We start from the raw sequence: 57,172 nt of genomic DNA, 5'->3' as shown, positions 1-57,172 counted from the left end.
CTATCCGAAATGGACGCGCGCTGCGCACCGCGACTGGACCAGCCCCGCACGCGAGGAATGGGTGTCCGAGCTGGACGCGGCGGTTGCCGACTGCGAAGGCCCTCCGATCCTGGTTGCGCACAGCCTGGGCTGCCTGCTGGTGGCGCACTGGGCGCGCTGCGGCTCGCCGCTGAAGGTGGCCGGCGCCTTCCTGGTCGCGCCCAGCGACGTCGATGCGCCCACCTATCCGGCCGCCCTGAACGGCTTCGCCCCGGCGCCGCTGGAGAAGCTGCCCTTCCCCAGCATGGTGGTCGCCAGCGCCGACGATCCCTACGTGAGCCTGGAGCGCGCGCGCGGCTTCGCCACGGCCTGGGGCAGCCGCTTCGTCGACATCGGCAAGGCCGGGCATATCAATGGCGACTCGGGCCACGGCGCATGGCCCGAGGGCGAACGGCTTCTGAACGACTTCTGCGACGAGATATCCGTATAAAGGGAACCATGACCATCCTGCACACGCCGCGCCTGCGGCTCGAGCCGATCACCGACATCCATTACGAGGGCCTGCGCGCGCTGAACACCGACCCGGCCGTCATGCGCTACATCTCCGGCCAGCCCGAGACGGCGGACGAGACGCGCCGGATGATCGAGCGCGTGCAGGGACGCTGGCGCCAGTACGGCCATTCGTGGTGGAGCCTGATCGAGACCGAGTCGGGCGAACTGGTCGGCGCCGGCTGCATCCAGCACCTCGGCCACGACCCGGCCAACCCGCACGAGATCGGCTGGCGGCTGCGCCCGGACCGCTGGGGACGCGGCTATGCGATCGAGGCCGCGCAGCGGATGGCGCGCTTCGCCTTCGAGGACCTGGAGGCGCCGCTGCTGTGCGCGATCTGCGATCCGGACAACGCGCCCTCCGCACGGGTGATGCAAAAGCTCGGCATGCGCTACCGGGGCGAGGAGACCTGGCATGCGCGCCCGGTATCGGTGTACGAGATCGACGGCGCGGCGTGGGCCGCGCGGGAGCGGGCATGAAGACTTACCACGGGAGCTGCCATTGCGGCGCGGTGCGCTACGAGGCCGACATCGACATCGGCGCCGGCACCATCAAGTGCAACTGCACGATCTGCACCAAGATGCGGTTCTGGGCCGCCGTCGTCGCGCCCTCGGCGTTCCGCCTGCGCCAGGGGGAGGCGGCGCTGCGCGAATACCGTTTCCATACGCGCCGCGACGGGCATCACTTCTGCGGCGAGTGCGGCATCAATGTCTTTTCGACGGGCGAGTCGCCGAGTGCCGGGCCCTTCGTGGCCGTGACGGTGGGCAGCCTGGATGACATGCCGGTGGACGACCTGGTGGCGGCGCCGGTGCGCTACTTCGACGGACGCAACGACAACTGGGTGACGCCGCCGGCCGAGACGCGCCACCTTTGAATGGACGAAAAAAAACCGGGGCCGCTGCCCCGGTTTTTATTGATGCCAAGGCTTACTTGCCAGTCGCCAGCAGCATCTCGTTCAGGCGCTTCACGAAGGCCGCCGGATCGGTCAGGCTGCCGCCTTCGGCCAGCATGGCCTGGTCGAACAGGATGTGCGACCAGTCGCTGAAGCGCTGGCCGGCCGCATCCTCGTACTTCAGGCGCGTCACCAGCGGATGGTTCGGGTTGATCTCGAGAATCGGCTTCGATTCCGGCGCATTCTGCCCGGCCGCCTTCAGCATGCGCAGCAGGTTGCCCGACAACTCGTTTTCGTCCGCCACCAGGCAGGCCGGCGAGTCGGTCAGGCGGAAGGTGACGCGCACGTCCTTGGCCTTCTCGCCCAGGGCGCCCTTCATCTGCTCGACCAGCTCCTTGTAGCTGCTTTCGGTCTCGGCATGTTCCTTCTTCTCGGCCTCGTCCTCCAGGCTGCCCAGGTCCAGGCCGCCCTTGGCCACCGACACCAGTTCCTTGCCGTCGAAGTCGTTCAGGAAGGACAGCATCCACTCGTCCACGCGGTCGGTCAGCAGCAGCACCTCGACGCCCTTCTTGCGGAAGATCTCCAGGTGCGGGCTGTTCTTCGCGGCGACATGGCTGTCGGCGGTGACGTAGTAGATCTTGTCCTGGCCTTCCTTCATGCGCGCGACATAGTCGGCGAAGGACACGGTCTGGTCGCCGGTATCATCCGAGGTCGAGGCGAAGCGCAGCAGCTTGGCGATGCGGTCCTTGTTGGTCGCGTCCTCGCCGATGCCTTCCTTCAGCACCTGGCCGAATTCCTTCCAGAAGGTGGTGTACTTGTCCTTGAGTTCCTGCTCGTCCGCGTTCGCCATTTCCTCCAGCATGCCCAGCACGCGCTTGGTCGAGCCTTCGCGGATGACTTTCACGTCGCGCGACTCCTGCAGGATCTCGCGCGAGACGTTCAGCGGCAGGTCGGCCGAATCGATCACGCCCTTGATGAAGCGCAGGTAGGTCGGCATCAGCTGCTCGGCGTCGTCCATGATGAACACGCGCTTGACGTACAGCTTGATGCCGCCGCGCTTGTTGCGGTCCCACAGGTCGAACGGCGCGTGGCTCGGCACGTACAGCAGCTGGGTGTACTCGCTGCGGCCCTCGACCCGGTTGTGGGTGTGGATCAGCGGTTCCTGGAAGTCGTGCGAGACGTGCTTGTAGAACTCGTCGTACTGTTCCTTGGTGATCTCCGACTTGCTGCGCGCCCACAGGGCGCTGGCCTGGTTGACGGTCTCGGTCTCGTCCTTCAGGACGGTCTGTTTCGCTTCCTCGTCCCATTCCTCCTTCTGCATCACGATCGGCAGCGAGATATGGTCGGAGTACTTGCGGATGATCGATTTCAGCTTCCACGACGACAGCAGCTCTTCCTCGCCGGCGCGCAGGTGCAGGATCACGTCGGTGCCGCGGTCGGTCTTCTCGATCGCTTCGACGCTGTAGTCGCCCTCGCCGGTCGATTCCCAGCGCACGCCTTCGGAAGGCGAAGCGCCGGCGCGGCGGGTTTCCACGGTGATCCGGTCGGCGACGATGAAGCCCGAGTAGAAGCCGACGCCGAACTGGCCGATCAGGGCCGCGTCGGCCTGCTGGTCGCCCGACAGCTTGCTGAAGAATTCCCTGGTGCCCGACTTGGCGATCGTGCCCAGGTGCGAGATCACCTCTTCGCGGCTCATGCCGATGCCGTTGTCGGAGATGGTGATGGTCTTCGCATCCTTGTCGAACAGGACCTTGATCTTCAGTTCGTGGTCGTTGCCGTACAGGGCATCGTTGTTGATCGCCTCGAAGCGCAGCTTGTCGGCCGCGTCGGACGCGTTCGAAATCAGTTCGCGCAGGAAGATCTCCTTGTTCGAGTACAAGGAGTGGATCATCAGTTGCAGCAGCTGTTTTACTTCAGCTTGAAAGCCAAGGGTCTCTTTTTCGGCGACAGCCATCTTTTCCTCGTTAATGGTCAGGTTGATGCAGACCGAGCGGATATTGGGATAAAGAAAAGAGTTTCAAGGCCCTGCGCCGCTAAATTTTTTTTCGGACCGGGCGGCACGGGCACGGGAACGCTCTTCAGGCCTGGTGCCTGCTTGCGTCCGCATTGCTCCGAACCAGGTCACGGGCAGCGAACAGTCCTCCCGTACTCTCGATGGCAAGGCGCTCGGCGTCGCGCTGGCGGACCTCTTCCATCACTTGCCGGCGAACCACTTCCTCCGGCTCCAGCAGCTGCAGGGCCTTTTCCGCCAGGGACAGCGCCGATTCGAAGGTTTCCCGGATTTGCCAGTCGACTCCTGCGTGGATCAGCTCGATGGCATGCTCCCTGTCATAGGCACGTGCAAGGACCGGTACCTGGGGAAATTCGCTCTTGACGATTTCCACGACTTTCAGGCAGGCGCTGCGGTCATCGATCGCCACGATGATGAGTCTTGCATCGTGCGCCCCTGCCGCGTGCAGGATATCCAGCCTCGTTCCGTCGCCGTAATACACCTTGAAGCCGAAGGGCTCGAGATCGAATATGGCCTGGGTGCTGGTTTCGATGATCGATAGCGAATAGCCATTCGCCAGCAGCGGCTGGCTGAGAATCTGTCCGAACCGTCCAAAACCGATCAGCAGGACATTTGCCGACAGGTTTTCGGCGGGCTTGATGCCTTCCATCGATTGGACGGGTTTGGGCATGAACAGGTCGTACAGGATGATCAGAAAGGGGGTCAGGATCATGGACGCGATGATCGCGCTGGTAAGGACGGCGTTTTGTTCGGCGTCGATGATGCCGGCCGCGGTGGCGGCCGCATACAGGACAAAAGCGAATTCGCCGCCTTGCGCCATCAGGACGGCCCTGCCGATCGCTTCCCGATTGTCCAGCTTGAACAGGCGCGCGACAAGGTAGATGGCGATCATCTTCAGCGCCATATAGGCCAGTACAGTGAGGACGACGATCCGCCAGTTTGCCGCGATCACCGTCAGATCGAGCGCCATGCCAACGCCGAGGAAGAACAGGCCAAGTAAAATCCCGCGGAACGGTTCGATATCGGCTTCGAGCTGATGCCGGAATGCCGATTCGGATAGCAATACGCCGGCCAGGAATGCGCCCATCGCCATCGACAGGCCGCCAGACTGCATGGCAAAGGCGGCGCCAAGCACGACGAACAGGGCGGCCGCCGTCATCACTTCCCGGGCACGCGCCTGCCCCAGGATCTTGAACAGTGGATTCAGCAGATAGCGGCCCGCCAGCACCAGGGCAACAATGGAGGCCAATCCGATGGCGAGCTGCTTGAGCTGTTCCACGGTCGTGACGCTCGCGACTTCGGGGGCAAGCAAGGCGACGATCGCCAGCAGCGGTACGATGGCCATATCTTCAAGCAATAATATGGCGATGGTGCGCCGCCCGCGCGGCAATCCCCTCACCCTCCTTTCCTCGAGCATCTGCATGACGATCGCCGTCGAGGTCAGCACGAAGCCGGTGCCGGCGACAAAGCTCTGGGCAAAAGGATAACCGAGCGCCATCCCGAAGCCCGTGAGCAAAGCACTGCACACCCCGACCTGGGCGAATCCAAGGCCAAATATGTCTGCACGCATTCCCCACAATCGTGAGGGTTGCATTTCAAGACCGATGACAAACAAGAACATCACGACGCCGAGTTCGGCGATATGGAGGATGGCCTGCGGGTCCGACATGACGCCAAAGCCGAATGGCCCGACGATCATCCCGGCAGCCAGATAGCCCGTGACGGATCCGAGACCCAGCCGCTTGAATAATGGAACAGCAACGACCGCCGCGCCAAGAAGCACCAGGACCGGCAATAATTCGACACCCGCACCCGCGGGTGCATGTGTCGCATGCGATGCAGCAGTTGGCGACATGTTTTCCTCCTGTGCATAGTGACAGGACAACTACCAAGGGGCGGCGTATTCATTCATGACGCGTGGCCTGCGCAAACAGGGCCGGCGTCATCGCAGCGAAGAACACGAAACTTGCCATGGCCAGGGCCTTGGGTCCCGGGCGGATGCGGTTAGTCGTTATCGCTCGCGGTCAACAGCAATATGGGTGCGGCGTCATGAAAGGCGCCGCACCATCCGGCCACTCAGATGGCATTTTCCCAAGCGTCGACCTGGTGCTTCTTCAGCATATCCTCGATCACCTTGGGCACGACATTCCGGAACTTGCCAGTATCCGCAGGAACGATGTCGATCATCCGGTCGATCATTTCCTGGGGATCCATCTTGCCTTCCGGTGTTGCAAAGAAGTCATCAAAACCCTTGCGTAGTTCCGCACGCCTGGTGAGATGCTTCTTCTCGTCGAGCCAGCGGAAAGGGTTGTCCGCCATGGTCTCGTTGTAGCCGGTGTAGTAGGCGCCCGGGTTGATCGTCTGGATCTTGATCCCGTAGGAAACGAGCTCCTGCTGCAGGGCTTCCGCGATCGCCTCCAGTGCATGCTTGGTCGACACATAGGTTCCCCAGTTGGCCGGGGTGAACAGGCCTCCCATCGAGGAGGTGAACACCACTTTCTTGCCTCTCGCATTGCCCTGGTCGATCCATTTGCGCACCACGCGCTGGGTCAGCGCCAGCGGCAGGAACACGTTGACCTCATAATTCTTGCGCACCAGGTCCAGCGGAATCTCCCACACCGGACCGGCTTCGCCCATGCCGGCGTTGTTCCACAAGATGTCATAGTCCCAGCCGAGCGCCTGGTCGATATCGTAGGGATCGGTCAAATCCAGGCGCTCGACCCTGATTCTGTCCTTCAGGCCAAGCTTCTCCACTTCTTCCCGGAAACCTGTGACTTGCGACGACACATGAACGGTCGCGATGATCCTGTGACCGTTCCTGGCCATGCCGAGGGCGGCGCCCCTGCCGAACCCTACCGCCGAGCCAGTAATAAGGATTGTCTTCGACACTTGAGGCTCCTTTCGTTGAATGGCGCTACAAGAAAGTATGCAGATGGGCAGCGATCAAACGGATAAGGCGGCTGCGCCCGCTTGTGCGATCTCTTTATCTTGGGATACGGCGCCACCGCAGACGCCGATGGCGCCGATCAGGATGCCATCACGCGTCCTGGGAGAGATCCCGCCGGCGAGGCTCATCAGGCCGCCATTACTTCGGTCGAGGCCGGGAGCGGGAGCGCGCCCTCGATGATTGCTTGCGCCTGTTGAAGGGTGACTTGCATATCGATCGTGCCTTCCCGAATCTACACAAGTTCTGATTGCACAAGGCAGATTAGCCACAGCCGCACGGCTTGGCCCCCTGAATTCGACGGAAGGATTTCTATTTCAAATGAAGTAGTCGAACTTGATAGGCGCCAGCTTCGGCCCCGCACTGGACCGGCGCCTCAGGCTCGCTCCAGGAAACGCCACACGCCCTCGTCCTGCAGCGCCGCCACGTTGACGCGCATGAAGGTCGACGGCAGCTGGTTCGGCGAGAACAGGCTGCCGGGCGCCAGCAGCAGGTCTTCCTGCATGGCGCGCGCCGCCAGCAGGTTGGTGTCGCGCCCGGCGTCGACCCAGACGAACATGCCCGCCGCCGGCGCCGGAACCGGGCGCATCCCGAGCGCCTCCAGGCGGCGCAGCGCGCGCGGCCGCAGCGCGTCCAGCCGGGTGCGGATGCGGTCCAGGTGCTTGCGGTAGTGGCCCTCGAGCAGGATCTTGTAGACGACGCGCTCGCCGATGTCGCTGGTGGTGAGGGTGGCCAGCATCTTGCGGTCGGCCAGGCGCTGGGCCCGTTCGCGCGAGGCGGCGATGTAGCCGACCCGCAGGTTGGCCGCCATCGATTTCGAGAACCCGCCCAGGTAGATCACCCGCTGCAGCCCGTCGAGCGCCGCCAGGCGGGTGGCGCCGCCCGGGTGCAGGTCGCTGTAGATGTCGTCCTCGACCACGGTGAAGCCGTGCTGCTCGGCCAGGCGCAGCACCTGGAAGGCCTTGGCCGCCGACACCGAGGTCGAGCTGGGATTGTGCAGCACCGAGTTGATCACGAACAGGCGCGGCCGGTGCAGTTCGGCCAGTTGCGCCAGCTGGGCGATGTCGGGCCCGTCGGCCAGGCGGCGCACGCCGACCACGTTCAGGCCCATCGCGGCGAAGGAGCCGAACATCAGGAACCAGGCCGGATCGTCGACCAGCACCGTGTCGCCCGGCTGGCAGAATTCGCGCGCCACCAGGTCCAGCGCCTGCGACACGCCGAGCGTGGTGACCAGCTGTTCCGGCGCGGCGTCGATCTCGCTTTCCGCCAGCTTGAGCTGGAGCTGCTGGCGCAGCGGCAGGAAGCCTTGCGGCGTGCCGTAGTTCAGCAGGCTGTCGCTGTTCTGGCGGCTCAGCGCGCGTAGCGCATTGGCGACCGCCGGGCCGTCCAGCCAGTCGGGCGGCAGCACCCCGGTACCCGGGGACAGGTGCATCGGCGCCTGGCGGAACATGCTGCGGACCAGCCAGGCGACATCGAGGCTGCTTGGCGCCGGGACTTCCCTGGCCGCCGGCGCGCGCTGCGGCTCGGGTACGCTGCGCTCGCGCACGAAGAATCCGGCGCCGCGCCGCGATTCGAGGTAGCCCTGGGCCACCAGCCGGTCGTAGCCGGCCACCACCGTGAACGCCGAGACCCCGTGGATGCTGGCGAACTGGCGGATCGAGGGCATGCGCGCGCCGGGACGCAGCAGGCGCTCGTCGATGCGGGCGGCGACCGAGCGCACGATCTGGTCGGCCAGCGGCTCGCCCGATTCGCGCGTCAGCAACAAGGGCAAAGGCGTATTGGTCATTTCACCATCACAGTTCAGAAAGTATGTGCCGAAGTGTATTGGGACTGTACTGGGACACCGCGCTAGCATAGACCTTCATCCAACAGACATCAAGGGGAAACCATGACCGCCGCCACCTGCCCTTCCGTCCCCGTGGCGCTCGACGAGACGCGCGGGATGCTGCTCGGCCTGGCGGGCGTGGCCATCTTCAGCCTGACCATCCCGTTCACCCGCATGGCCGTGGCCGAGCTCGATCCGCTGTTCGTGGCGCTGGGCCGGGCGCTGGGCGCGTCCCTGCTGGCGGCCGCGTGGCTGGCCTGGAAACGGGCCGCCCTGCCGCCGCGCAGCGCCCTGTGGCCGCTGGCCGTGGTGGCGGCCGGCTGCATCGTCGGCTTCCCGCTGCTGACCTCGATCGCCCTGCGCACCCTGCCCGCCTCCCATGGCGCGGTGCTGGTCGGCGTGCTGCCGCTGGCGACGGCGCTCTACGCCGCCCTGCGCGGCCACGAGCGTCCCTCGCGCGGCTTCTGGTGGATGGCCCTGCTGGGCTCGTCGCTGGTGGCCGCCTTCGCGCTGCTGCAGAGCGGCGGCACGCTGCACCTGGCCGACCTGCTGATGTTCGGCGCCGTCGCCGTCGGGGCGGTCGGGTATGCCGAAGGCGGCCGGCTGTCGCGCACGATGGGCGGGCAGGAAGTCATCTGCTGGGCGCTGGTGTTGTCCAGCCCGGTGGTCGCGCTGCTGCTGTGGCTGGACGGGCCGCACATCGGCGCCCTGGCCCAGGTCGGCGCGCTCGCCTGGACCGGCTTCGGCTATGTCACCGTGTTCTCGATGTTCATCGGATTCTTTTTCTGGTACCGCGGAATGGCGCTGGGCGGCGTGGCCCGGGTCGGGCAGGTGCAGCTGGTCCAGCCTTTCCTGAGCCTGGCGGGCGCCGCCGTCCTGCTGGGCGAAGCACTGAGCCTGGCGAACTGCCTGTTCGCGCTGGCCGTGATCGGCGTCGTGTTCCTGGGACGCCGCATGGGGGTGCGCCGCTGAGCTCGCGCCGCCATCCCGGCAACCCCGGCAAAACGATGTGCAGCGGCTCAGGCACGACGTACAATATCGGTTTCACCCACCGCAACGCTAAAAAACCATGTCCGTCTACGACAAACTCAAAGAACTGAACATCACCCTGGCCGCACCGGCCGCGCCGGTCGCCGCCTACGTCATGTACGTACAGACCGGTAACCTCGTGTTCCTCTCGGGCCATATTTCGAAGAACGCCGACGGCACCCCGAACACCGGCATCCTGGGCAAGGACAAGACCACCGCCGACGGCCAGGCCGCCGCGCGCTCGGTCGCGATCGACCTGATCGGCACCCTGCAGGAAGCCGTGGGCGGCGACCTGGCCCGCGTCAAGCGCATCGTCAAGGTGATGAGCCTGGTCGCCTCGACCCCGGACTACAACGAGCAGCACCTGGTCACCAACGGCTGCTCGGAACTGCTGGGCGAGGTGTTCGGCGATGCCGGCAAGCACGCCCGCTCGGCCTTCGGCGTGGCGTCGCTCCCGCGCGGCGCCTGCGTCGAGATCGAGATGATTGTTGAAGTAGCCTAAGAGTCACCCCTTGAACCTGTCCCGCCTGCCGGGACAGGTCCCTAGCGGGCTGGGCTTATCCGGCCCGGCCCTGGAGAAGCCGCCTACCCGGCGTGCTTTATAATGGTCCGGCATAACCTGCGGTCCCTTCATGTGAGCCTGTGAGATCAGTAATGAAAATTGAAAATCCAAACCCCATCCAGTGGCAGTTCTCGGAACGCGCCGAGCAGCTGCAAAGCTCGTTCATCCGCGAGATCCTGAAGATCACCCAGCGTCCGGAAATCATTTCCTTCGCCGGTGGCCTGCCCTCGCCCGCCACCTTCCCGGTCGAACGCATGAAGGCCGCGTTCGACAAGGTGCTGACCGAGACCGGCAAAGTCGCGCTGCAATACGGCCCGACCGATGGCTATGCCCCGCTGCGGGAATGGATCGCCAATTCGCTGTCCACGGAAGGCAGCAAAATCCTGCCTGAACAGATCCTGATGACCTCGGGCTCGCAGCAGGCGCTCGACCTGCTGGGCAAGGTGCTGATCGACGAAGGCAGCCGCGTGCTGGTCGAGACCCCGAGCTACCTGGGCGCGCTGCAGGCGTTCTCGGTCTACCGTCCCGACTTCAAGTCGGTCGACACCGACGAACACGGCCTGGTGCCGTCGTCGATCGAAGGCGTGGCCAAGGGCGCGCGCCTGCTGTACTCGCTGCCGAACTTCCAGAACCCGACCGGCCGCAGCCTGTCGCTGGAGCGCCGCCTGGAGCTGGTGGAAACCTGCGCGCGCCTGGGCCTGCCGCTGATCGAGGACGATCCCTACGGCGCCCTGAGCTACAAGGGCGAGCCGAAGCCGAAGATGGTCGCCATGAACCCGGACGGCGTGATCTACATGGGTTCCTTCTCCAAGGTGCTGACCCCGGGCATCCGCCTCGGCTACGTGTGCGCCCCGCTGCCGCTGGTGCGCCGCCTCGAGCTGGCCAAGCAGGCCGCCGACCTGCACACCGCCCAGCTGACCCAGATGGTGGTGCACGAAGTGGTCAAGGACGGCTTCCTCGACCAGCACATCCCGACCATCCGCAAGCTGTACGGCGACCAGTGCCAGGTGATGCTCGACGCGATGGGCGAGCACTTCCCGGCCGGCGTGAGCTGGACCCGTCCGGAAGGCGGCATGTTCATCTGGGTCACCCTGCCGAAGCAGATCGACGCCATGAAGCTGCTCGACCAGTCGCTGGCCGCGCGCGTGGCCTTCGTGCCGGGCGCGCCGTTCTACGCGAACGAGCCGGAAACCAACACCCTGCGCCTGTCCTTCGTGACCGTGCCGCCGGAACGCATCCGTGAAGGCATCGCCATCCTCGGCAAGCTGATCGCCGACATGCTGTAAGCTGCAGGCGCGGCGGCATCCGCGTCCCGCCAGGGGCGCATGGCTGCCGCCGCATCGCTGTCACGGACTTGTAACTCTTGGTTGTAGGCAAACAACAAACACGGTGATCATGGATAAAGGGCAACAAAAGTTGCCCCAGGGGATGACATTGGGGGTATGATTCCGGCGTCACCGATGAGGCCATGCCAGCGACCCATGATTCACCCTGCCCTCGCGTTCGCCACTCCGCCGCGCCAGCCCGCGATCCTGATTGTCGACGACGCTCCCGACAGCCTTGGAATGCTGCAGGAAACCATGCGCCAACAGGGCTACCAGACCTTTGTCGCCACCACCGGCAAGCGTACGCTCGACATCGCCGCGCGCGTCCAGCCCGACCTGATCCTGCTCGACGTCATCCTGCCCGACCTGGACGGACTCGAGATCTGCCGCCGCCTGAAGGGGCAGGCCGACACCGCCCACATCCCCATCATCTTCATCAGCGCCTGCGGCGAAACCGACGACATCGTGGCCGGCTTCGACATCGGCGCGGCCGACTACATCCCCAAGCCGGTGCGCATGGCCGAGGTCTGCGTGCGCGTGCGCGCCCAGCTGCGCCTGCGCAGCAGCAGCGAGAACCAGAAGCAGCACGCCGAGCGCCTGCAGATGATCGTCGAAGGCATGGACGAGGGCCTGATGCTGGTCGGCCTGGACGGCCGCATCGTCTACGCCAACCCGGCCTGCGCGCGCCAGCTGGCGGCCGCCGGCGGAGATTTGTCCGGCACGCCCCTGGCCGAGCTGCTGGCGGCGCCGGACGCCCACGACTACGCCGCCTATTTCGCCCACCGGGACGACCCGGAACGGGCCGCGCGCTGCCGCGGCACGCGCGAAGTGCTGCTGGTCCAGCGCGACGGCTCCTTGCGCGCGATGGACCTGAACCTGACCCCGATGGTGGGCGGCGAGCCGCTGTTCGTCGTGCTGCTGCACGACATCACCCACCACAAGCAGTCCGAATCGGCGCTGCAGCTCGCCGCGCTGGCCGATCCGCTCACCCGCATCGCCAACCGCCGCCACTTCGACGCCACGCTCGACAAGGAATGGCAGCGCGCCATCCGCAGCGGCCAGCCGCTGTCGCTGATCGTGCTCGACGTCGACCACTTCAAGGGCTACAACGACAGCCTGGGCCACGCGGCCGGCGACCTGTGCCTGCAGGCCATCGCCGACGCCCTGCAGGAGCACGCGCTGCGCCCGACCGACCTGGCGGCGCGCTACGGCGGCGAGGAATTCGTGGTGCTGCTGGCCGACACCGCCCACGATGGCGCGGCCCTGCTGGGCGAGGCGATCCGGGCGCACGTGGAACGGCTGGGGATGACGAATCCGCGCGCCACGACCTCGAACGTGGTCACGGTCAGCGTGGGTGTGGCGACCATCGTGCCGACCCTGTTCGACGAGCTGCGCGGGTTCTTCATTGCCGCCGACCGCGCGATGTACGAGGCCAAGTCGGGCGGGCGCAACCGGGTGGCGGCGGTGCGCGTCGGCGCGGCCTGGGAAGCGATGCGCGATGCGCTTGCGCTCTAGGCCTGTCCCGGATAGCCGGTGATGCGCGCGATATCGCGGTACATCGGCTGCAGGCGCCGGTACATCTTCAGGTAGACCTCGCGGTACAGGCGCTCGTAGATCGCCCGGTTCGCCGCAACCGGGTGGAACACCTTCCCCACCCGCGTCATCGCCTGCACCGCGGCGCCGAAGTCCGGATACAGCCCCAGTCCCACCGCCGCGTCGATCGCCGCCCCCAGCCCGGAAGTCTCGTACACGTGCGGGCGCGACGTCGGCAAGCCGAAGATGTCGGCCGTCAGCTGCATCGCCGCGTCGCTCTGCGAGCCGCCGCCCGAGACGCGCAGTTCGGTGATGCACACTCCGCTGCTCTTCTCTATCCTTTCCTTCCCCTCGCGCAGCGCATACGCCAGCCCCTCCAGGATGGCGCGGTAGACGTGGGCGCGCGTATGCACGTCGCCGAAGCCGATGATGGCGCCCTTGGCTTCGCGCCCGGGCACGCGGATGCCCGGGGTCCAGTAGGGCTGCAGCATCAGTCCCATCGCGCCGGGCGGCACCGCATTGGCCAGCTCGTCGAACAGCTGCTCGGGCGCGACGTCCTCGAGCAGCGCGCGCGACTGCTCGTGGTGGCCGAACTGCTCCTTGAACCAGCTGACCATCCAGTAGCCCCTGAACACCTGCACCTCGGTGCTGTAGGCGCCGGGGATCGCGGCCGGATACGGCGGCACGAAGGGCGTCACCTCGACATAGCGGGTGGAGGTCGTGTTGATGGTCGCGGTGGTGCCGTAGCTCAGGCAGCCGACATGCGGCTCGCGGCAGCCGGCGCCGATGACCTCGCAGGCCTTGTCGGCGGCGGCGGCCAGCAGCGGCAGCCCTTCGGGAATCCCGGTGGCCAGCGCCGCCTCGGCCGTGACCGCGCCCATGCGCGCGCCCGGCTCGACCAGCTCGGGCAGCATGCGCGGCTCGACCGCCAGCGCCTGCCACTTCCAGTCGCGGCGGCCGGCCCAGCGCAGGCGCCGGTAGTCGAACGGCAGGTAGGCCACCTGCGAGCCGGACGAATCGACGAAGCGCCCGCACAGCCGGTAGTTCAGGTAGCCCGACAGCAGCAGGAACTTGTCGGTCGCCCGCCAGATGTCGGGCTGGTGCGCGCGGATCCAGTTGATCTCGGCCTCGCCGCGCAGGACGTCGATCGTGTCCGCCACCCGCGCCAGCCGGAAGGCCGCGCGCCACAGCGGGCCGATGGGCGGCACCTGGTCGGTGCGGCGCTGGTCGAGCCAGGTGATCGCGGGCCGCAGCGGCCTGCCGTCGCCGCCGAGGTTGATGACGGTGCCGCGCTGGGTGGTGACGGCCACGCCGGCCAGCCGCGCCCGGTCGGCGCCGGGCAGGTCCCACAGCCGGCGGCAGGCTTCGCACACCGCGTCCCAGTAGCCGTCGGCGTCGTGCTCGGCCCAGCCGGGATGCAGTGAGTAATACGCCTGCAGCGGCACCTGCGATTTGGCGACGATCTCGCCGCGCAGGTCGAACAGCAGCGCGCGCACGCTCTGGGTGCCGTTGTCGATGGCCAGGATCAGGGGGTCATGCATGGCGCCGGTCGTGCTCCGGGCGCGGCCGGGACGGCACGCTGTAGTGGCTGCGCCAGAGCGCCACGTAGGCGGCCTGCTCGGACAGCCAGTGGGCATCGTCCCAGCCCAGCTCCGGCTGGCAGATCGCGCGGATGCGCGGCATCAGCGCCGCGCCGCCGTCGCGCAGCTGGATGCCGAGCCGGGTGCGGCGCAGCAGCAGGTCTTCGAGCCAGGCCACCTGCTCGCTGCGCGCGGCCCAGCGCAGCTCGGCCCACAAGGTGAGCGTGCCGGGCACGATGTCGAGTTCGTCGTCGCGGGCGGCGTCGAGCAGGACCTGGGCATGGCGGCCGTGGCGGCCCGCCAGGCGCCGCAGGACGGCCTCGTCCAGCCCGCGCCGGCGCGGCGGCGGCGCCGGCGCGAACACCGGCAGCGGCGCAAGGTCCGCCTGCCAGCCGGGCAGCTGGCGCGCGCAGTGGCGCAGGGTATCGAGGGCGATCGCGCGGAAGGTGGTCAGCTTGCCGCCGGTGACCGACACCAGGCCCGGCTCGGACCAGACCAGGTGCTCGCGTCCCGCCTTCGACGGCGCCACCGCGCCGCCGCCGTCGATCACCGGCCGCACGCCTGCATAGGTGGCCAGCACGTCGGCCTCGCCCAGCCCCAGTTGCGGGAACTGGTCGCGCAGCGCCGCCATCAGGTAGTCGAATTCGGCGCGCGTGATGCGCGCCTCGCCGTCCAGGTGGTCCGCATGGTCGACATCGGTGGTGCCCACCAGGGTCACGCCTTCCCACGGAAAGGCGAACACCGGCCGGCCATCCTCGGGGTGCATCAGGCTGATCGCCTGCGCCAGCGGCAGGCGCCAGGACGGCAATACCAGGTGGCTGCCGCGCAGCGGACGCAGGCGCGGCGCCGGCCCCTGCCCCGCCAGCGCCCCGGCCCAGGCGCCGGAGGCGTTCACCACGATGCGCGCACGCACCGCGTGGCCGGCGCCGGTGCGCAGGTCGCGCAGGCGCGCGCCCGCGACCCGTCCGCCGTCGCGCAGCAGCGCGCCGACCGCCATGTAGTTCAGCGTCGCCGCGCCGTTCGCGCGCGCCTCGTCCAGCACCCGCAGCACCAGGCGCGCGTCGTCGGTCTTGGCGTCGGTGTAGCGGATGCCGCCCGCCAGCGCCTCGCGCCGCACGTTGGGAGCCAGCATCGCGAAGGCGTCGGCGCTTTCCCAGTGCGGCTCGCGGCGGCCCGCCAGCCGGTCGTAGACGCGCAGCGTCGCCAGGAAGCCGAGCCGCCGCCCCAGGCCGGCGCCATGGTCGGCGAAGGCGAAGCCCTGCGGCTCCACCAGCCCCGGCGCTTCGCGCAGCAGGGCTTCGCGCTCGCGCACCGATTCGCGCGCCAGCCGCAGGTGGCCGCCGGCCAGGTAGCGCAGGCCGCCGTGCACCAGCTTCGAGGAACGGCTCGAGGTGCCCCAGGCGAAATCGCGCTGCTCGACCAGCAGCGCGCGCAAGCCGCGCCGCGCCGCTTCGAGCAGGATGCCGGCGCCGGTGATGCCGCCGCCGACCACCAGCAGGTCCCAGTCGCGCGCCAGCAGCGCCGGCAGCTCGCTGTCGAGGGCCGTGATCGCGTTCATCCGCTCACCAGCTTGCCCGGGTTCATGCGCCGCTCGGGGTCGAAGTGGCGGAACAGCGCATCCATCGCACCCAGGCCCAGCTCGCCCTTCTCGGCCGCCAGCCAGGGGGCATGGTCGACGCCGATCCCGTGCTGGTGGCTGATGGTGCCGCCGCAGGCGACGATCGCGTCCGACACCCGGTCCTTCAGCTGGCGCCAGCGCGCCAGGTCGGCCTGGTAGTCGCCGGCCAGCCGGAACACGAAGGTCGAGTACACGCTCGCGCCCTGCGGATACAGGTGCGACAGGTGGGTATAGGCATGCACCCGCTCGCCGAAGGCCTGCAGGGCGCGCGCCGCGGCCTGCTCGATGGATTCCATCGCCGGCGTCACGCGCGACCAGTCGACCGCGGTCTCGACGGTGTCGATCGCATAGCCGTGCGCCCAGGCCGCGTTGCGCAGGTAGACGCTGCGGAAGCGGTTGCTGCGCCAGCGCTCGCCCAGGCCGCGTCCGGCGTGCACGCCGCGGTGGCGGCGCGCGATCGCCAGCGCCGCGCGCAGGGCCTGCCGGGCCTGCGCCCTGGCGCCGCTCACGCCGACCAGCAGCATGCACTTGCCGGCCCCGCAGCCGCGCAGGCCGAGATAGCGCCCGAGCAGGCCGACCAGGCGCGCATGCCCGGCCAGCGCCAGCATGGTGGCGGTCTCGGTGGGGTTCGACAGGCGCAGCATCGACAGCGCCAGCCGCTCCTGGGCCAGCTCGCGCACCGCCTGCGCCGCCTCCTGCCAGCTGGGGAAGAACACGGCGTGGAAGGCCTCGTGTTCGGGCAGGCGGCTGATGCGCACGCTGGCGTGGGTCAGGATGCCGAGCCGCCCTTCCGAGCCGAGCACCATCTCGCGCAGGTCGATGCCGGCGCTCGATGCCGGGAAGGTCGGGATCTCGAGCATGCCGGACGGGGTCTCGACCCGCCCGCCCGCGAACAGCTGTTCGATGCGACCGTAGCGCAGCGATTGCTGGCCCGACGAACGGGTGGCGATCCAGCCGCCCAGGGTCGAGTATTCGAAGGATTGCGGGAAGTGGCCCAGCGTGTAGCCGTGGGCGCGCAGCTGCGCCTCCAGGTCGGGACCGGTCACGCCGGCGCCGAAGCTGGCCAGCCGGGCTTCGTGGTCGAGCGAGATCATCCCGCGCATGCGGCGCATGTCGATGCTCAGCACCGGACGCCCGCCGGCGCCGGCGCCGAGGTGGCCGGCGACGCTGGTGCCGCCGCCATGGGGGATCACGTCGGCGCCGTGCGCGGCGGAGAACTCCAGCAGCTCGCGCACCTCGCGCGCGCATTCCGGGAAGGCGACGCCGTCGGGCGCCGCGCCGATGTGCCCGTGGCGCAGGCGCAGCCAGTCGGGCAGGCTCTGTCCGAGCGCATGCAGCACGCGCTGGGCCGCGCCGGCGTCGACCAGGGGATGGGGCGGCAGCCGGCCGGGCGGCAGCGCCGCGCAGGCCTGTTCGAAGCTGGCGTCGATGGGCGCCGTACCCTTGCCTATCCGTTGTTCGAGGAAGCCGCGCGCATGCGCTTCCAGCTCCACCTCGACCGTGTCGTCTCCCCAACCGTTCCAGCGCCGCATCCGTGAGTTTTCCGATTATTGACAGCTTGGTTTCCAGTTATACTGACTCTTGCCATTCATGCCAGATTAAGCCGGCTTACCTCCCCTGTATTGCGCTTTCATGACACAGCATTGCTCCAAGACGCCAGCCCCGTTCTCCGACTGCGGCCGGGTCACCGGCGCCTACGTGCAGCCGCTGCTGGACGCCGCTGCGGAACGGGGCGTCGAACCCGCCCGGCTGTGCGCCGCCGCCGGCCTGCCCGCCTCCTTCCTCGCGCCCCTGCCTGACGCGCTTCCTGCGCGCGCCTACATCGCCCTGCTCGACGCCGGCGCGCGGCTGGCGAACGATCCGCATTTCGGCCTGCACGTGGGAGAAAAGGTCCGGCCGGCGACCTTCAGCGCCTATGGCATGGTGCTCCTGGCCTGCAAGGACTTCGGCCAGGCGCTGCAGCTGACGCAGCGCTACGAGCAGCTGGCGCACGACCTCGGACGCAGCCGCCTCGCGCTCGAGGGCCGGGACGCCGTGTATGCCTGGGACAGCCATTATCCGGAAGCGAACCGGCACCTGGTGGAAAGCGTGTTCGCGGGCATCCGCGTATTCGGCAGCTGGCTGGCCGGCAGGCCGCTGACGGCCACCCGCATGGCGTTCGCCCACGGGAGCAGCGCCGGCGCCGGCGAATACCGGCGCGTGCTCGGGCTGGCGCCCGAGTTCGGGGCGGCGGCCAACACGGCGCACTTCGATCCCGCGCTGCTGTCGATGCCGGTGCCGAACGCCGACACCAGCCTGTATCCGGTGCTGCGCCAGCATGCCGAACGCCTGCTCGAGGAGCGCGCCGCGCAGGCCGGCGGCGTGCCCACCCTGGTGCGCGCGGCGCTGCTGCGCCGGCTGCCGGAGGGCCAGGCGCGGCTGGCTGGCGTGGCCGGAGACCTCGGCATGTCGGCGCGCACCCTGCAGCGCAAGCTTGCCGGCGCCGGATCGAGCTTCCAGCAGGTGCTCGACGCGGTACGCTACGGGCTGGCGCAGGACTACCTGCGGCGGCGCGAGCTCGGCCTGGCCGACATCGCCATGATGCTCGGCTTCCAGGAGCAGAGCGCGTTCACGCACGCCTTCCGCGAATGGAGCGGCATGAATCCGGGCGCCTGGCGCGAGCAGGCCGCCTGAGTCTTGGGCGGCGATGCTCAGCGCTGTTTTCCCTGCCGGGCCAGCACCCGCAGCGCGTCGTCGACCGCAGGCACGATGGCCAGCAGGCACAATAGCGCCGCCAGCGGCACCGTGGACACGTAGCCCAGGTGCCTGAAGCCGAGCGTTCCCGCAATGCCGCCTACCAGGAAGGCGCCCAGCAGCGACACCAGCAGCGCCAGGCGCGAACGGTTCGCCAGGACCTTCGGCCGGCGCCGTCCTCCGTCCGCATTCCAGTAACACAGCTTGCCCAGCTCGATGCCGATGTCGGTGACGATGCCGGTCATGTGGGTGGTGCGGATTTCGGCGTGCGAGACCTTGGTGATGACGGCGTTCTGCAGTCCCATCGTGAAGCACAGCAGCATCACGGTCAGCGGCACGAACAGGCCGCCGATGGTCGCCAGCCGCGCTCCCAGCACGCCGAAGACGAGCAGCAGCACCGCTTCGACCAGCAAGGGCAGCGCGTAGGCGCTGAGCAGGCCGCGGCGGCGCACGTAGTTCACCAGCACGGCGGTGCAGGCCGCCCCGAGCAGGAAGCTGAGCACCGCACCCAGCGCCGCCAGCGCCAGCACGTAGTCGCCCAGCACCAGGTGGTCGGCGACGCTGGACACGAGACCCGTCATGTGGGAGGTGTACTGCTGCACCGCGAGAAAGCCGCCGGCGTTGAGCGCGCCGGCGACGAAGGCCAGCGCGATGCCCAGGTGGCGGTTGGCGCCGGGGGTGCGCTCATGTCCGGTCAGGCTGCGCGCGTAGTGGATGGGCACGGCATGGAACTCCAGGTTGGCTTGCCATTATGTTACTGCAAATCACATTAGCAACGTAACCCAGCGATCTCGCAGCAAGGGATATAATAAAAGATTATTGCAAAGCACTAACTGGTTATCCGTGAACCCCCACCTCGACAAACTCCAACCCTACCCGTTCGAAAAACTGCGCCAGCTGTTTGCGGGAGTCACGCCGAACGCCGCCTATCCGGCGATCAGCCTGGGCATCGGCGAGCCGAAGCATCCGACGCCCGCTTTCATCGAAAAGGCGCTGATGCACGCGATGGCCGGCCTGTCCAGCTATCCGGTCACCCATGGCAGCGAGCCGCTGCGCGCGGCGATCGCCGGCTGGCTGGAACGCCGCTACGGCATCCCGGCGCTGGACCCGGCGACCATGGTGATGCCGGTGAACGGTTCGCGCGAGGCGCTGTTCGCGATCGCGCAGTGCGTGGTCGACGGCTCGGCGCGCGATGCGCTGGTGATGTGCCCGAACCCGTTCTACCAGATCTACGAAGGCGCGGCCTACCTGGCCGGCGCCGCGCCCTGGTTCGTGAATTCCGACCCGGCGCGCAACTTCGGCTGCGACTACGGCAGCGTGCCGGACGACGTGTGGCCGCGCGTGCAGCTGCTCTACGTCTGCTCGCCCGGCAACCCGACCGGCGCCACGCTCACCCTGGACGACTGGCGCCAGCTGTTCGAACTGGCCGACCGCTGGGGCTTCCTGATCGCCGCCGACGAGTGCTATTCCGAGATCTACTTCGATTCGACCCCGCCGCTGGGCGCGCTCGAGGCGGCGCACCAGCTCGGGCGCAGCGCGGGCGAGCGTCCCTACCGGAACCTGATCGTGTTCTCCAGCCTGTCGAAGCGCTCCAACGTGCCGGGCATGCGCTCCGGCTTCGTGGCCGGCGATCCGGTGGCGATGAAGAAGTTCCTGCTGTACCGCACCTATTGCGGCGGCGCGATGTCGCCGCCGGTGCAGGCGGCGTCGATCGCGGCCTGGAACGACGAGCACCACGTGCAGGAAAACCGTGCGCTGTACAAGGAAAAGTTCAAGCTCATCACCCCGCTGCTCAAGCAGGTGATGGATGTCGAGCTGCCCGACGCCGCCTTCTACCTGTGGGCCGACGTGCGCCGCACCGGGCTGTCGGACACCGAGTTCGCACGGCGCCTGTACGCCGACTATAATGTCACGGTCCTGCCTGGCAGCTTCCTCGCACGCGAAGCGCACGGCGCCAATCCTGGGCGCAACCGTATCCGCATGGCCCTGGTGGCCGGCGTCGACGAAGGGCTGGAAGCCGCGAACCGCATCGTCCAGTTCTGCAAGAGCCTGAGCAAATAAGGCATTCCCGAATTCTCCCCAACTGAAAAACGCACCATGACCCAACAACTGCAAACCATCATCGACACCGCCTGGGAACAGCGCGCCGAGATCAGCCCGTCCAGCGCCAGCGCAGAAGTGCGCGACGCGGTCGCCCACGTCCTTGCCGGCCTTGACGACGGCAGCCTGCGCGTCGCGCAGAAGGACACCGGCAGCTGGGTTGTGAACCAGTGGATCAAGAAGGCGGTGCTGCTGTCCTTCCGCCTCGAGAACAACGTGCCGGTCGCCGGCGGCGGCGGCATGCAGTTCTACGACAAGGTCCCGACCAAGTTCGCCGACTACACCGCGGAAGACTTCGCGCGCGGCGGCTTCCGCGTGGTGCCGCCGGCGGTCGCCCGCCGCGGCAGCTTCATCGCCAAGAATGTCGTGCTGATGCCGTCCTACGTCAACATCGGCGCCTACGTCGATGAAGGCGCGATGGTCGACACCTGGGCCACCGTGGGTTCGTGCGCGCAGATCGGCAAGAACGTCCACCTGTCGGGCGGCGTGGGCATCGGCGGCGTGCTGGAGCCGATGCAGGCCAATCCGACCATCATCGAGGACAACTGCTTCATCGGCGCCCGTTCCGAGATCGTGGAAGGCGTGATCGTCGAAGAGAACTCGGTGATCTCGATGGGCGTGTACATCGGCCAGTCGACCAAGATCTACAACCGCGAAACCGGCGAAGTCTCCTACGGCCGCGTGCCTTCGGGTTCGGTGGTGGTGTCGGGCAGCCTGCCCTCGGCCGATGGCAAGTACAGCCTGTACTGCGCCGTGATCGTCAAGCGCGTCGACGCACAGACCCGCGCCAAGACCGGCATCAACGAACTGCTGCGCGGCGACTAAGCCGCTGCGCCCCGTTGGCTGAACGCGTGGACGGGTCTTCCCGTCCACGCGTTCGACGCATGCACACATCACAACGATAACGGAGACGATGCCATGGCCATGGACCGCCTGTTCCAGCTGATGAAGGAGAAGAACGCCTCCGACATGTTCTTCGCGGTGAATTCGCCGGTCCACATCAAGATCAACGGGAACCTCATCCCGATCAACCAGCATCGCCTCGAACCCGAGAACATCCATTCATTGCTGTCCGAGATCGCCACGCCGGAGCAGATGGCCGACCTCGAACGCGAGAATGAGCTCAACATGGGAGTCTCGGTCCCCAACCTCGGGCGCTTCCGCCTGTCGGCCTTCCGCCAGCGCGGCTCGATCTCGGCCGTGTTCCGCTTCGTGCCGGCGAATATCCCGCCGCTGGGCGAGCTGGGACTGCCGACCGTGCTGTCCGAGCTGATCATGGAAAAGCGCGGCCTGCTGCTGGTCGTCGGCGCCACCGGCTCCGGCAAGTCGACCACCATCGCCGCCATGCTGGACCACCGCAACGAGCAGCGCACCGGCCATATCCTGACCCTGGAAGACCCGATCGAGTACCTGTTCAAGAACAAGAAATCGATCGTCAACCAGCGCGAGATCGGCAGCGACGCCACCAGCTTCGCCACCGCGCTGAAGAATTCGATGCGCCAGGCGCCCGACTGCATCCTGATCGGCGAGATCCGCGACAAGGAAACCATGGCGGCGGCGCTGGCCTACGCCCAGTCGGGCCACCTGGTGCTGGCCACCCTGCACGCCAACAACAGCTACAACGCGCTGAACCGCATCATCAGTTTCTACCCGCTCGAGAACCGCACGGCGCTGCTGCAGGACCTGGCCTCGAGCGTGAAGGCGATCGTCTCGCAGCGCCTGGTGAAATCCGCCGCCGCCGGCGCGCGCCAGGCCGCGGTCGAGGTCATGCTCAACACCCGCTACGTCGCCGACCTGATCGAGAAGGGCGAGATCAGCCAGATCAAGGAAGCGATGGACAAGAGCCTGTCGCCGGGCTCGCAGTCCTTCGAGAGTGCACTGTTCAGGCTGGTCAAGGATGGGCTCGTCACGCAGGAAGAAGCGCTGGCCAATGCCGACTCGGCCACCAACCTGCTCTGGCTGCTCAACAATGGGCCGGAAAGCCAGGCGCAGCAGGACGACCAGAAACCTGCCGAGCAGCAAGGCGCCTCATTTACCGAATTCACGCTCAATTCCTGATCGGCAATTCAGGGTCAGGTCTGTCATTCGGACACCCATGAGGCACCTTTGAGCTATGTTAAGTAGTCACGTGCGATTCATCGTGAACTCGGCGCCGAATTCCTCACGCAGCACCGCCAGCCCCAGCTCGTTCCACCGCTGGCGCCACTGCTTAAGTGTTCACCCAAAATATTGGGAGACGACTTAGCTCAAAGGTGCGTGACGGGTGTCCGAATGACAGATCTGACCCTGAACGTCGCTTCCCGCTTGCTTTCAAATCTGCAAGGCGGCCAGCCGCCTTCAGCCATCTGTGTACAATTCTCCTGCGGGAGCTCGTGCTATTCTCGCGCCTTTTCAAAACAGCAAGGCCTGCGCCGCAGGCCCGACCACGCCCATGAAAACGACCCTCTACGGAATTCCCAACTGCGACACCGTCAAGAAAGCCCGCACCTGGCTGGCCGACAACGGCCACGACTTCACCTTCCATGACTTCAAGAAACAGGGCCTGACGCGCGAACTGGTGCAGGGCTGGCTCGACCAGCTCGACTGGGAAGTCCTGGTCAACCGCAAGGGCATGACCTGGCGTAACCTGGGCGACGAGCGCAAGACGCAGATCGTCGACAAGGCCAGCGCGCTCGAACTGATGCTGGAAAACCCGTCCGTGATCAAGCGCCCGGTGCTCGAAGGCGTGGGTCCGGTGAGCGTTGGCTTCTCCGCCGACCAGTACCAGTCCAAGTTCGGCGGCGCCGCATGAAACCCTCGCGCACCCTGCTCCTCACCGAAGAGCTGATCGCCCTCGACTCCATCACCCCGCACGACAAGGGCTGCCAGCAGCGCCTGATCGAGCTGCTCGCGCCGCTGGGCTTCACGTGCGAAACCATCGAATCGAACGGCGTCACCAACCTGTGGGCGCGCAAGGGTAGCGAGTCTCCCGTATTCGTGTTCGCCGGCCACACCGACGTGGTGCCGGCCGGTCCGCTCGACCAGTGGCACTCGGCGCCGTTCGCGCCGACCCACCGCGACGGCAAGCTGTACGGCCGCGGCGCCTCCGACATGAAGACCTCGATCGCGGCCATGGTCGTGGCCTGCGAGGAATTCATCGCCGCCCACCCGGGCCACCGGGGCTCGATCGCCTTCCTGATCACCAGCGACGAGGAAGGCCCGGCCACGGACGGCACCGTGGTCGTCTGCGAACGCCTGGAAGAGCGCGGCGAGACCCTGGATTACTGCCTGGTCGGCGAACCGACTTCCGCGCACGTGCTGGGCGACATGCTCAAGAACGGCCGCCGCGGCTCGCTCTCCGGCCACCTGGTCATCAAGGGCGTGCAGGGCCACATCGCCTACCCGCAGCTGGCGCGCAATCCGATCCACCAGGCCGCCCCGGCGCTGGCCGAGCTGGCCGCCGAAGTCTGGGACGAGGGCAACGAATACTACCTGCCCACCAGTTGGCAAATCTCCAACATCCAGGCCGGCACCGGCGCCACCAATGTGATTCCGGGCCACATGACGATCGACTTCAACTTCCGCTTCTCGACCGCCAGCACCGCCGACGGCCTGGAAGCGCGGGTGCATGCGATCCTCGACCGCCACCAGCTCGACTACGACCTGCGCTGGACCCTGTCCGGCCAGCCCTTCCTGACGCCGAAAGGCAGCCTGTCGGATGCGATCTGCGATGCGATCCATGACGAACTGGGCGTGCAGGCCGAGTTGTCGACCACCGGCGGCACCTCGGACGGGCGCTTCATCGCCCGCATCTGCCCCCAAGTGATAGAATTCGGCCCACCGAACGCCAGCATCCACAAGATCGACGAGCACATCGAACTGCGCTACATCGATCCCCTGAAGAATATCTACCGCCGCACGCTGGAACGCCTGCTGGCCGCCTGAGCCCACCAACACGAGAACAAGGCCATGACTACCACCACACCTTTCAGCACGCCGCGCGACCTGCTGCGCTATGCCGTCACCCGCTTCAACAGCGCCAAGCTGTTCTTCGGCCACGGCAGCGCCGAAGCCCTCGACGAGGCGGCCTACCTGATCCTGCACACCCTCAAGCTGCCGCTCGACAAGCTGGAACCCTTCCTCGACGCCAAACTGCTGAACGACGAAGTGCTGCAGGTGCTGTCGGTGATCGAACGCCGCGTCAACGAGCGCGTGCCGGCCGCCTACATCACCAGGGAAGCCTGGCTCGGCAGCTACAACTTCTACGTCGACGAACGCGTGCTGGTGCCGCGCTCCTTCATCGCCGAGCTGATTCCGCAACTGTTCAGCCCCTGGATCGCGGATGCCGAGGGCGTCGAGAACGTGCTGGAACTGTGCACCGGCAGCGGTTGCCTGGCGATCATGATGGCCGACGCCTTCCCGAACGCGGTGGTCGACGCGGTCGACATTTCGAAGGATGCGCTGGCCGTGGCCGAGCACAACATCCGCGAATACAAGCTGGAAGGCCGGGTCAACCCGATCGAGTCCGACCTGTACGAGAACGTGCCGTTCAAGAAATACGACCTCATCATCACCAATCCGCCGTACGTGAACGCGGAATCGATGCGCAAGCTGCCGCCGGAATACCTGCGCGAGCCGCAGATCGCGCTGGCCGGCGGCGATGACGGCATGGACCTGGTGCGCAAGATCATCTCCGGCGCCGCCCAGCGCCTGACCCCGGAAGGCGTGCTGGTGGTCGAGATCGGCAACGAGCGCGAATACGCGGAAGCGGCCTTCGGCGCCCTGGGCCTGACCTGGCTCACCACCAGCATCGGCGACGATGCGGTGTTCCTGCTCACCGCCGAACAGCTGCAAGCCGCGTAAGCGCAAGCCAGCCTCACTTTTCCGTTTTTACGATAGCCCTGCAATGATCCGATTCCAGAACGTCAGCCTGATGCGCGGCACCAAGCCGCTGCTCGAGGACGCCGACTTGACCCTCAACCCCGGCGACAAGATCGGCCTGATCGGCGCCAACGGCGCCGGCAAGTCGAGCCTGTTCGCGATGCTGCGCAACGAGCTGCATCCGGACCAGGGCCAGATCGACTTCCCCGCCAAGTGGCGCATGGCCTACGTGGCCCAGGAGACCCCGGCGCTCGACCGTCCGGCGCTGGAATACGCGATCGACGGCGACGCCAACCTGCGCCGCCTGCAGGCCGAGCTCGAGGAACTGGAATCCCATCCGGACCTGGACGCCCACGGCATGCGCCTGGGCGAGCTGCACAGCGCCCTGGCCGACGCCGACGCCTACACGGTGCAGTCGCGCGGCGAGCAGCTGCTGATCGGCCTGGGCTTCTCGCTCGACCAGATGAAGCAGCCGGTGGCCAGCTTCTCGGGCGGCTGGCGCATGCGCCTGAACCTGGCGCAGGCGCTGATGTGCCCTTCCGACCTGCTGCTGCTCGATGAACCGACCAACCACCTGGACCTGGACGCCATCATCTGGCTCGAGGACTGGCTCAAGCGCTATCCGGGCACCCTGATCATCATCTCGCACGACCGCGACTTCCTCGACGCGATCGTCAACGTGATCGTGCACATCGACGAGCGCAAGCTGAAGCGCTACTCGGGCAACTACTCCGGCTTCGAGCGCCAGCGCGCCGCCCAGATGGTGCTGGCCGCTTCCGCGATCGAAAAGCAGCAGCGCCAGCGCGCCCACCTGGAATCCTATATCAACCGCTTCAAGGCCCAGGCGACCAAGGCGCGCCAGGCCCAGAGCCGGATCAAGATGCTGGCCAAGATGGAAGAACTGGCGCCGCTGCGCGCCGCCGCCGAGTTCTCGTTCGAGTTCCGCGAGCCGCTGGCCGCGCCGAATCCGCTGCTGGTGCTGGAAGACGTCGATGCCGGCTATCCGATCCTGGATGGCCATGGCGACAAGGTGGGCGCCAAGACCATCGTCAACCGCGTCAATTTCTCGCTCCAGATCGGCCAGCGCATCGGCCTGCTGGGCGTGAACGGCGCGGGTAAATCGACCCTGATCAAGACCGTGGCCGGCGAACTGGCCCCCTTGAACGGCGTCGCCACCCTCGGCAAGGGCCTGTCGATCGGCTACTTCGCCCAGCACCAGGTCGAGATGCTGCGCCATGACGAGTCGCCCTTGTGGCACATGGTGAAGCTGGCGCCGAACGTGCGCGAGCAGGAGCTGCGCAACTTCCTCGGCAGCTTCAACTTCCCGGGCGACATGGTGACCAGCCCGATCAAGCCCTTCTCGGGCGGCGAAAAGGCGCGCTTGGCGCTGGCCCTGATCGTGTGGCAGCGCCCCAACCTGCTGCTGCTGGACGAACCGACCAACCACCTGGACCTGGAAACGCGCGAGGCGCTGACCATGGCGCTGGCCCAGTTCGAGGGCACCCTGGTGGTGGTCTCCCACGATCGCCACCTGCTGCGCGCCACCACCGACCAGTTCATCATCGTCGCCGACGGCAAACTGCAGCCCTTCGACGGCGACCTGGACGACTACAAGGAATGGCTGTTCCAGACCAAGCTGGGCAAGGGCACCGACACCCTGCCCGCACCCGCGCCGGCGAAGGCCGCCACGGCGGCTCAGCCCGACATGGCGCCGGTCGACCGCAGGGAACAGAAGCGCCTGCAGGCCGAGGAACGCCAGCGCGTGGCCGCGATCAAGAAGCCGATCGAGAACCGCATCAAGCGGCTCGAAGAGCAGATGGCCAAGCTGAACACGAAGAAGGCGGAGATCGACGCCCGTTTGCTCGACCCGGAGATCTACGAGGCCGGGAACAAGGATCGCCTCAAGACCCTGGTGGCGGACCAGGCGTTTGCGGTGCGCGACCTGGAGCAGCTGGAGTCGGAATGGCTGGAACTGCAGGAGCAGCTCGAAGGATTGGCTGCCTGATTCCCGGCGTGGGCGGGAAATCCGCCCACGCTAGGCCGCCTGCCGCACCGGCGCCAGCGACATCAGGCGCTCGATGTCGACCAGAATCAGCCTGCGCGCCCCGATGCAGCCGATGCCGATCAGGTAATCGGCCCCTTCCCCGCCTTCGCCACATCCCGGCGGCCGCACCTGGTCCGGCCCCAGCCGCACCACATCGTTCACGCGCCCCACCACCAGCCCGACCAGGCTGGCCGCCAGGCGCAGGATGATCACTTCGAGATGCGGATCCGACGCCGCCGGATGGCAGGCCCCGGCGCGCAGGTCGACCACCGGCAGCACCACGCCGCGCGACAGCGCCACCCCGCCGATGATCCCGCCATCCGCCGCGACGCGCTCGAGCGACTTGAGCATCTTCAGTTCCTGGACCCTGGAACAATCCAGTCCATACTCCATCCCGCCCAGGCTGAAGCTGAGGAATTCCAGCGGCGCCACGGTGTGGTGCGTGTCCATGGGGCATCCTTTCGAAGGCAAGGCCTATCGTACCGGCGCCGCCGAAGGCGACGGTTGCGTGCCGTCAAGCAATGGGCGCCGCGAGGCCGCGCCCGCCCGGCTTCTTCGCGATCGCCCGGCTGGTGGCCCGGCAGGCCGGCCCCGCATCCGCGTGCGCGCCCGGGACACGCGGTCGACCCATGCGCACGAACTGGCGGGCTACCGGTCGAAGGAAGGTCCGGCGCTAGGCGTCCTGCGCCGCCGTGCCGTCCCAGCGATAGGAGCCGCTCGCACCGGCGAACAGCAGTTCGGACCTGAGCGGCCCGCGCAGGCGTTCCCTGATGTCGCGCGCCGGCAGGTCGACCATGCCGCCGGCATCCGGTTCATAGTCCAGCGCCCGCACCTGGACCTCGCCTTGCATCGCGCCGATGGCGACGCCGGCCGCGCCCACGCGCTCGGCATGCTGGGCCTCGAGCCGCCCCAGGAGGGCGGCGCCGGCCTGCCGCTCGGCTTCGAGCCCCTTGAGTTCCTGCGACAGCCGGCCGAATTCCTTGAGCGCCGGCGCCACGACCTGCGCCATGCGCCGGAACTGCGGCTCCTGCTCGGCGGTGAGCTTCAGTTCGCCCGTGCGCACGCGCCGCGCCAGCATCAGGTACTTGCGCAGCGCGGGCTGGCCGCTGAGCGCTTCGAGCGCGGCGCGGTGGCGTCCGGCCAGGGCGCCGAACTGCGCGATGCGCGCGCCCACCTGGCCGATCGCCTCCTCGACGCGCGCGCAGTCCGGGCGCAGCACGAACACCCGCATCTCGCTCTGGCGCTTGGGCGCGGCGCAGCCGATCGTCACGCGCCGGCCGGCCACCGCGCTGCCTTCGGCATGCGCGATCTCGACCTCGTCGGCCAGGATCTCGCAATTGATCGCCTGCTCGACCCTGACCCGGGTGCCCGAGATCACGCAGTTCTCGGCGCGCTGCACGTTCACTTCGCCGTTCACGGTCTGGATCACGGCGCCGGAGGCCACCCCGAGGATCACGATCGGCCCGCAGGCATTGCGCGCGCTGCCGCCCACCAGGTTGCGGTTCAGGCGGATCGCGCCGCCACGCGAGACCACGTGGCCGTACACATCCGCGTGGACCGTGACGCCCTCGCCTTCGACGATGCGCTGCTCCTGCACCTCGCCGAATTCCTCGTAGTCGGCGGTCAACTGCAGGTTGCCCGTGGTCCTGGCGCTGACACCGTCGCGGCTGACGATCTTGTCGGTCACCGCGATGCGGCCCACGCCCGGGTCGACGTCCAGGAACCCGTCCCGCTGCGCCACCAGGAATTCGCCGTCGGCGCACTCCAGGGACATGGTGCCTTCGCCCACGTAGCTCGACAGGTCGAGGTCGGCCGGCTCCGCGGGCGCGACCGGAATGCCCGACAGCTCGAAGCCCGGCGCGCCATGGGAGCGCGGAATCTTGCGCAGCAGGCGCTCGCCCTTGTGGATCTGCGGGAAGCGGTTCTGGAAGCTCATCAGGTCGAGCTTGCCGTTGGCGAGCTGGCGCGGCGCGTCGCTGCGGTGCAGGTCGTTCGAGACCTCGACCACGTGCGCATCGACGCCGGGGCTCGGGGCCAGCCGGCGCCCGACCACGAAGCGCCCGGCCGCGCCGGAGACGATGGCATGGCGGATCGCGTCGAGGTCGACGCCGAAGCGGACGCCCTTCGTCCACAGGTCGGCCAGGAATTCATCGGCATCGAGCCGGGTCGGCTGTTCGACCCCGTCCGCACCAGGCATGAAGACCGGTTCGAAATAGTACTCCGCCTGGCCGTCGGCCAGCTTCACCGCGCGGTACAGGGCGCGCCGCCCGGGCGCGAACGGGGCGATGCTGGCGGCGAAGCGCACCACGGTCGCGCCGGAAGCGTTGCGCGGCAGCTCGGGACCGTGGCCGTACAAGGCCTTGATCAGGACGGGATAATCGACGCCGACGAAATAGCTGCCGCCCTGCAGGATGGCGTCGACCGCCGCCACCAGGGTCGTTCCCACGACCTGGGGATCGGCATACACGCCGTCCTCGCGCTGGGCGATGCAATGTTCGGGCCCGGCGTGCGCGAAGCGCTCGGCCGGCAGGGGCACGACAGGTTCTACGGCGGGATCGGTCACGTGCACGCTCCATCAGGCTGGGGGGAAATGGCGGGCCGCCAATCCCAACAGTAAGCTTGATGTAAGCGTAACATGTTGCGCAATTTAAATAAACATATTGCAACATATTTTCTTTTTTTGAAACTTTTATGCGACACAAGTCGCCAGGCGCCGGCAGCGCCAACGACAACGGCGCCCGCAGGCGCCGTCTCAGGTGAAGCACTGCCGTCTTAGCGGCGCTGGGCGTTCGGATACAGGTCCATGCCCGCCTCGTTGATCTGGCGGCGCAGGTCGCGCCGCTCGTCCGGCGTCATGCGGCCGCTGCGGCGGGCAGCCTCGTTGCGCTGCTGCTCCTGCTGCATCTGGATCTGGCGCCGCTGTTCCTCGCGCATCTGCATGTCGTAGGCGCGCTGGTCGAAGCGCGGCTCCTGGCCCTGCACCTGGAACCGGCCCTGCTGGGCTTCGTCGCGGCGGCCGCCGCGGTCGTGATTCTGCGCCACTGCGCCGGCGCCGATACCGGCGAGCAGGCAGGCAAGAAGACCATGGCGCACGAGCCGGGCCAGCCGGCCGCCGCGTGCGGCGGATGCTGCTTTGGTATGTGTGAGCGCGTCTTTCATGGTGTTCCTCTTCCGCGATGCCTTATAAACAGATAAGCTGTGATGACCACTTGCCGCCAGTGTATGTGTAATCCGCCTGAGGTATAAGACCGATTGGGTAAAGTTTGTAACACATTGTAATGGATGAGGCATGTTATCGATGTGCTTAATCGATAAGACGTTACCATAGCGACATTCATCTGACAATTCCGGACACCAAATGACAGCATCGACTTCGAATACGGGCGCTACCGCGGGCCCAGGCACGCCAGGCGGCCACTCCGCGAAGATCATGATCGTCGACGACGACGTACGGCTGCGCGACCTGCTGCGCCGCTACCTGACCGAACAGGGATTCCAGGTCGTGACCGCGGAAAGCGCGCCGGCCATGAACAAGCTCTGGCTGCGCGAGCGCTACGACCTGCTGGTGCTCGACCTGATGCTGCCGGGCGAGGACGGCCTGTCGATCTGCCGCCGCCTGCGCGGCGCCGGCGACCAGACCCCGATCATCATGCTCACCGCCAAGGGCGAGGACGTGGACCGCATCGTCGGCCTCGAGATGGGCGCCGACGACTACATGCCGAAGCCCTTCAATCCGCGCGAACTGGTCGCCCGCATCGGCGCCGTATTGCGCCGCAAGGGCCCGGACGAGATCCCGGGCGCGCCGTCCGAAACCCCGCAGACCTTCGAGTTCGGCGACTTCGTGCTCGACCTGGGCACCCGCACGCTCAAGAAGAACGGCGAGACGGTGCCGCTGACCACCGGCGAATTCTCGGTGCTGAAGGTGTTCGCGCGCCATGCGCGCCAGCCGCTGTCGCGCGAGAAGCTGATGGAACTGGCGCGCGGCCGCGAATACGAGGTCTTCGACCGTTCGCTCGACGTCCAGATCTCGCGCCTGCGCAAGCTGATCGAACCCGATCCTTCCAGCCCGCTCTACATCCAGACCGTCTGGGGCCTCGGCTACGTCTTCATTCCGGAAGGCCAGCCACGCTAGTGTTTGCCCCGTTTGCAGCGGCGCGCCGCGCCGCCCGCTTTGCCTGGTACAAAAGCGGCCTGTTCTGGCGCACCTTCTTCCTGCTGTCGGTGCTGACCACGCTCTCGATGGGCTCGTGGATCGGCATGATCAGCGTATTCCAGCGCGGTCCGCAGGTGCAGCAGACCGCCGAGCTGGTGGTGTCGGTGGTGACGATCACCAAGGCCGCGCTGACCCACTCGGCGCCCGACCTGCGGCGCGAGCTGCTGTTCGAGCTGGTGTCGAACGAAGGCATCCGCATCTTCCCGCTCGAGGAAACCGACGTCGTCGACCCGCCGCCCAACAATCCCCTGATGCCCGAGATCGCCGCCATGGTGCGCGACAAGCTGGGCAAGAACACGCGCTTCTCGAGCAGCGTGAACGGCGTCGGCGGCTTCTGGGTCAGCTTTAACATCGAGGACGACCAGTACTGGCTGATGCTCGAGCGCGAGCGCCTGGCCGGACTGACGCGGGTGCAGTGGCTGGGCTGGGCGACCCTGGTGGGCCTGCTGTCGCTGGTCGGCGCGGCCCTGATCTCGAGCCTGGTCAACCTGCCGCTGGCGCGCCTGACGGCGGCCGCGCGCGCGATCGCGAAAGGCGAGCGCCCTGTCCCGTTGCCGGAGAAGGGTTCGCAGGAGATCATCGAGGCCAACCGCAGCTTCAACCAGATGGTCGATGACCTGGCCCAGGTCGAGAAGGACCGCGCGGTGATCCTGGCCGGCATCTCGCACGACCTGCGCACGCCGCTGGCGCGCATGCAGCTCGAGGTCGAGATGGCCAGCCTGCCCGACGAGGCGCGCGAGGGCATGCAGTCGGACATCAACCAGATGGATGCGATCATCGGCCAGTTCCTCGACTACGCCAAGCCGACCGACGCCGCCACCTTCGTGGCGGTGAACCTGTCGGAGATGCTGGCCGACGTCGGCCGCGAGGCCGGCCGCATCCGCGACCTGCAGGTGAAGTGCGACCTGATGCCGGGCGTGCACGTACTGGGCAACGCGACCGACCTGCGGCGCGTGATCAACAACGTCATCGAGAATGCGCGCCGCTACGGCAAGACGCCGGGCGAGGAGCATACCGACATCGACATCGTCCTGCGCGTCAAGGCGACCGGGCATGGACGGCGCGCGGTGGTGGAGATCGGCGACCATGGGCCGGGCGTGCCGCCGGACCAGATCGCGCAGCTCCTCAAGCCGTTCACGCGCCTGGACAGCGCGCGCGGGCAGGCCAATGGCGCGGGCCTGGGACTGGCGATCGTGGAACGGGTGCTGACGCGGCATAACGCGCAGCTGGAAGTGCGCAACCGCGAGGAAGGCGGGCTGGTGATCCAGATCGCGCTGCCGCTGGCAAGCTGATGACCTAGGATGGACGGCGAGCCGGCCCGGCGCGCCCGTCCACCCTGCTGCTTCCTTCAACCTGCAACGAGGCTGGCGAAACGGGCAAGATCGATGTTGCCGCCGCTGACCAGGATCCCGACCCGCTTGCCCTTCAGGCTGTCCTTCATGTTGCGCGCCGCCGCGAAGCCGAGGCAGCCGGTCGGCTCGACCACGATCTTCATGCGCTCGGCGAAGAAGCGCATGCATTGCACCAGCTCCTCGTCCGAGACCGTCAGGATGTCGTCGACGTCGCGCCGGATGATCGGGAAGGTCAGCTCGCCGAGGTGCTGGGTCTGGGCGCCGTCTGCGATGGTCTTGGGCGTGTCGATGTGCACGATGGCGCCCGAGCGGAACGATTGCTGGCCGTCGTTGCCGGCCTCCGGTTCGACGCCATACAGCGCGCACCGCGGCGCCAGCGCGCGCGTGGCCAGCGCCGATCCGGCCAGCAGGCCGCCGCCGCCCAGGCACACGAAGAAGGCGTCGAGCGCGCCGGTCTCCTCGAACAGCTCCTTGGCGGCCGTGCCCTGCCCCGCGATCACGTCGGCGTGGTCGTAGGGCGGAATCAGGGTCAGTCCGTGCCTGTCGGCGAGTTCGCGGCCGATCCGCTCGCGGTCCTCGCTGTAGCGGTCGTAGAACACCACCTTGCCGCCATAGCCCTGGGTGGCCGCCACCTTCGCCGCCGGCGCATCCTTCGGCATGATGATGGTGGCCGGCATGCCAAGCAGGCGCGCCGACAGCGCGATCGCCTGCGCATGGTTACCCGACGAGAAGGCCACCACGCCGGCGCGGCGCTGCTCCGGGCCCAGCTTCGACAGCGCGTTGTAGGCGCCGCGGAACTTGAACGCGCCCATGCGCTGCATGTTCTCGCACTTGAAGAACACCTCGGCGCCGAATTCCTCGTTCACGGTGCGCGAGGTCAGCACCGGGGTCCGGTTGGCGGCGCCGGCGATGCGGTTCGCGGCCTGGACGACATCGTCGTAAGTGGGAAGCGAAGGCTGGTTCATGGAATGGCATCCTTTATCGGGTCGTGGTCAAGCTGGACATTTTAGCCAGAACACTCCGGACTGTACAAAACCCGCAGGCGTGAAGCACCGAACAGAAGAATGGAAGCGGGAGGCGCAGACTACAGTTTCCGTGAAAGGAAACGACCATGAAGCGTCAACTCTGCCAACTCAGCCTGATTCTGGCTGCGGGCCTGGCCGCACCAGCGACCTTCGCCGGAGCCGACATCGTCAAATGCATCGACAACGCCGGCCACGTGACCCTGACCGACCAGCCCTGCACCAACGGCGCCGTGACCGTGCGCATGGCCAGCATGCCGGCCGCCGCCGACACCGCGCCCGCCCAGCCCTACCCGCTTACCGTCGAGCGCAGCAGCATGCCGCCGGCCGGCAGCCTGCAGCGCCACAGCGCGCCGCCGCGCGCCAAGGCCCAGGCCAAGCCGATACAGCGCGATGTCGCCACCATGAAAGAGGCGCGCGCCCAGTTCCTGCTCGGCGATACCGGCATCCGCGAGACCCTGGCCGGCCGCTGAAGCCCGAGAACCAGCCTCAGTGCAGGCGGCTGACGCTGACCAGGTGCGGCGGCGGCGGATTGTCGATCTCGCGCAGCAGTTCCAGCAGTTCCTCGTCCTTGATGAAGCTGGCGGACGAATGGCCTTCCAGCAGGCGCTCCGGCGGCATCGAACGCGCCACCGCATAACCCTGTACGTAGTCGACGCCGATCTCGCGCAGGGTCTGGACCGTGGCCGCGTCTTCCGCCCATTCGCCGATGGTCTTCATGCCCAGGTTCACCGCCAGGCTGACGATCGCCTCGACGATCGCCACGTTGGCCGGGTGCGCATTGATGTTGACGATGAAGTTGCCGTCGATCTTGAGCACGTCGGCCGGCAGCTCCTTCAGGTAGGAGAACGAGGTGTAGCCGGCGCCGAAGTCGTCCAGCGCGACCTTCACGCCGAAGTTGCGCACCTGGTCGATGAAGCGGCGCGTGTTGTCGAGGTCGTGCAGCGCCACGCTTTCCGTGATTTCCAGGCACAGGCGGCTGGCCACGTGCACATAGCGCCCCAGGATCTCGAAGGTGTCCTGCACGAAGCGTTCGTCGTTGAGCGAGGCGCCCGACAGGTTCATGCACACGAAACGGGTGTTGCACAGGTCGTCCGTATGCTCGGCGATCCAGGCCAGGGTGGTCGACAGCACCCAGCGGTCGATGACGCTGGCGCGCCCGCTCTTCTCGGCGGCGGCGATCACCGGACCGGCCGGCACCACGCGCCCATCCGGCTCGCGCATGCGCAGCAGCACCTCGAAGTTCAGCGATTCGCGCGGCGCCTTGAGCGACATGATCGGCTGCATCTCCAGCAGCAGGTTGTCGGTCGCGTTGGGGCCGGACAAGCGTTCGACCAGGTCCAGCTCGGCGGCGCGCTGGCGGAATGCGTCCGCGCCGCGCTCGTACACCACCAGGCCTTCGCCGGAGCCGGTCTTGGCTTCGCGGCAGGCGCGGTCGGCGGTCGAGACCGCGTCCTTCATCGCCATGCCCGGCACCACTTCGATCAGGCCGACCGAGCCGCGCACATGGAAGGCCTTGTCGCCCACCCGGTACGGGGTATTGCCGAGACGGTCGACGATGCCGCGCGCGATGATCGATGCCAGCGGGATCGCCGTTTCCGGCATCACGATCACGAATTCGTCGCCGCCGACGCGGCCGATCTGCTGGCCGCCGGCCAGCATCGTGCCCATCCGTTCGCACACCTGCTTGAGCACTTCGTCGCCGGCCGCGTGGCCGAACAGGTCGTTGATCAGCTTGAAGCGGTCGAGGTCGACGTAGGCCAGGGCCATCGGGCGCCCCGACGCCAGGCTGGCGGCGGCGCTGCTGAATTCCTTCTCGATGCCGCGCCGGTTGTAGACCTTGGTCAGCGGATCGTTGTTGGCCATGAAGCGCAGCTGTTCGGTGGCCTTGTATTTTTCGGTCGTATCCTGCAGCACGCCTTCGATGCGCGAGCGCGCCAGGGTGGCGCTGACCAGGAAACGCTGGCTGCCGTCGCGGCTGGTCAGTTCCATCTCGGCCTCGGCCTTGGCGTGCACCTGCTCGTGCAGGTCGGTCCAGCTGCTCTCGGTGAAGAACTGGCGCCAGGCGGTGCGGCCCGGCACGAAGGTGGCGATGCCCAGCATCTTCTGCAGCGCCGGGTTGACGCTGAGGAAGTGACCGTACATGTCGAGCGTGAACAGGCCGACCGGCATCGCCTGGTAGGCGTGCTCCAGCTCTTCCTGGGCTTCCTGGCGCTTCTCGGTTTCGCTGCGCATCTGCTCGGCCACCGCGAGCGCGGCCAGCAGGCTCGAGGCCAGCGCCGCGGTCACGCTGTTGATCACGCCCAGCAGTTCGCGCATGCCCAGCGCGGCCGCCGCGACTTCGGCCATCGAGGCCAGGAAGGTCAGCGCGAACGAGGCCGCGAACCACGAGGCCACACGGTTGCGCGATTCCACGATGATCTTGAACAGGCCGACCGTCATGACCGCGAAGCAGCACACCACGATCACCCACATCAGCGGCAGGTACAGGTGGTAAGGCAGGAAGAACGCGGCCAGCAGCATCGGCATGCACAGCCATTGCATGATGCGCATCGGCAGGACGTAGCGCATCTCCGCCAGGTGTTCCCTGAGCAGGGCCTGGTACAGGGTCAGGGTGGCGATGCCGTACAGGGTGATCGTGATGGAACGGCTGCGCAGCAGCCACTCGTAGGGAACGGTCTGCCCCAGCCACTGGATGTCCCAGCCGGCCGACAGCGCGCCCACGCGCAGGTTCAGGATCAGCCAGCCGGCGAACAGCACGTACAGCGGCTGGCGGTTGATCAGGGCGGTGATCAGGACGAACAGCGCCAGCACGATCATGCCGCCGTCGAGCAGGCCCGACTTGCGGTGGTACTGCTCGACCGAGAGGTCGAACTGCTCGGCCGGCCATTGCAGCACCGACAGGCGCGCCGGGCCGGAGAATCCGGCGCGGCACAGCAGCTGGCGCGGCATCGGCGCCAGGCGCAGCGCGAAGCCGGCCTTGGTCCCTTCCAGGGCGCCGCTGCCGCTGCCGCGGGTGGCGGCGCCGAGCGGGCTCAGGGTGGCGGCATCCCAGCAGGCGACATCGAGCGAATGGCGCGACGGGAATTCGATGACCTGCGCGCCGGCGCGCGGCATCGGCTCGAACGCGAACCAGACCGGCGCCTCGGACAGATGGGTTTCATGGGTATTGGTGAGCGGCCGGGCCTGCGCCCTGGCCAGCGCGGCGGCCGGGGTGAGCGCGCCCTCTTCCTGCACCGTCACATGCATCGACAGCGGGACGTCGCCGCTGGTGCGATAGGCGTCGTGCCAGAACAACAGCGCGACCAGGGAAACGATGCCGATCCCGATCGGAATCAGGTAATAACCGAAAAACTTCAACACCAGCTCCACAGCCGCATGAGCCGCGGCTGGCATGGAGGAACGACGCTGGGGTTCTAAAGTGGGCATAAGCGGTATCTTGGGATTCGTGCGGGCCGCCGTCACTACTGACAGCCTTGAGGCGCAAGGATACAGCTTTACCGTGATGCCGTCATGCAATAAATATTTAAGCTACAGCCATTTCGCAACGCTCAGCCGCCTGGTTCCCGACCATATGGCGCGGCAGCGCCAGCACCGGCGGCGGGGCTGCCGGACCGATATCGATGTCCGGGTGGTGCGTATTGAAGAAGAAGTTCAGCAGCGGATGACGGGCCTGGGTCCAGCGCTCCTCGAAGGTCGCGATCTCGAACGCCATCACGCGGTGTGGGATGTTCCCCACATGGCGCAGCGGCACCGGGCCCTGTTCCGGGAACACGTCGACGAACATCATCTGCTCGTACTGGCGGTCCACCGGCGGACGGCCGGTCGCGACCGAAAAGTCGATGGCGTTATCTTCGCAGTACATGAAGCAAGCCTTGATCAATGCCACTTTGACCATGCGGCCGACGCGGCCTTCATCGATGCCGAGACGGGTGGCCTCGACCAGGCGGCGGCCCTGCAGCCAGTCGGGCAGGACCACCGACTCCTCGACGCCCAGCGGACGGTAGAGGTTGGTGCGGATGCGGGTGCTGCCGAGCGCCGTGCCGTCCAGCTTGGATTCGGCGAGCAGCACGATGGTGTCGTCGTCGTAGTCGGCCGCTTCCGGCTGGGCCAGGGTGCGGGCGAAATCCGGCACGTGGCGGGCGTAGGCCGCGTGGCGGATGCGGACAGCCTTGAGCAGGTCCGCTTCGGTTTCCACCCGGCGGACAGTGAACGGCAGGCGCTCGATCGCGCGGCCGGCGGCCGCTTCACGTGCGGTGCGTGCACGCGACGCTTTCGGCGGGTTGAAAACGGCTGCAGGGAACAGCTCCATGTCGGGCTCCTAGTTGAGAAATTGAAACAGTTTTTGTCTGGTTCAAATTATCAATCCGCTTACCCGAAACTTAACTGATGAGCAGGAGTGCTTTTTACCCTCTATTTAAAATGCAACAAATGTTACTGCAGGTATTTAACAAGCTTGTATCATTCTTGCAGTTCCCGCAACGCGGATCGAGCTTCCCGGCGCCTCGCTGAACTCGGCCGTCAGGCGCGAGCGCATGCCCATGTCCTCGCCCTGCACGATCTCGACGCGCCCGCCGTGCGGCCAGCCGAGATCGCGCAGATAGCCCGCCAGCGCGGCCGTGCCGGCCCCTGTGGCCGGGTCTTCATAGACGCCGCCGGCAGCGAACGGATTGCGGGTATGGAACAGTTGCGCGTGCTCGGCCCAGGCCAGCACGACCGTGACCAGGCCGTGGGCGTTCATCAGCTTGCGCCCGGCGTCGAGCTCGTACTGCATGGCGGCCAGGCGTGCGCGGCTGTTCAGGGCCAGCACCAGGTGGTCGGCGCCGGCATGGGCCAGCGCGGGCGGAATCCGCGGGTCGAGGTCGGCCCGGCTGTAACCAAAAAGCAATAATGCCGAGTCGACAAGCGCGTCGGGCGCGGGACGGCTGTGCGTGGGCGGCGACTGCAGGGCGGCCCGCACGCGCTCGCCGTCGCGCCGGCCTTCGACCGTGATCGCGGCCGCGTTGAGGGCAAGGGGAAACACGCCGTCGCCGGCTTCGCGCGCCAGCGCCGCGCCCAGGGCGATGGTGGCGTGGCCGCAGAAGGGCACTTCGGCTTCAGGAGAGAAATAGCGCACCCGCCAGCCTGCGCCGGCGCGCGCCGCGAACGCGGTCTCGGAATAGCCGACCTCGTGCGCGAGGCGCTGCATCTCGGCTTCCGGCGGCAGCGCCGGGCCGATCCACACGCCGGCCGGGTTGCCGCCCTGGCCATTGTCGTCGAAGGCGGCGATGCGCTGGATCTCGTTCACGTTCATGGCAGTCCCTCCTGGAAGTCGAGAAACTGCCATGATAGCCCGGCCGGCGCGGCGCCGCTCCCACCCTGCCCTTCAGATGCTTGGGCAGCCCTGCTTCATCGCCTCGGCCATGTCCGCGGGGGCGACGTCGCGGATGTGGGTGGCCATCGACCAGCGGTGGCCGAACGGATCCTCCACCACGCCGTAGCGGTCGCCCCAGAACATGTCGGCCGGCGCCATGCGCCCGGTGGCGCCGGCCTCGACGGCCCGCTTGTAGGCGGCGTCGACGTCGGGCACCGCCAGGTGGAGCGTCACCGGCGTACCGGCCAGCGCCAGCGGCCCGTGCGCATCCCAGTCGGGAAATTCGTCCATCAGCATCACCATCGAATCGCCGATGCGCACCGCCGCATGGGCCAGCTTGCCGCCCGGTTCGGGCAGGCGCATCACTTCCTCGGCCCCGAACGCACGGGCATAGAACGCGATCGCCTCGGACGCTCCCGCGCAGACAAGGTGCGGGGTCACGGTATGCATGCCATCTTCCACTGGCTTCGTTGTATTCACGGGAATCTCCTCAGGATGGTTGGACAGCGGCGATGAAGGGCATGGACGACACTACGCTGTTGGGCAGCTTCGCGCAACTGCCGGATGGCTTGACACGCCACTTCGTCCCACCTGGTATGTAGATAGTCATCTCATTAGAAATCCATCGAATGAGTGTGCCGCTGAACGATGTCTTCAAGGCCATCGCCGACCCGATCCGGCGCGAGATCCTGCGCCTGCTGCGCCACGAGGAAATGAGCACGGGGACGTGGCGGCGCGCTTCGACGGCTCGGCGTGCGCACGCCCTGGAGCCTGGCCAGCGACCGGGTCTGGTATGCGACCTCGAGCGCAGCGGTGGGCTGGAAGCCTGATCGCTGCCGTGGCTGGCGGCGGGCAGGTGCATAATAAAGGCTGTTTCCACCCATCGCGGAAAGGAAGACACCCATGAAACCCCGCATGCTCATTGCTGCCGCGGCGCTGCTGGCCTTTAGCGCCACGGCCAGCAGCGCGCCGTCCAGCCTTAGCCCGGCGGACGAAGCCGCTGCGTTCAAGGCGGCCGGCTTCACGCTGAAGGGAAAGCAGTGGCGCCAGTGCGACGACCCGACGCCGACCTATTCGCCGGGCGAAGTCGCCGACGTGCGTGACCTGAACGGCGACGGACGGCCCGAGGCCGTCATCACCGAGGGCGGCACCTACTGTTTCGGGCACGCCGGCGCAGGGTACACGCTTGTGTCGAAACAGGCGAACGGCAGCTGGAAAAAGCTCACGGGCGGCACGGGCATCGCCACCTTCCTGCCCACCAAGGGCAAGGATGGCTGGCCGGACATCGAAGTCGGCGGCCCCGGCTTCTGCTTCCCGGTCGAACGCTGGAACGGCAAGGCATACGCGCTGAATCGGCATCAGTACGAGGGGAAATCCTGCCGGCCGAACCGCTGATCGGCAGGCCGGGAAACCAGCCCGTGCGGCGCATGGCGCTGGTCGAAGATGGCTGCTACGCAGTGGCCGGATGCGTCATGGCGAGCGCGCCCATTGAAGCGAGGGGATAAAGGATGCGCTGTCGGAAATCGAATTATGGCTCGCCCCTTCGATCACCTTGATGGTCGCGACGCCATGCCCGAATCGGGAAAGCAGCTGTGCCGTGCTCCGCGCCGGAATGATTTCATCATGCTGGGCTGAAATCAGCAAGGTCGGCGCCCTGACCATCGGAGCATGGCGCCAGGATTCGTATTTGTCCTTCAAGAGCCAGCGCACCGGGAAATACGGAAAATGCTGGGCAGCCAGTCCCTGCAGGCTGTCGAAAGGCGTGATCAGCACCAGTTTCGCGACGGGGCGCTGGCTCGCCAGCTGGATCGCCACGCCGGCGCCGAGGCTGCGGCCGATCACCACGATCTCGCCATGCCTGGCGGCGACATGGTCGAACACGGCCAGTGCATCCGCCACCAGCGCCGGTTCCGACGGCTTTCCCGTGCTGCCCGGATAGCCACGGTAATGCACGAGGTAGATGGCATGGTCGGGAAACGCGTGATCCAGCAGCGGCAGGCTGGCCGTCACGTCTTCCGCATTCCCGCCCAGGTAGATCAGCGCTCTCCGGCCTTGCGCGGGTCGTTCGGACACCTTGATCACCGCACCCGGGACGTCCAGGGTGAAGCCGGCCGGCGCGGGAAACATGGCGCTGCTCGGAGGAAAGTAAATCATGGATTGCTGGTAGAAGAACAGCCACAGGCAGGTGACCGCATAGACTGCGATGCCGGTAAGCATGATCACACCCAGTGTCTTCAGCATTTCATTGTGGCCCATGCGGAACCGGCCAGGCCGCCCAGCCGCTACCTGCCGAGCACCTCGTCCAGCCGCCGTGCAAGAAAATCCACCAGCGCCGCCACCCGCGGCGCCAGCGCGCCCTGTCGATAGAATACCGCCCAAACCGGCTGCGTCCAGGGCAAGCCGTGCGACGCCAGCACCGGCACCAGCCGTCCCGCCTCGACATCACGCCGCGTCAGGAAATCCGACAGCGACGCGATGCCCGCCCCCGCCAGCGCCAGGTGGCGCACCGTTTCGCCGCTGGACGCCCGGATCGAGGGCGTCACCGTCCAGCCTTCCGCGCCGCCGTGCGCCAGCGGCCAGGTGTTCAGGGACACCGGCGCCGTGAACCCCAGGGTCCGGTGCCGCTCCAGCTCGGCCGGTTCGGCCGGCACGCCATGCCGTTCCAGATAAGCGGGCGCGGCCAGCACGCGCAGGTGGGTCGTGCCCAGGCGGCGCGCGTTGAGCGTCGAATCGGGCAGCGCGCCGATGCGGATCGCGAGGTCGGCGCGCTCCTCGATCAGGTCGACATAGGTCTCGCCGCTGACCAGCTCCAGCTGCACCAGCGGATACGCATCCAGGAATTCCGGCACCAGCGGCGCCAGCAGGTGGTCGAGCGCGGGCGTGGCCGCGTTCACGCGCACCAGCCCCGACGGCTGCGAGCGCCGCGCCTGCGCCTCGGCCTCGGTATGGGCCAGGTCCGCCAGCAGGCTGCGCGCCCGTCCCAGCAGCCAGGTCCCCTCTTCCGTCAGTTGCAGGCGCCGCGTCGTGCGGTGCATCAGGGTCAGGCCCAGCCGCTCCTCGAGGCGCGAGATGGTGCGCGACACGCCCGACGGCGTCTGCCCCAGCCGCTCGGCCGCGGCCGAGAACGAGCCCGTATCTATGACGGTGGAAAATACTATCAAGGCGTCGACATCCAGCATTTGTGACTCCGAATCAAAAGTATAGTGTATGCCAACGGGTTTTTCCTTGTCGTCGAGAACGGCACACTGCATGCCTACTTCAGGGAACCTCGAAAAACCGTGGCGGGCGACAGCAATGCTGGCCGGAAGCGCAGCTGTACGAGAAGTACAGCGAGCTTCGCAGGCCCCGGCGGCCCCGCCGGCAGTGCAGCGCGCAGCAGGTTTGTCGGGGTTCCCCTCAATCGGCAACAAGGAGAACTTTATGCCACTCGCACTCTGGGCGCTCACGCTGAGCGCCTTCGCCATCGGCACGACCGAATTCGTGATCGTCGGCCTGATTCCCACCATCGCCGCCAGCCTGGGGGTGTCGGTCCCGTCGGCCGGCCTGCTGGTGAGCCTGTACGCGCTGGGCGTGGCCGTCGGCGCGCCGGTGCTGACCGCCCTCACCGGCCGCGTGCCGCGCAAGCAATTGCTGCTCGCCCTGATGGCCCTGTTCACGATCGGTAACCTGGTCGCCTGGATGGCGCCGAACTACAGCGCCCTGATGGCCGCGCGCGTGCTCACCGGCCTGGCGCACGGCGTCTTCTTCTCGATCGGCTCGACCATCGCCACCGGCCTGGTGGCGAAGGAAAAGGCCGCCAGCGCGATCGCCCTGATGTTCACCGGCCTGACCGTGGCCCTGGTCACCGGCGTGCCGCTGGGAACCTTCATCGGCCAGCACCTCGGCTGGCAGGCCACCTTCCTGGCCGTCTCGCTGCTGGGCGTCGTCGCCATGATCGGCAGCTGGATCCTGGTGCCGTCGACGATCGCCGGCAGCAAGCCCAGCAGCCTGCTGACCCAGCTGGGCGTGCTGAAGAAGCCGCGCCTGCTGCTGGTGTACGCCATGACCACCCTCGGCTATGGCGGCACCTTCGTCGCCTTCACCTACCTGGCGCCGATCCTGCAGGAAGTCTCGGGCTTCGCGGCGGGCACCGTCAGCCTGGTGATGCTGGTGTACGGCGTGTCTGTGGCCGCCGGCAATATCTGGGGCGGCAAGCTGGCCGACCGCCATGGTCCGGTGCGCGCCCTGCAGATCGTGTTCATCCTGCTGGCCGTGGTGCTGGCGGTGCTGACCTTCACCGCGCCGAGCAAGACGCTGGTGCTGATCACGGTCCTGGCCTGGGGTGCGGTCGCCTTCGGCAACGTGCCCGGCCTGCAGGTGTACGTGGTGCAGCGCGCCGAGCGCGACGCCCCGCATGCCGTCGACGTGGCCTCGGGCCTGAACATCGCCGCCTTCAACGTCGGCATCGCGCTGGGCGCCTGGGGCGGCGGCCTGATCGTCGCCAGGCTCGGCCTGATGGCCACGCCGCCGATCGGCGCCCTGATCGTGGTCGGCGCCCTCGCCCTGACCACCCTGGCCGGCTGGCTCGACCGTCGCGACGGCGTGCCCGCCAGGGCCGCCGCCGGCCGCAGCGCCGTCGTCACCCACTAACTTCAAGAAAAGGATTCATATGAACATGCCACAACTCGGCCTCGGCACTTTCCGCCTGCAGGGCCAGCAAGCCATCGATTCGGTCCGCAACGGCCTCGAACTGGGCTACCGCCACATCGATACCGCCCAGATCTACGGCAACGAGGCCGAGGTCGGCCAGGCGCTGCACGATGCCGGCGTGGCGCGCGGCGAGGTCTTCGTGACCACCAAGGTCTGGACCGAGCACCTGGCCGCCGACCGGCTGGCCGACAGCCTGAAGGAGAGCCTGCGCAAGCTGCGCGTCGAGCAGGTCGACCTGGCCCTGATCCACTGGCCCTCGCCCGGCGGCGCCGTGCCGCTGCGCGAGTCGATGCAGGCGCTGCTGGCGGCGCGCGAGGCCGGCCTGGCGGCGGCGATCGGCGTGTCGAACTTCCCGGTGGCCCTGGTGCGCGAGGCGATCGCCGCGGTCGGCGCCGCCAACATCGCCACCAACCAGGTCGAGCTCCACCCTTACCTGCAGAACCGCGAGCTGCTGCGCTTCGCCGGCGACGCCGGGATCCACGTCACCGCCTATATGCCGTTGGCCTATGGCAAGGTGCTGGACGACCCGATCATCGGCGCGGTCGCCCGGCGCCATGGCGCCACCGCGGCCCAGGTGAGCCTGGCGTGGCTGCTGGCCAAGGGCATCGCGGTGATCCCGTCGTCGACCCGGCGCGAGAACCTGGCCGGCAACCTGCAAGCCGCCGGCCTGGCATTGAGCGCGCAGGACTGCGCCGCCATCGACGCCCTCGACCGGGGCGAGCGCCTGGTCAGCCCGGACTTCGCCCCGCAGTGGGATTGAGCGCTCCGAGGCCTACTGGTCGAGCTCCGGGTAGTGGCGAAAGATGCCGTTCTCGTTGAAGGGGATGCGGCGCTCGGAAGCCAGGTAGGCCGCGATGTTCGGCCGCGCCGCGACCCGGTCGCGCAACGCGCCCAGGGCCGGGTACTCGGTCTCGGTGAGCTGCATTGCCTTCGGGAAGGCATAGCGCAAGCCTTCGATGACCTGGAACAGCGACAGGTCGGCATAGGTCAGCCTGTCGCCCGACAGGAATTCGCGCGGCTCGGGGTTGGTCAGCAGGCGCGAGAAATAGCCGAGGAACTTGGGCAGGCGCTCTTCGATGAAGTCGGCCGAGCGCCGCAAGGCTTCCGGCTTCTGGTCTTCGTAGTACAGCGAGGTGGCGATCGGATGGTGGGTGTCGTGCACCTCGGTCACCAGGTCGGCGATGGTCAGCTGCAACTGGTGCACCCACAGCCGGCCCGGATCGGTGCGCGGCGCCAGGCCGTGCTGCTCGCCCAGGTACAGCAGGATGTTGGACACCTGGCCGATGGTCAGCTCGCCCACCTTCAGGAAGGGCGGAGCGAACGAGGGGTATTCCTCGACCTCGAGGGCCGCCATCAGGAGGTCGGTGCCGCCCTGGCGTCGCGCCACGTCCACATACCCGGCGCCGGCTTCCTCGAGCGCCAGCCTGACGAATTCCCCTCGGCCCTGGATACCAGGCCAGTAGTAAAGTTCATACACCATCGCTTGCCTCCGGTCTCGTGCGGTTTGGCGCAATTATCGATGATGAAACCGAAGCGTGTCGCCGCACAATCATGGTAGAGTTACTTGCCAGCCCAGCAAAAACAATAAGTCGACAATGCGAGAGAGACCATGATGACTACTCCTTTTGTTGGTTCGCCACCACTTAATTTCTTTCATCCAGGCACGAGCTGAAAATTCGGCAGATAATTGCGGCGCGGAATTCAATTCCGCTGAGCATGCTTACCCTGCAGGGTGAGCGCACGCAGTTTAAAGACTGGACGCCGTTGCGGCGTCCGCCCTTTTTCGCCGAATGGAGCGCTCGATGAACCTCGCTCACCTGACCAAACCGATGCATGGCATTGCCCGCCGCCTGCGCTTGCTGCGCTACTGGCGCGAGCACCAGGCGCTGGGCCGGCTCGACCTCGTGCGCCGCTTCGCCGACGCCTCGCCGAAAGGCGACCTGTTCGACCACCTGGCAGACCGCGACTACCTGGCCAAGGGCCTGAGCGCGCAGGAGCGCGTGCAGTGCCTGCTGTCGCATTACCGCTTCGAGGACGGCAAGTTCAATCCGGCCTACAAGCAGGCCGTGTACGGCGGCGCCGGGCTCACGCTATGGCAGCACGACGGCGGCGGCAGCAGCTTCGCGCTGCGCCTCGAGATGGCCCCGCGCCACGACGCCGAGGGCGACCTCACCATCTCGCTGGTCGCCGACGGCAAGTACCTGCACCGCCTGTCCTATACCTGGGTCGATGGCGCCTTCGCCAACGTCAGCCTGCCGACCGTGCCCTTCGTCACCCGCAACCAGGGCCGCTGGACCGATTCCGGCGCGGCCTTCGAAGCCTTCGAGCGCGTGTTCCCGAACAACTCGCCCAGCTTCTTCTGCTTCGCCGCGATGCAGGGCGTGGCCCAGGCGCTGGGCATGGACCGGGTGGTGGCGGTGCGCTGCACCTCGCACGTCGGCTACGAGCCCGACGACGCGCGCCACTACGAGAACGCCTACGACGGCTTCTGGAAGATCCTGGGCGGCGTCGAGATGGACGAGCGCAGCTACCTGATCCGCCTGCCGTTCTACCTCAAGCCGCTCGAAGACATGCCCTCCAAGCACCGCAAGCGCGCGGCCCTGCGGCGCGAAAACTGGCGCGCGATCGGCGATTCCACCCGCAGCGCGATGCTGCGCCACATGGTATCGGCCGACACCGCCGCCGCCAAGGTGGCGGCCAGCGCGCCGGCCGCGGCCGAGGCCTGATCACGCACGCTGCCTGATCGGCGATCATCCCTCTTTGTGTTCACACTGGGGGATTCGCCTGGTGAACGCCAAGGTCCAGGACCGCTTCGCCGAAGGCCTGCTGCTGACCCTGGTCGAGGACGGCCCGAAGGCCCTGTCCATGCCGGAAGACTATGCCGTGCGCGCCAACCTGATGTGGACCGCGACGCTCGCGCTCAACGGCCTGATCGGCGTGGGCGTGCCGCAGGACTGGGCGACCCACATGATCGGCCACGAGCTGACCGCGCTGTACCAGCTCGACCATGCCCAGACCCTGGCGGTGGTGCTGCCGGCGATGCTTCGCGTGCGCCGCGAAGCCAAGCGCGCCAAGCTGCGGCAGTACGCGGCGCGCGTCTGGAACCTGGCCGAGGGCGACGAGGATGCGCGCATCGACGCGGCGATCGAACGCACCGAGGACTTCTTCAGGAGCATGGGCGTGCCGACCCGCCTGCCGGGTTATGGGCTGGGGTGCGAACACATCGAGCCGGTCCTGAAAGCGCTGGAAGCACACCGCATGACCAGGCTGGGCGAGGATCGCGGCGTGACGCTCGAGGTCAGCCGCCAGGTGCTGGAACGCTGCCTGTCATCGCCGGCCGCGGCTGGCGCGCCACCCGGCCGCGCCAGCCGGCATCACCCCATCCATTGACACATTCGCCACGCATGGCCGGGACCGTGGTACACTTTCGCCTTCGCTAGGGGTCCTGGAACGATTGTTCCGGGTGAGAGATACCCTCCGTACCTGATCTGGATAATGCCAGCGAAGGAAAGCGCAACGCAGCTCCCATCCTTGTTTGCCCTTCCCCCACGTTGGCTCCGGCTTTTGAAAAAAGCAGCGCGCCCGTGGCGTGCGAAAACGAGCAAACCATGACATTCACCCTGAAACAAACCGTCCTCGCCTGCGCCATCGTGCAGGCATTCTCCGCTTCGGCCCAGGAAGCCGTGCAATCGGTGGTCGTCACCGGCGCCAAGTGGGTCACCAGCGACCGCGCCGGCATCGGCGGCTTCTCCGACGCCCCGCTGCTGGACACCCCGGCCTCGATCACCGCGCTGACCCAGGACCAGATGCGCGACCTGCAGATCCGCAGCGCCACCGACGCCGCCCGCTTCGACGCCTCGGTGGGCGACGCCTACAACACGGTCGGCTATGCCGAACAGTTCTCGATCCGCGGCTTCGCCCTCGACAACGCCACCAGCTACCGCAAGGACGGCATCGCGATCCCTGCCGACACCCAGATCCCGCTCGAGAACAAGGAACGCATCGAGATCCTGCACGGCCTGGCCGGCCTGCAGGCCGGCGTCGCGGCGCCGGGCGGCATGGTCAACTACGTCACCAAGCGCCCGACCACTACGCCGCTGCGCATGGCGACGCTCGAAGCGCGCGAGCGCGGCACCGTGTACGGCGCGATCGACCTGGGCGGCCGCTTCGAGGACCGCCGCTTCGGCTACCGCGTCAACGCCGCCGCCGAGGACCTGAAGTCCTATGTGCGCGGCGCCGACGGCGAGCGCCAGTTCGTGTCCGCCGCCTTCGACTGGCAGATCAGCCCGAACGCGCTGTTCCAGGTCGACCTCGACCACCAGCACAAGTCGCAGATCACCGCGCCGGGCTACCAGCTGATCCGCAACGAAGTCCTGCCGACCGGCGTCTCGCCCAAGACCCTGCTGAACGACCAGTCCTGGACCCGCCCGGTCGACACCGACAGCAGCAACCTCGGCCTGCGCTTCGCATACCGCTTCAACGACAACTGGAACGCCACCGTCAACGCCAACAAGCACTGGTTCAAGCGCGACGACTACACCGCCTTCCCTTACGGCTGCAGCAATGAGGGCGAAGGCTACTACCCGGGCTACTGCTCGAACGGCGACTACGACGTCTACGACTACCAGAGCGTGGGCGAGCGCAAGACCCCGTTCGGCGTGCAGGCCATGCTGCAGGGCCGCTTCGCGACCGGGGCGGTGCGCCACGCCCTCACCGCCGGCCTGGCCTACTCGGAGCGCCACGACAGCTTCGGCGAGTACGTCTACGACTACGTCGGCTACAGCAACATCTACCAGAACCTGAGCGTGCCGCCGGTGTCGAGCGATCGCACCACCGGCCCCGTGATGGAACGCCGCAGCGACCGCGAGCGCGCCGTGTTCGTGCAGGACGTGATCACGCTGTCTCCGCGGTTCACCGTGCACGCCGGCCTGCGCCACGTGAAGCTGGACCGCGCCGAGTTGCCCGTGCCCGAGCTGCCATGGGTGCGCGCGAAGGACTCGTTCACCCTGCCGAGCGTGGCGCTGGTCTACAAGCCGGTCCAGGACTGGAGCGTGTACGGCGCGCTGAGCCATGGCCTGCAGTACGGCGGCATCGCGCCGATGGAAACCCGGAACGAGAACACCGCCCTGCCCCCCGGCCGCTCGAAGTCGGCCGAAGTCGGCGTGAAAGGCATGGTCGGCAACCAGATGCTGCTGTCGGCCTCCCTGTTCGAGATCCGCCAGGGCCTCGAATACACGAATGCCGAGAACTTCTTCGTGCACGCCGGCGAGCAGAAGCACCGCGGCCTGGAACTGTCGGCCCAGGGCAAGGCCACCCGCGACCTGAGCTACAACCTGTCCCTGATGGCGCTCGATACCGACCAGGAGGAAACGGGCGATCCGGGCACCGAAGGCAAGCGCGTGACCAACGTGCCGAAGTTCCGCTCCAGCGCCTGGGTCGAGTACGCCGTGCCGCAACTGCCGGGCCTGAAGCTGGACGCGATCTGGCAGTATTCGGGCAGCAAGGCCTTCGATCCCGCCAACCGCATGGTCGTTCCCGACTACCACGTGTTCGGCTTCGGCGGCGCGTATGTCCTGCGCCTCGGGAACGTGAACACCACGATCCGCGCGCGCGTCGACAACGCCTTCGACAAGTTCTACTGGCGCGACGTGACGCAGGCGCTGGGCGGCTACCTGCTGCCGGGCGCGCCGCGCAGCTTCCGCGTGTCGGCGGAGTTCAGCTTCTAGGCGGGACCAAGCAGGCCTTCCACCTGCCGCAGCCGCTGCGGCAGGCTTCCTTCCAGCAGGACGTAGGGGATGCCCCTTGCGTCCAGCGTCTCCAGCAGCATCCGGTGCACCATCTGGCGCACCGCATCCGATTCGCGCATCAGGCCATCCGGCTCCCACGGGCTGTCGGGCGCCGTGACGAAGGTCCGGGCATAGTCGTGGCGCGTGTCGAGCGCCGCCAGCTGCGGATCCACCCTGCCCCAGTACACGCGGCTGTACAGCGCCGTCATCAGGGGCGTGGTGTCGCAGAACAGGAAGCGCCGCGCACGCGCGAGCGCCTGGTCCTCGCGTTCGAGCTGGGTGCGGGCGATCCCGAACTGGTCGTGTTCGAACGGCACGCGCCCCCGGGTGTCGACGAACTCGCGCAGGTATTCCGGCACCCATACGCTGCCGTAATGCCGCGCCAGCGCGTCCGACAGGGTCGACTTGCCGGACGACTCGGCGCCGAGGATCGCGATCTTTTCCACTTGCGCCATCATGCATCCCTCCGTGCGATGTTGCCCCAGGCGCGCAGCCCGGTCCAGGCCAGCAGCACGAACACGCCGTACAGCACGGCGGTCAGCATCAGGCCTTTATACACGTACAGGCCCACGTACAGCACGTCGACCACGATCCAGACGTGCCAGTTCTCGACCTTCTTGCGGCCCAGCAGGAGCTGGCCGACCAGGCTGCCGGCGGTCAGGAAGCCGTCCGCATGCGGCACGTCGGTGTCGGTGAAGTGCCGCAGGAAGCTCGACAGCACCAGGTAGCCGAGCAGCCAGGCGGCCAGCGACCACGCCCAGCCCGAGGGCTTGAGGCGGGTGACCACCAGCGGCTTGTCGCCGGCGCCGTGCAGCCACTGGTACCAGCCCCATACCGAAGCCGCGATGAACACGAACTGCAGTCCCATGTCGCCGTACAGGCGGGCCTCGAAGAACACCGCGGCATAGGTGCCTGAGGAGACGATCGAGAACAGCCAGGCCCAGTGCTTCTGGCGGATGTTGAGCACGACGGTGGTGGCGGCCAGCAGGAAGGAAACCAGTTCGAGCGGCGTGGTGGTGAGGCCCAGCAGGGAAAGCGAGTCGTTCATTCGGTCGGAGTGTGGGGCGGCACAAGCAAAAAGGCCGCGGCGAACCTTCTTCGCCGCGGCCCCGTCAGGCGCTTGCCTGGTTTACTTCTTCGGGTACTTGATCGTCATTTCCTTGAGCAGGTTGTCGGCCTGGTCGACCTCCTTCATCACCCACAGCATGTAGCGGATATCGACGTGGATCGCGCGCGTGATGTCGCTGTCGAAGTACCAGTCCTTGGTGATCGACTCGTAGGTCGAATCGAAGTTCAGGCCGACCAGTTCGCCGCGCTTGTTCATCACGGCCGAACCCGAGTTGCCGCCGGTGGTGTCGGCGCTCGACAGGAAATTGACCGGCACGGTGTTCAGGACCGGGTCCTTGAACACGCCATAGCGCTTGGCCTTGACCGCCTCGGTCAGCGAGGCCGGCACGATGAACGGGTCCTTGCTGGTCGCCTTCTCGGTGATGCCCTCGACGGTGCTGAACGGGCCCTTCACCAGGCCGTCGCGCGGCGAGTACGGCGCCACCGTGCCGTAGGTCACGCGCAGGGTCGAGTTCGCGTCCGGGTAGACCGGCTTGCCCTGCGATTTCTTCCAGGCGATCACGGCCGACATGTACTGCGGGATCACGCGTTCCAGGTTGCCGTCGATGTCGTTGCGGCGGTGTTCCAGCGCCAGGCCGGTGTCGTGCAGGCGCACGGCCAGCTGGATGAAGGGGTCGTTCGACTTGCGGAAGGCGTCCGCATCGCGGCCGATCCAGGCCAGGCGCTTCGCGGTGTCGGACAGCTCGCTGGCCTTGACCATGTCCGGAAGTGAGGTCAAGGCCGGCAGCAGCGGATCCAGGCCCTGCGGGCGCAGCCTGGCGTCGATGCGCGCGTAGCGCTGCAGCGCGGCGTTGAAGCGGGCTTCGTCGACGCCCGCGACGAACGACTGCTCGAGGCGGGTCAGGCGCGCCTTGATGAACGACAGGTCGCGCTCCTGGTAGCCGGCTTCGCGCTGGGCGTCCGGCTTCTGGCGCTCGAGCGCCAGGCGGTACAGGGTGCGCGCGCTCTTGAGCAGGTCGCTGTGGGTCGCTTCGTTCCACGCGGCTTCCTGGCGCGACTGCGCCATGTCGGCGGCGATCACGGCGTCGAGGTCGGCCAGCAGGGTCCTGCCGCCATTGCCGTTGCCGCTCTGCTTGTACCAGGCGCGGAACTCGGCGTCCTGCACGTCCTTGATGGCGGCGATGTCCTTGCGCGCGAAGCCGTCGAGCAGGCCCTGGGTCTTCTTCAGCACGTTGTTCAGGCTCTTGGCCACGCTCGCGTAGCGCACGTCCGAGGCCGGGTTGCCGTGGGTGGCGGCCGCGATCACCGACAGGTCGGCGGTGATGGTGGCGACCTTGGCCGGGAAGTCGACGTCGCGCGCGAAGCGGATTTCCGACGGCAGCTTGTAGCGGCTGGTGCGGCCCGGGTAGCCGGCCAGCAGGATCGGGTCGCCGTTCTTCAGGCCTTCGGCCGAGACCACCAGGAAGTCCTTCGACTTGTACGGCACGTTGTCGGGCGACGGATCGGCCGGGCGGCCATCCCTGCCGACATAGGCGCGCAGGAAGGAGTAGTCGCCGGTCTGGCGCGGCCATTCGTAGTTGTCGATGTCGCCGCCGAAGTTGCCGATGCGGTCGGACGGCGCGTGCACCAGGCGCACGTCGCGGATCATCAGCTGCTTGATGCGGTAGTACTCGAGCCCGCGGTGGAAGGCCGGCACCGAGCAGCGGTAGGCCTTGTCGGTCTCGCATTCGGCGATCAGGGCCTTGATGCGCGACTCGACCAGCTCATGGCGTTCGCGGCCGGACATGGCCGGCGACAGGCCCTTGAGCACGCGCTCGGTGACGTTCTCGACCTTCTCGGTCACGTACACCAGGGTGTTCGGGCCGCCCGGCAGTTCCTCGGCGCGGGTCTTCGCCAGGAAGCCGTTGACGATGTAGTTCTTTTCCGGGGTCGAGTTGCGCTGGATCGCACCGTAGGCGCAATGGTGGTTGGTCACGACCAGGCCGTCCGGCGAGACGAACGAGGCCGAACAGCCGCCCAGCGACACGATGGCGCTCATCGGATGCTTGCCCAGGTCGTTCAGCTTGTCGGCCGGGATGGTGATGCCGATGCGCTTGAGTTCGGACTTGAGCTGCGGCAGCTGGTGCGGTTGCCATTGGCCCTCGTCGGCGACCGCGACAGTCGCCGCGCCCAGCAGGGCGACAGGCAGGACGATGGATTTGAACAAGGTAGACCCCAGGATGAAAAAAAGCAATCCGCGAGTATAGCGCCGTTGCCGGATGCCGGGAGTGGTTTTCGCGCGTATTGACGGGACTTCGCGCCTGCCGGGCCGTGACAAATTCATGACAAATGCCGCCCATGTCACTCATACAATCTTGCCTTTTTTGACAGGGTACACTGCCATGAACATTGCCATGAACACTGCCGGGATCGCGTCGCTGTTGTTGAGCGCCGCGCTGGCGACCGCCCCCGCCCACGCCCTGGACCAGGCCGCCATGGCGCAGGCACAGGGCCAAGTGCACGACCTGGCCAGCCAGTTCGTCAAGGTCTGGGACCGGAATGCCGCCACCTCGCCGGCCGACTTCGTCAAGGATTTCAAGGCCACGATCGGCGCCCGCTTCCCTGCCTTCTACGGCATCGAACGATATGAAGGCAGGAAGACGCAAGCCCAGCGCGACGCCGAGATCGCGGCGGCGTACACGGAATTCCCGGCGCTTCGCGACGCCTATATCGCGAAGGTCGAGACCTTCGCGCGCGAGCTGCCCGCCCACGTCAAGTCCTTCAAGGCGGCGTTCCCCGATTATCCGCAGGCCAGCGATATCTGGTTCGTTCACTCGCTGGGCGAGATGGACGGCGGCAAGCGCCGCCTCGATGGCCGCCTGGTCTTCATCTTCGGCGCCGACCTCATGACCAAGGTGCACGGCAAGGGCCACGTCGCGCCCTTCTTCCACCATGAACTCTTCCATGACTACCAGGTCCTCGAATGCAAGGAAGAGAAGATGTGGATGTCGCTGTGGCGCGAGGGCATGGCGGGCTATGTGGCCAAGGCCCTGAATCCGTCGGCCACCGAGGCCGAGCTGGGGTTCGACCTGCCGGCGAACATGGCGCGCGACACCGACGCCCAGATGCCGCGCGCCCTGGAACACCTGCAGGCCAACCTGGACTCGAACGACCAGGAAGTCTACAGCGGCCTGTTCCTGCGCCGCGGCGACAAGACCGGCATGCCGGCGCGGCGCGGCTACTACCTGGGCTACCTCGTGGCGCAGGAAGCCGCCAAACGCTACGACCTGCAGACCCTGGCCAGGCTGGATTGCGCCACGGCGCGCGACTTCGTGTTCTCCGCGGTGGAGCGCCTGCGCGGCGCCGCCGCAGCCGGCATGCCCTAGCCGCCGCAGTCCGCGATGTCGCTCGACTGCACAGGGGCCGTCGATTCTTCCGTGTGGCAAAAAAAAGCAAGCTATACTTTTCCAACTGGCCGCCTGGTCAGCGAAAAGAGGAGAACGAGATGCATCGACTATCGCTGGCCGGGACGGAACTCGAATATTTCCACGTCTGCGCCTTTTTCAACAGCCGGGACGAAGAGTACGCCATGCTGTCTCCTTTCTTCAACGAAGCAGTCGCCCAGGACGAGAAGAACCTGCATATCGTTAATCCGGCCAACGGCCAGGACCATCGCCGGCGCCTGGCCGAGGCCGGCATGGATGTTCCGCACTGCGAAGCATGCGGCCAGCTCGAAATGCTGGACTGGCACCAGACCTACCTCGACGAGACGGGCCGCTTCAGCAAGGACAGGATGCTCGCCACCGTCGACCACCTGACCGGGAGCGGCCGCGACACGGGGTTCGGGCGCGTGCGGATCATGGGCGACATGGACTGGGTCTTCGCCGGGACGCCGGGCGCCGCCGACATTCTCGAATACGAGGCCGAGGTCAACGACGTCCTGACGCGCAACAGGCAGCCTGCGGTGTGCGTGTACGATATCGCCAAGCTGTCCGGCTCGATGATGATCGACATCCTGCGCACCCACCCGCTGACCCTGATCGGCGGCGTGGTGCAGGAAAATCCCTTCTATACGCCGGCTGCCGACATGCTGGCGGAACTGCGGGCGCGCAAGCGTGCCTGAAGTCGGCGGTCCGGGTCGGACGAGCGCCAGCCCGGCCGGCATGCAGGCGCATGGCGCCGGCATGGATGCCGGAGAAGCGCAGCGCGGCATCCGCGACCTCATGGGACTGCTCGCGCTGTCCGCCATGTGGCTGGGCAAGGATGGGCAGACCGTCCTGCAGCTGATGGCGCAGGCCGTCGAGCGCATGGTGTCGCTGCGCTTCAGCTATATCGAGGCGAGCATCCTGGCCGGCGAAGAACACAGTGTGTTCGTGCGCGCCGACGGGTGCGAGGCGCCGCCTGCGGCGCTCGCGGACTGGAAGCGCGCCTCCGCCGCCTGGCCCAGGCTCGCGAGCATGTCGGTGGCGACCAATGCATTCCAGCCGACCCCGATCGGGTCGATGCGCATGGTCCGGCTCGAACTCGGCCTCAGCACCCTCGGCGGCGGCGCCTGGTTCGGCTCGGACGCGCCGGATTTCCCTACCGGTACCGATCTCGCCATCCTGCGCGCCGCCGCCTCGCTGGCCGCCACCGGTTTGCAGGCCGCGCGCATGCAGCACGCCCAGGAAGAATCCGACCGGCTGAAAGACGAGTTCCTGGCGATGCTGGGACACGAACTGCGCAATCCGCTGGCGCCGATCCGGGCCGGCGCCGGGATCTGGCAGAACGAGGGCGTCACGGTCGAGCAAATCCAGCGTACCGGCGCCATCATCGAACGCCAGGTCCAGCACCTGACCCACCTGGTGGACGACCTGCTCGACGTCTCGCGGCTGTCGACCGGCGCCGTCGTGCTCGAGACCGAAGGCATCGACATGCGCGAGGTCATCGGGGTGGCCATCGAACAGACCCGCGGCTACATCGAGGACAAGGGGCACCGCCTGCTGACCTGCATTCCCGCGGCCCCGTTCCCGATCGAGGGCGACCAGAAGCGGCTGATCCAGATCCTGTCGAACCTGCTCAACAACGCAGCCAAGTACACGCCGGCCGGCGGCGAGATCACCCTGTCGCTGCGCGCCACGGACCAGGCGGTGTCGGTGTGCGTGGCCGACAACGGCATCGGCATCGAACGCGACATGCTCGCCAGGGTCTTCGAGCTCTTCACCCAGGTCAGGCGCTCCACCGACCGGACCGACGGCGGACTGGGCGTCGGCCTGGCGCTCGCGCGCAAGCTGGTCGACCTGCACGGCGGCAGCCTGCGCGCGACCAGCGAGGGACTCGGGCACGGCACCCAGGTCGTCATGACCCTGCCGAAGGCCGCTCCCGTGACGGCTTCCCCGCTTGCGGCCGCGGCGCCGGCGGGCGCCGCGCGCGATGCCGCCTGCTGCAAGGTGCTGGTGGTCGACGATAACGAGGATGCCGGCAACACGATGGGCATGCTGCTCGATGCGCTGGGCCACCGGAGCGCGGTGGTGCACCATCCGCAGGCGGCGCTCGACCTGGCGCCCGGCTTCCAGCCCGACGTCTTCCTGCTCGATATCGGACTGCCGGGGATGGACGGCTACGAACTGGCGCGCCGCCTGCGCCGCCTGCCGGGCCTCGGCCGCTTCAGCCTGGTCGCGCTGACCGGCTTCGGCCAGGCGCACGACCAGCGCGAAGCCTTCGACGCCGGATTCGATTTCCATTGCACCAAGCCGGTGGACATCGCGGTGCTGGGCGCCATCTTCGCGCAGATCGCCGCAGCGCGCCACGCCCCGCCCGCGGGCGGGAACCCGACGCCGCCCCGCTAGCCGGCCCGATGCTCAGCCGCGCTCGCGGCGCCTCGGTCTCGACGTTGACGGCGGTGCCGTCCTGCCCGGCGACGCCGAAACCCCACCATGTCGACGCCGCCGTGAACACGGTAGGGTCAGAGTCACATTACCAGGAAACTTCCAAAAATTTCTAACAATTCGACTCCGACCCTGGCATTGCACCAAGCAGCCTCTACCCTAAACAATTAGGGTCAGAGTCTAATGCCGTTAAGTTAGGGATGGCGGACGTCGGAGTCGGCGTTCTGGATAGCGTTGCGGTTTGGCTTTGGTGACCCG

General features: G+C 67.3%; 50 protein-coding genes, 1 pseudogene and 1 riboswitch (1 of these 52 cut by a window edge). Of the genes and pseudogenes, 28 read left to right on the top strand and 23 right to left on the bottom strand.

What is annotated here, in order from left to right:
• The 3 genes in view from H162_RS0114410 to H162_RS0114400 are tightly spaced (at most 8 nt apart) and all read left to right on the top strand, a layout consistent with a single transcriptional unit that may run on beyond the window.
• Positions 1-469, top strand: partial view of an RBBP9/YdeN family alpha/beta hydrolase gene (locus H162_RS0114410; protein ID WP_020654182.1) — the 3' portion only. It extends 77 nt beyond the left edge of the window; only the last 469 of its 546 coding nucleotides appear in the window; its start codon lies off the left edge, out of view; it ends in the stop codon at positions 467-469.
• A gap of 8 nt (positions 470-477) precedes the next feature.
• Positions 478-1,008, top strand: a complete 531-nt coding sequence (locus H162_RS0114405; protein WP_020654181.1) for a GNAT family N-acetyltransferase — start codon at positions 478-480, stop codon at positions 1,006-1,008.
• Entirely contained in the window at positions 1,005-1,403 is a 399-nt protein-coding gene (locus H162_RS0114400) for a GFA family protein (protein ID WP_020654180.1), read from the top strand. The genes H162_RS0114405 and H162_RS0114400 overlap by 4 nt, the downstream gene beginning before the upstream one ends.
• Before the next feature lie 52 nt (positions 1,404-1,455).
• Here the strand turns inward: H162_RS0114400 and htpG are convergent, their stop codons facing one another.
• From htpG to H162_RS0114370, 5 genes are all read right to left on the bottom strand, one after another.
• Positions 1,456-3,375, bottom strand: a complete 1,920-nt coding sequence (gene htpG, locus H162_RS0114395; protein ID WP_020654179.1) for a molecular chaperone HtpG — start codon at positions 3,373-3,375, stop codon at positions 1,456-1,458.
• A 124-nt stretch (positions 3,376-3,499) separates the two neighbouring features.
• Complete coding sequence (locus H162_RS0114390) at positions 3,500-5,287, bottom strand: monovalent cation:proton antiporter-2 (CPA2) family protein (protein ID WP_026354646.1); 1,788 nt, start codon at positions 5,285-5,287, stop codon at positions 3,500-3,502.
• A gap of 221 nt (positions 5,288-5,508) precedes the next feature.
• A complete protein-coding gene (locus tag H162_RS0114385; RefSeq protein WP_026354645.1) occupies positions 5,509-6,321 on the bottom strand; it encodes an SDR family oxidoreductase in 813 nt (270 codons plus the stop codon).
• 54 nt (positions 6,322-6,375) lie between these two features.
• Positions 6,376-6,648, bottom strand: a complete 273-nt coding sequence (locus tag H162_RS35755; RefSeq protein ID WP_084677023.1) for a heme-binding protein — start codon at positions 6,646-6,648, stop codon at positions 6,376-6,378.
• Positions 6,649-6,752: 104 nt separating this feature from the next.
• On the bottom strand, positions 6,753-8,162 hold the full coding sequence (locus H162_RS0114370) for an aminotransferase-like domain-containing protein (RefSeq protein ID WP_026354644.1): 1,410 nt from the start codon (positions 8,160-8,162) through the stop codon (positions 6,753-6,755).
• Between the two features lie 102 nt (positions 8,163-8,264).
• Here H162_RS0114370 and H162_RS0114365 point away from each other — a divergent pair, with 102 nt between their 5' ends.
• The 4 genes from H162_RS0114365 to H162_RS0114350 all read left to right on the top strand — a co-directional run bounded on the left by H162_RS0114365 (position 8,265) and on the right by H162_RS0114350 (position 12,632).
• Positions 8,265-9,173, top strand: coding sequence for a DMT family transporter (locus H162_RS0114365; RefSeq protein WP_020654175.1), 909 nt, complete (start codon positions 8,265-8,267; stop codon positions 9,171-9,173).
• A gap of 97 nt (positions 9,174-9,270) precedes the next feature.
• Entirely contained in the window at positions 9,271-9,732 is a 462-nt protein-coding gene (locus H162_RS0114360) for a RidA family protein (protein WP_020654174.1), read from the top strand.
• A 152-nt stretch (positions 9,733-9,884) separates the two neighbouring features.
• Positions 9,885-11,078 (top strand): aminotransferase-like domain-containing protein, encoded by a 1,194-nt coding sequence (locus H162_RS0114355; RefSeq protein ID WP_020654173.1) that lies wholly within the window; start codon positions 9,885-9,887, stop codon positions 11,076-11,078.
• A 195-nt stretch (positions 11,079-11,273) separates the two neighbouring features.
• A complete protein-coding gene (locus tag H162_RS0114350; protein ID WP_020654172.1) occupies positions 11,274-12,632 on the top strand; it encodes a diguanylate cyclase in 1,359 nt (452 codons plus the stop codon).
• Here the strand turns inward: H162_RS0114350 and H162_RS0114345 are convergent.
• From H162_RS0114345 to H162_RS0114335, 3 genes are read right to left on the bottom strand one after another with little or no spacing between them, the layout of a single operon-like run.
• Entirely contained in the window at positions 12,629-14,191 is a 1,563-nt protein-coding gene (locus tag H162_RS0114345; RefSeq protein WP_020654171.1) for an FGGY-family carbohydrate kinase, read from the bottom strand. The two genes, H162_RS0114350 and H162_RS0114345, sit on opposite strands and share 4 nt — an antisense overlap.
• Positions 14,184-15,788, bottom strand: coding sequence for a glycerol-3-phosphate dehydrogenase/oxidase (locus H162_RS0114340; RefSeq protein ID WP_020654170.1), 1,605 nt, complete (start codon positions 15,786-15,788; stop codon positions 14,184-14,186). The genes H162_RS0114345 and H162_RS0114340 overlap by 8 nt, the downstream gene beginning before the upstream one ends.
• Complete coding sequence (locus H162_RS0114335) at positions 15,785-17,380, bottom strand: FAD-binding oxidoreductase (RefSeq protein ID WP_020654169.1); 1,596 nt, start codon at positions 17,378-17,380, stop codon at positions 15,785-15,787. The genes H162_RS0114340 and H162_RS0114335 overlap by 4 nt, the downstream gene beginning before the upstream one ends.
• Before the next feature lie 100 nt (positions 17,381-17,480).
• Here H162_RS0114335 and H162_RS0114330 point away from each other — a divergent pair, with 100 nt between their 5' ends.
• Positions 17,481-18,521: an AraC family transcriptional regulator gene (locus tag H162_RS0114330; protein WP_020654168.1), complete on the top strand. Its 1,041-nt coding sequence runs from the start codon at positions 17,481-17,483 to the stop codon at positions 18,519-18,521.
• Between the two features lie 17 nt (positions 18,522-18,538).
• Here the strand turns inward: H162_RS0114330 and H162_RS0114325 are convergent, their stop codons facing one another.
• On the bottom strand, positions 18,539-19,303 hold the full coding sequence (locus tag H162_RS0114325) for a YoaK family protein (protein ID WP_020654167.1): 765 nt from the start codon (positions 19,301-19,303) through the stop codon (positions 18,539-18,541).
• Positions 19,304-19,424: 121 nt separating this feature from the next.
• Between H162_RS0114325 and dapC the strand changes: the two genes are divergently transcribed.
• The 7 genes from dapC to H162_RS0114290 all read left to right on the top strand — a co-directional run bounded on the left by dapC (position 19,425) and on the right by H162_RS0114290 (position 27,546).
• Positions 19,425-20,642: a succinyldiaminopimelate transaminase gene (dapC, locus tag H162_RS0114320; protein WP_020654166.1), complete on the top strand. Its 1,218-nt coding sequence runs from the start codon at positions 19,425-19,427 to the stop codon at positions 20,640-20,642.
• A gap of 36 nt (positions 20,643-20,678) precedes the next feature.
• Positions 20,679-21,506: a 2,3,4,5-tetrahydropyridine-2,6-dicarboxylate N-succinyltransferase gene (gene dapD, locus H162_RS0114315; RefSeq protein WP_020654165.1), complete on the top strand. Its 828-nt coding sequence runs from the start codon at positions 20,679-20,681 to the stop codon at positions 21,504-21,506.
• A gap of 93 nt (positions 21,507-21,599) precedes the next feature.
• A complete protein-coding gene (locus tag H162_RS0114310) occupies positions 21,600-22,739 on the top strand; it encodes a PilT/PilU family type 4a pilus ATPase (RefSeq protein ID WP_020654164.1) in 1,140 nt (379 codons plus the stop codon).
• 373 nt (positions 22,740-23,112) lie between these two features.
• Entirely contained in the window at positions 23,113-23,472 is a 360-nt protein-coding gene (locus H162_RS0114305; protein ID WP_020654163.1) for an ArsC family reductase, read from the top strand.
• The gene (gene dapE / locus H162_RS0114300; protein WP_020654162.1) at positions 23,469-24,605 is read left to right on the top strand and encodes a succinyl-diaminopimelate desuccinylase; all 1,137 of its coding nucleotides are present in this window, start codon (positions 23,469-23,471) and stop codon (positions 24,603-24,605) included. Before H162_RS0114305 ends, dapE begins: the two co-directional genes overlap by 4 nt.
• A gap of 24 nt (positions 24,606-24,629) precedes the next feature.
• The gene (gene prmB / locus H162_RS0114295; protein WP_020654161.1) at positions 24,630-25,523 is read left to right on the top strand and encodes a 50S ribosomal protein L3 N(5)-glutamine methyltransferase; all 894 of its coding nucleotides are present in this window, start codon (positions 24,630-24,632) and stop codon (positions 25,521-25,523) included.
• A 43-nt stretch (positions 25,524-25,566) separates the two neighbouring features.
• Positions 25,567-27,546 (top strand): ATP-binding cassette domain-containing protein, encoded by a 1,980-nt coding sequence (locus tag H162_RS0114290; protein ID WP_020654160.1) that lies wholly within the window; start codon positions 25,567-25,569, stop codon positions 27,544-27,546.
• 30 nt (positions 27,547-27,576) lie between these two features.
• Here H162_RS0114290 and H162_RS0114285 read toward each other — a convergent pair whose 3' ends face one another.
• The 3 genes from H162_RS0114285 to H162_RS0114275 all read right to left on the bottom strand — a co-directional run bounded on the left by H162_RS0114285 (position 27,577) and on the right by H162_RS0114275 (position 30,744).
• Positions 27,577-28,035: a chemotaxis protein CheW gene (locus tag H162_RS0114285; RefSeq protein ID WP_020654159.1), complete on the bottom strand. Its 459-nt coding sequence runs from the start codon at positions 28,033-28,035 to the stop codon at positions 27,577-27,579.
• 223 nt (positions 28,036-28,258) lie between these two features.
• Complete coding sequence (locus H162_RS0114280; protein ID WP_229452077.1) at positions 28,259-30,148, bottom strand: flagellar assembly protein A; 1,890 nt, start codon at positions 30,146-30,148, stop codon at positions 28,259-28,261.
• Between the two features lie 209 nt (positions 30,149-30,357).
• Positions 30,358-30,744, bottom strand: a complete 387-nt coding sequence (locus H162_RS0114275) for a hypothetical protein (protein WP_020654157.1) — start codon at positions 30,742-30,744, stop codon at positions 30,358-30,360.
• A 271-nt stretch (positions 30,745-31,015) separates the two neighbouring features.
• On the opposite strand from H162_RS0114275, the gene ompR reads away from it, so the two are divergent.
• Both ompR and H162_RS0114265 read left to right on the top strand, forming a co-directional pair.
• The gene (gene ompR, locus H162_RS0114270) at positions 31,016-31,717 is read left to right on the top strand and encodes an osmolarity response regulator transcription factor OmpR (RefSeq protein WP_020654156.1); all 702 of its coding nucleotides are present in this window, start codon (positions 31,016-31,018) and stop codon (positions 31,715-31,717) included.
• Positions 31,717-33,090: a sensor histidine kinase family protein gene (locus tag H162_RS0114265; protein ID WP_020654155.1), complete on the top strand. Its 1,374-nt coding sequence runs from the start codon at positions 31,717-31,719 to the stop codon at positions 33,088-33,090. The genes ompR and H162_RS0114265 overlap by 1 nt, the downstream gene beginning before the upstream one ends.
• Positions 33,091-33,146: 56 nt before the next feature.
• Here the strand turns inward: H162_RS0114265 and H162_RS0114260 are convergent, their stop codons facing one another.
• Positions 33,147-34,115 carry a threo-3-hydroxy-L-aspartate ammonia-lyase gene (locus H162_RS0114260; RefSeq protein ID WP_020654154.1) on the bottom strand — a complete coding sequence of 323 codons (969 nt, stop codon included), beginning with the start codon at positions 34,113-34,115 and terminating at the stop codon, positions 33,147-33,149.
• A 146-nt stretch (positions 34,116-34,261) separates the two neighbouring features.
• Here H162_RS0114260 and H162_RS0114255 point away from each other — a divergent pair, with 146 nt between their 5' ends.
• The gene (locus H162_RS0114255; RefSeq protein WP_020654153.1) at positions 34,262-34,645 is read left to right on the top strand and encodes a DUF4124 domain-containing protein; all 384 of its coding nucleotides are present in this window, start codon (positions 34,262-34,264) and stop codon (positions 34,643-34,645) included.
• Between the two features lie 16 nt (positions 34,646-34,661).
• Here the strand turns inward: H162_RS0114255 and H162_RS0114250 are convergent, their stop codons facing one another.
• The 4 genes from H162_RS0114250 to H162_RS0114235 all read right to left on the bottom strand — a co-directional run bounded on the left by H162_RS0114250 (position 34,662) and on the right by H162_RS0114235 (position 39,975).
• Complete coding sequence (locus tag H162_RS0114250; RefSeq protein ID WP_229452075.1) at positions 34,662-37,535, bottom strand: putative bifunctional diguanylate cyclase/phosphodiesterase; 2,874 nt, start codon at positions 37,533-37,535, stop codon at positions 34,662-34,664.
• A gap of 163 nt (positions 37,536-37,698) precedes the next feature.
• Entirely contained in the window at positions 37,699-38,484 is a 786-nt protein-coding gene (locus H162_RS0114245; RefSeq protein ID WP_020654151.1) for an N-acyl amino acid synthase FeeM domain-containing protein, read from the bottom strand.
• 135 nt (positions 38,485-38,619) lie between these two features.
• The gene (locus H162_RS0114240; RefSeq protein WP_020654150.1) at positions 38,620-39,465 is read right to left on the bottom strand and encodes a PhzF family phenazine biosynthesis protein; all 846 of its coding nucleotides are present in this window, start codon (positions 39,463-39,465) and stop codon (positions 38,620-38,622) included.
• Positions 39,466-39,537: 72 nt separating this feature from the next.
• On the bottom strand, positions 39,538-39,975 hold the full coding sequence (locus H162_RS0114235) for a VOC family protein (protein ID WP_051109935.1): 438 nt from the start codon (positions 39,973-39,975) through the stop codon (positions 39,538-39,540).
• Positions 39,976-40,154: 179 nt separating this feature from the next.
• On the opposite strand from H162_RS0114235, the gene H162_RS35275 reads away from it, so the two are divergent.
• On the top strand, positions 40,155-40,355 hold the full coding sequence (locus H162_RS35275; protein ID WP_020654148.1) for a hypothetical protein: 201 nt from the start codon (positions 40,155-40,157) through the stop codon (positions 40,353-40,355).
• 73 nt (positions 40,356-40,428) lie between these two features.
• A complete protein-coding gene (locus tag H162_RS0114225; RefSeq protein ID WP_040787468.1) occupies positions 40,429-40,920 on the top strand; it encodes a hypothetical protein in 492 nt (163 codons plus the stop codon).
• Between the two features lie 75 nt (positions 40,921-40,995).
• Here the strand turns inward: H162_RS0114225 and H162_RS0114220 are convergent, their stop codons facing one another.
• Together H162_RS0114220 and H162_RS0114215 are read right to left on the bottom strand one after the other, a co-directional pair.
• On the bottom strand, positions 40,996-41,766 hold the full coding sequence (locus tag H162_RS0114220) for an alpha/beta hydrolase (protein ID WP_026354640.1): 771 nt from the start codon (positions 41,764-41,766) through the stop codon (positions 40,996-40,998).
• 41 nt (positions 41,767-41,807) lie between these two features.
• On the bottom strand, positions 41,808-42,704 hold the full coding sequence (locus H162_RS0114215; RefSeq protein WP_020654145.1) for a LysR family transcriptional regulator: 897 nt from the start codon (positions 42,702-42,704) through the stop codon (positions 41,808-41,810).
• A gap of 241 nt (positions 42,705-42,945) precedes the next feature.
• On the opposite strand from H162_RS0114215, the gene H162_RS0114210 reads away from it, so the two are divergent.
• The gene (locus H162_RS0114210; RefSeq protein WP_020654144.1) at positions 42,946-44,154 is read left to right on the top strand and encodes an MFS transporter; all 1,209 of its coding nucleotides are present in this window, start codon (positions 42,946-42,948) and stop codon (positions 44,152-44,154) included.
• Between the two features lie 19 nt (positions 44,155-44,173).
• Positions 44,174-44,974: a 2,5-didehydrogluconate reductase DkgB gene (gene dkgB / locus H162_RS0114205; protein ID WP_020654143.1), complete on the top strand. Its 801-nt coding sequence runs from the start codon at positions 44,174-44,176 to the stop codon at positions 44,972-44,974.
• Positions 44,975-44,986: 12 nt separating this feature from the next.
• Here dkgB and H162_RS0114200 read toward each other — a convergent pair whose 3' ends face one another.
• Positions 44,987-45,694, bottom strand: a complete 708-nt coding sequence (locus H162_RS0114200) for a glutathione S-transferase (protein WP_020654142.1) — start codon at positions 45,692-45,694, stop codon at positions 44,987-44,989.
• A 322-nt stretch (positions 45,695-46,016) separates the two neighbouring features.
• Here H162_RS0114200 and H162_RS0114195 point away from each other — a divergent pair, with 322 nt between their 5' ends.
• From H162_RS0114195 to H162_RS0114185, 3 genes and pseudogenes are all read left to right on the top strand, one after another.
• Positions 46,017-46,940 carry a DUF535 family protein gene (locus H162_RS0114195; RefSeq protein WP_020654141.1) on the top strand — a complete coding sequence of 308 codons (924 nt, stop codon included), beginning with the start codon at positions 46,017-46,019 and terminating at the stop codon, positions 46,938-46,940.
• Between the two features lie 76 nt (positions 46,941-47,016).
• A pseudogene (locus tag H162_RS30920) lies at positions 47,017-47,541 on the top strand (NADH-dependent alcohol dehydrogenase); the annotation flags it as partial.
• Between the two features lie 101 nt (positions 47,542-47,642).
• A riboswitch (TPP riboswitch) is annotated at positions 47,643-47,741 on the top strand.
• 81 nt (positions 47,742-47,822) lie between these two features.
• Positions 47,823-49,940 (top strand): TonB-dependent siderophore receptor, encoded by a 2,118-nt coding sequence (locus H162_RS0114185; protein WP_026354639.1) that lies wholly within the window; start codon positions 47,823-47,825, stop codon positions 49,938-49,940.
• On the opposite strand, the gene H162_RS0114180 is transcribed toward H162_RS0114185, so the two are convergent.
• The 3 genes from H162_RS0114180 to H162_RS0114170 all read right to left on the bottom strand — a co-directional run bounded on the left by H162_RS0114180 (position 49,937) and on the right by H162_RS0114170 (position 53,274).
• Entirely contained in the window at positions 49,937-50,458 is a 522-nt protein-coding gene (locus tag H162_RS0114180) for an AAA family ATPase (protein ID WP_020654138.1), read from the bottom strand. The two genes, H162_RS0114185 and H162_RS0114180, sit on opposite strands and share 4 nt — an antisense overlap.
• Complete coding sequence (gene pnuC / locus H162_RS30915; RefSeq protein WP_020654137.1) at positions 50,455-51,048, bottom strand: nicotinamide riboside transporter PnuC; 594 nt, start codon at positions 51,046-51,048, stop codon at positions 50,455-50,457. Before pnuC ends, H162_RS0114180 begins: the two co-directional genes overlap by 4 nt.
• Before the next feature lie 81 nt (positions 51,049-51,129).
• Positions 51,130-53,274: a S46 family peptidase gene (locus tag H162_RS0114170; protein ID WP_020654136.1), complete on the bottom strand. Its 2,145-nt coding sequence runs from the start codon at positions 53,272-53,274 to the stop codon at positions 51,130-51,132.
• A gap of 175 nt (positions 53,275-53,449) precedes the next feature.
• Here H162_RS0114170 and H162_RS0114165 point away from each other — a divergent pair, with 175 nt between their 5' ends.
• From H162_RS0114165 to H162_RS30910, 3 genes are all read left to right on the top strand, one after another.
• Complete coding sequence (locus H162_RS0114165) at positions 53,450-54,433, top strand: DUF2268 domain-containing putative Zn-dependent protease (RefSeq protein WP_156885611.1); 984 nt, start codon at positions 53,450-53,452, stop codon at positions 54,431-54,433.
• Positions 54,434-54,552: 119 nt separating this feature from the next.
• The gene (locus tag H162_RS0114160; protein WP_020654134.1) at positions 54,553-55,170 is read left to right on the top strand and encodes an MEDS domain-containing protein; all 618 of its coding nucleotides are present in this window, start codon (positions 54,553-54,555) and stop codon (positions 55,168-55,170) included.
• Complete coding sequence (locus tag H162_RS30910; RefSeq protein WP_156885610.1) at positions 55,163-56,875, top strand: hybrid sensor histidine kinase/response regulator; 1,713 nt, start codon at positions 55,163-55,165, stop codon at positions 56,873-56,875. The genes H162_RS0114160 and H162_RS30910 overlap by 8 nt, the downstream gene beginning before the upstream one ends.
• Positions 56,876-57,172: the final 297 nt, after the last annotated feature.

Source organism: Massilia niastensis DSM 21313 (genome assembly GCF_000382345.1).
GTDB classification, from domain to species: domain Bacteria; phylum Pseudomonadota; class Gammaproteobacteria; order Burkholderiales; family Burkholderiaceae_D; genus Telluria; species Telluria niastensis.
The sequence above is the reverse complement of the archived record's forward strand: the minus strand, read 5'-3'. Positions and strand labels throughout refer to the sequence as shown.

Coding starts and splice junctions, on each gene's coding strand:
- H162_RS0114405 (WP_020654181.1), top strand. CDS start 478: ATGACCATCCTGCACACGCCGCGCCTGCGGCTCGAGCCGATCACCGAC.
- H162_RS0114400 (WP_020654180.1), top strand. CDS start 1,005: ATGAAGACTTACCACGGGAGCTGCCATTGCGGCGCGGTGCGCTACGAG.
- htpG (WP_020654179.1), bottom strand. CDS start 3,375: ATGGCTGTCGCCGAAAAAGAGACCCTTGGCTTTCAAGCTGAAGTAAAA.
- H162_RS0114390 (WP_026354646.1), bottom strand. CDS start 5,287: ATGTCGCCAACTGCTGCATCGCATGCGACACATGCACCCGCGGGTGCG.
- H162_RS0114370 (WP_026354644.1), bottom strand. CDS start 8,162: ATGACCAATACGCCTTTGCCCTTGTTGCTGACGCGCGAATCGGGCGAG.
- H162_RS0114365 (WP_020654175.1), top strand. CDS start 8,265: ATGACCGCCGCCACCTGCCCTTCCGTCCCCGTGGCGCTCGACGAGACG.
- H162_RS0114360 (WP_020654174.1), top strand. CDS start 9,271: ATGTCCGTCTACGACAAACTCAAAGAACTGAACATCACCCTGGCCGCA.
- H162_RS0114355 (WP_020654173.1), top strand. CDS start 9,885: ATGAAAATTGAAAATCCAAACCCCATCCAGTGGCAGTTCTCGGAACGC.
- H162_RS0114350 (WP_020654172.1), top strand. CDS start 11,274: ATGATTCACCCTGCCCTCGCGTTCGCCACTCCGCCGCGCCAGCCCGCG.
- H162_RS0114345 (WP_020654171.1), bottom strand. CDS start 14,191: ATGCATGACCCCCTGATCCTGGCCATCGACAACGGCACCCAGAGCGTG.
- H162_RS0114340 (WP_020654170.1), bottom strand. CDS start 15,788: ATGAACGCGATCACGGCCCTCGACAGCGAGCTGCCGGCGCTGCTGGCG.
- H162_RS0114335 (WP_020654169.1), bottom strand. CDS start 17,380: ATGCGGCGCTGGAACGGTTGGGGAGACGACACGGTCGAGGTGGAGCTG.
- H162_RS0114330 (WP_020654168.1), top strand. CDS start 17,481: ATGACACAGCATTGCTCCAAGACGCCAGCCCCGTTCTCCGACTGCGGC.
- dapD (WP_020654165.1), top strand. CDS start 20,679: ATGACCCAACAACTGCAAACCATCATCGACACCGCCTGGGAACAGCGC.
- H162_RS0114310 (WP_020654164.1), top strand. CDS start 21,600: ATGGCCATGGACCGCCTGTTCCAGCTGATGAAGGAGAAGAACGCCTCC.
- H162_RS0114305 (WP_020654163.1), top strand. CDS start 23,113: ATGAAAACGACCCTCTACGGAATTCCCAACTGCGACACCGTCAAGAAA.
- dapE (WP_020654162.1), top strand. CDS start 23,469: ATGAAACCCTCGCGCACCCTGCTCCTCACCGAAGAGCTGATCGCCCTC.
- prmB (WP_020654161.1), top strand. CDS start 24,630: ATGACTACCACCACACCTTTCAGCACGCCGCGCGACCTGCTGCGCTAT.
- H162_RS0114290 (WP_020654160.1), top strand. CDS start 25,567: ATGATCCGATTCCAGAACGTCAGCCTGATGCGCGGCACCAAGCCGCTG.
- H162_RS0114285 (WP_020654159.1), bottom strand. CDS start 28,035: ATGGACACGCACCACACCGTGGCGCCGCTGGAATTCCTCAGCTTCAGC.
- H162_RS0114275 (WP_020654157.1), bottom strand. CDS start 30,744: ATGAAAGACGCGCTCACACATACCAAAGCAGCATCCGCCGCACGCGGC.
- ompR (WP_020654156.1), top strand. CDS start 31,016: ATGATCGTCGACGACGACGTACGGCTGCGCGACCTGCTGCGCCGCTAC.
- H162_RS0114260 (WP_020654154.1), bottom strand. CDS start 34,115: ATGAACCAGCCTTCGCTTCCCACTTACGACGATGTCGTCCAGGCCGCG.
- H162_RS0114255 (WP_020654153.1), top strand. CDS start 34,262: ATGAAGCGTCAACTCTGCCAACTCAGCCTGATTCTGGCTGCGGGCCTG.
- H162_RS0114245 (WP_020654151.1), bottom strand. CDS start 38,484: ATGGAGCTGTTCCCTGCAGCCGTTTTCAACCCGCCGAAAGCGTCGCGT.
- H162_RS0114240 (WP_020654150.1), bottom strand. CDS start 39,465: ATGAACGTGAACGAGATCCAGCGCATCGCCGCCTTCGACGACAATGGC.
- H162_RS0114235 (WP_051109935.1), bottom strand. CDS start 39,975: ATGCATACCGTGACCCCGCACCTTGTCTGCGCGGGAGCGTCCGAGGCG.
- H162_RS35275 (WP_020654148.1), top strand. CDS start 40,155: ATGAGTGTGCCGCTGAACGATGTCTTCAAGGCCATCGCCGACCCGATC.
- H162_RS0114225 (WP_040787468.1), top strand. CDS start 40,429: ATGAAACCCCGCATGCTCATTGCTGCCGCGGCGCTGCTGGCCTTTAGC.
- H162_RS0114220 (WP_026354640.1), bottom strand. CDS start 41,766: ATGCTGAAGACACTGGGTGTGATCATGCTTACCGGCATCGCAGTCTAT.
- H162_RS0114215 (WP_020654145.1), bottom strand. CDS start 42,704: ATGCTGGATGTCGACGCCTTGATAGTATTTTCCACCGTCATAGATACG.
- H162_RS0114210 (WP_020654144.1), top strand. CDS start 42,946: ATGCCACTCGCACTCTGGGCGCTCACGCTGAGCGCCTTCGCCATCGGC.
- dkgB (WP_020654143.1), top strand. CDS start 44,174: ATGAACATGCCACAACTCGGCCTCGGCACTTTCCGCCTGCAGGGCCAG.
- H162_RS0114200 (WP_020654142.1), bottom strand. CDS start 45,694: ATGGTGTATGAACTTTACTACTGGCCTGGTATCCAGGGCCGAGGGGAA.
- H162_RS0114195 (WP_020654141.1), top strand. CDS start 46,017: ATGAACCTCGCTCACCTGACCAAACCGATGCATGGCATTGCCCGCCGC.
- H162_RS0114185 (WP_026354639.1), top strand. CDS start 47,823: ATGACATTCACCCTGAAACAAACCGTCCTCGCCTGCGCCATCGTGCAG.
- H162_RS0114180 (WP_020654138.1), bottom strand. CDS start 50,458: ATGATGGCGCAAGTGGAAAAGATCGCGATCCTCGGCGCCGAGTCGTCC.
- pnuC (WP_020654137.1), bottom strand. CDS start 51,048: ATGAACGACTCGCTTTCCCTGCTGGGCCTCACCACCACGCCGCTCGAA.
- H162_RS0114165 (WP_156885611.1), top strand. CDS start 53,450: ATGAACATTGCCATGAACACTGCCGGGATCGCGTCGCTGTTGTTGAGC.
- H162_RS0114160 (WP_020654134.1), top strand. CDS start 54,553: ATGCATCGACTATCGCTGGCCGGGACGGAACTCGAATATTTCCACGTC.